The sequence below is a fragment of the Streptomyces sp. NPDC085931 genome (assembly GCF_044540565.1).
In the GTDB taxonomy this organism is placed as follows: domain Bacteria; phylum Actinomycetota; class Actinomycetes; order Streptomycetales; family Streptomycetaceae; genus Streptomyces.
The window spans coordinates 455,908-512,570 of sequence record NZ_JBITSK010000006.1; the positions used below are offsets into that span (position 1 = coordinate 455,908).

The 56,663-nt window shown below is 73.6% G+C and carries 50 protein-coding genes (1 of these 50 running past the window's edge); 23 read left to right on the forward strand and 27 right to left on the reverse strand.

Annotated features, from left to right (window positions below; translation table 11 throughout):
• Positions 1-126 precede the first annotated feature (126 nt).
• Positions 127-1,158: a 7-epi-alpha-eudesmol synthase gene (locus ACIGAN_RS15450; protein ID WP_399857791.1), complete on the reverse strand. Its 1,032-nt coding sequence runs from the start codon at positions 1,156-1,158 to the stop codon at positions 127-129.
• A 340-nt stretch (positions 1,159-1,498) separates the two neighbouring features.
• Here ACIGAN_RS15450 and ACIGAN_RS15455 point away from each other — a divergent pair, with 340 nt between their 5' ends.
• Complete coding sequence (locus ACIGAN_RS15455) at positions 1,499-1,891, forward strand: VOC family protein (protein WP_365099585.1); 393 nt, start codon at positions 1,499-1,501, stop codon at positions 1,889-1,891.
• A gap of 113 nt (positions 1,892-2,004) precedes the next feature.
• On the opposite strand, the gene ACIGAN_RS15460 is transcribed toward ACIGAN_RS15455, so the two are convergent.
• Both ACIGAN_RS15460 and ACIGAN_RS15465 read right to left on the reverse strand, forming a co-directional pair.
• Positions 2,005-2,301 (reverse strand): DUF4235 domain-containing protein, encoded by a 297-nt coding sequence (locus ACIGAN_RS15460; protein WP_031108703.1) that lies wholly within the window; start codon positions 2,299-2,301, stop codon positions 2,005-2,007.
• 62 nt (positions 2,302-2,363) lie between these two features.
• Entirely contained in the window at positions 2,364-3,389 is a 1,026-nt protein-coding gene (locus ACIGAN_RS15465; RefSeq protein ID WP_399857796.1) for a glutathione S-transferase family protein, read from the reverse strand.
• A 140-nt stretch (positions 3,390-3,529) separates the two neighbouring features.
• Between ACIGAN_RS15465 and ACIGAN_RS15470 the strand changes: the two genes are divergently transcribed.
• On the forward strand, positions 3,530-4,453 hold the full coding sequence (locus ACIGAN_RS15470; protein WP_399857798.1) for a cation diffusion facilitator family transporter: 924 nt from the start codon (positions 3,530-3,532) through the stop codon (positions 4,451-4,453).
• Between the two features lie 88 nt (positions 4,454-4,541).
• On the opposite strand, the gene ACIGAN_RS15475 is transcribed toward ACIGAN_RS15470, so the two are convergent.
• Both ACIGAN_RS15475 and ACIGAN_RS15480 read right to left on the reverse strand, forming a co-directional pair.
• Positions 4,542-4,991 carry a nitroreductase family deazaflavin-dependent oxidoreductase gene (locus tag ACIGAN_RS15475; protein WP_399857801.1) on the reverse strand — a complete coding sequence of 150 codons (450 nt, stop codon included), beginning with the start codon at positions 4,989-4,991 and terminating at the stop codon, positions 4,542-4,544.
• Between the two features lie 88 nt (positions 4,992-5,079).
• Positions 5,080-5,712 (reverse strand): LysE family transporter, encoded by a 633-nt coding sequence (locus ACIGAN_RS15480; protein ID WP_365743202.1) that lies wholly within the window; start codon positions 5,710-5,712, stop codon positions 5,080-5,082.
• A gap of 353 nt (positions 5,713-6,065) precedes the next feature.
• On the opposite strand from ACIGAN_RS15480, the gene ACIGAN_RS15485 reads away from it, so the two are divergent.
• Both ACIGAN_RS15485 and ACIGAN_RS15490 read left to right on the forward strand, forming a co-directional pair.
• Positions 6,066-7,262 carry a cytochrome P450 gene (locus tag ACIGAN_RS15485; protein WP_399857804.1) on the forward strand — a complete coding sequence of 399 codons (1,197 nt, stop codon included), beginning with the start codon at positions 6,066-6,068 and terminating at the stop codon, positions 7,260-7,262.
• A 12-nt stretch (positions 7,263-7,274) separates the two neighbouring features.
• Complete coding sequence (locus tag ACIGAN_RS15490) at positions 7,275-7,475, forward strand: ferredoxin (RefSeq protein ID WP_365099599.1); 201 nt, start codon at positions 7,275-7,277, stop codon at positions 7,473-7,475.
• 22 nt (positions 7,476-7,497) lie between these two features.
• Here the strand turns inward: ACIGAN_RS15490 and ACIGAN_RS15495 are convergent, their stop codons facing one another.
• A complete protein-coding gene (locus ACIGAN_RS15495; RefSeq protein ID WP_399857807.1) occupies positions 7,498-8,049 on the reverse strand; it encodes a TetR/AcrR family transcriptional regulator in 552 nt (183 codons plus the stop codon).
• Between the two features lie 93 nt (positions 8,050-8,142).
• Here ACIGAN_RS15495 and ACIGAN_RS15500 point away from each other — a divergent pair, with 93 nt between their 5' ends.
• Entirely contained in the window at positions 8,143-8,601 is a 459-nt protein-coding gene (locus ACIGAN_RS15500) for a nuclear transport factor 2 family protein (RefSeq protein ID WP_399857810.1), read from the forward strand.
• Positions 8,602-8,719: 118 nt separating this feature from the next.
• On the opposite strand, the gene ACIGAN_RS15505 is transcribed toward ACIGAN_RS15500, so the two are convergent.
• On the reverse strand, positions 8,720-9,730 hold the full coding sequence (locus ACIGAN_RS15505; RefSeq protein WP_399857813.1) for a hypothetical protein: 1,011 nt from the start codon (positions 9,728-9,730) through the stop codon (positions 8,720-8,722).
• A 205-nt stretch (positions 9,731-9,935) separates the two neighbouring features.
• Here ACIGAN_RS15505 and ACIGAN_RS15510 point away from each other — a divergent pair, with 205 nt between their 5' ends.
• Positions 9,936-10,904, forward strand: coding sequence for an aldo/keto reductase (locus ACIGAN_RS15510; protein ID WP_365743212.1), 969 nt, complete (start codon positions 9,936-9,938; stop codon positions 10,902-10,904).
• 10 nt (positions 10,905-10,914) lie between these two features.
• Here the strand turns inward: ACIGAN_RS15510 and ACIGAN_RS15515 are convergent, their stop codons facing one another.
• On the reverse strand, positions 10,915-11,754 hold the full coding sequence (locus ACIGAN_RS15515) for a phytanoyl-CoA dioxygenase family protein (protein ID WP_399857815.1): 840 nt from the start codon (positions 11,752-11,754) through the stop codon (positions 10,915-10,917).
• A gap of 63 nt (positions 11,755-11,817) precedes the next feature.
• Between ACIGAN_RS15515 and ACIGAN_RS15520 the strand changes: the two genes are divergently transcribed.
• Complete coding sequence (locus tag ACIGAN_RS15520; RefSeq protein WP_399857818.1) at positions 11,818-12,786, forward strand: helix-turn-helix domain-containing protein; 969 nt, start codon at positions 11,818-11,820, stop codon at positions 12,784-12,786.
• 238 nt (positions 12,787-13,024) lie between these two features.
• Positions 13,025-15,310 (forward strand): ricin-type beta-trefoil lectin domain protein, encoded by a 2,286-nt coding sequence (locus ACIGAN_RS15525; RefSeq protein ID WP_399857821.1) that lies wholly within the window; start codon positions 13,025-13,027, stop codon positions 15,308-15,310.
• Between the two features lie 30 nt (positions 15,311-15,340).
• On the opposite strand, the gene ACIGAN_RS15530 is transcribed toward ACIGAN_RS15525, so the two are convergent.
• Together ACIGAN_RS15530 and ACIGAN_RS15535 are read right to left on the reverse strand one after the other, a co-directional pair.
• Positions 15,341-16,570 carry an SLC13 family permease gene (locus ACIGAN_RS15530; RefSeq protein WP_399857823.1) on the reverse strand — a complete coding sequence of 410 codons (1,230 nt, stop codon included), beginning with the start codon at positions 16,568-16,570 and terminating at the stop codon, positions 15,341-15,343.
• 122 nt (positions 16,571-16,692) lie between these two features.
• Positions 16,693-19,080, reverse strand: coding sequence for a SpoIIE family protein phosphatase (locus tag ACIGAN_RS15535; protein WP_399857826.1), 2,388 nt, complete (start codon positions 19,078-19,080; stop codon positions 16,693-16,695).
• A gap of 650 nt (positions 19,081-19,730) precedes the next feature.
• On the opposite strand from ACIGAN_RS15535, the gene ACIGAN_RS15540 reads away from it, so the two are divergent.
• The gene (locus tag ACIGAN_RS15540; protein ID WP_399857829.1) at positions 19,731-21,974 is read left to right on the forward strand and encodes a glycoside hydrolase family 9 protein; all 2,244 of its coding nucleotides are present in this window, start codon (positions 19,731-19,733) and stop codon (positions 21,972-21,974) included.
• A 76-nt stretch (positions 21,975-22,050) separates the two neighbouring features.
• The gene (locus ACIGAN_RS15545; RefSeq protein WP_399857831.1) at positions 22,051-22,842 is read left to right on the forward strand and encodes an alpha/beta fold hydrolase; all 792 of its coding nucleotides are present in this window, start codon (positions 22,051-22,053) and stop codon (positions 22,840-22,842) included.
• Positions 22,843-22,915: 73 nt separating this feature from the next.
• Here ACIGAN_RS15545 and ACIGAN_RS15550 read toward each other — a convergent pair whose 3' ends face one another.
• A complete protein-coding gene (locus ACIGAN_RS15550; protein ID WP_399857834.1) occupies positions 22,916-23,848 on the reverse strand; it encodes a sigma-70 family RNA polymerase sigma factor in 933 nt (310 codons plus the stop codon).
• Positions 23,849-24,034: 186 nt separating this feature from the next.
• Between ACIGAN_RS15550 and ACIGAN_RS15555 the strand changes: the two genes are divergently transcribed.
• From ACIGAN_RS15555 to ACIGAN_RS15565, 3 genes are all read left to right on the forward strand, one after another.
• Positions 24,035-24,280, forward strand: coding sequence for a hypothetical protein (locus tag ACIGAN_RS15555; RefSeq protein WP_030845137.1), 246 nt, complete (start codon positions 24,035-24,037; stop codon positions 24,278-24,280).
• Between the two features lie 3 nt (positions 24,281-24,283).
• Positions 24,284-24,661, forward strand: coding sequence for a toxin Doc (locus tag ACIGAN_RS15560; protein WP_351351073.1), 378 nt, complete (start codon positions 24,284-24,286; stop codon positions 24,659-24,661).
• Positions 24,662-24,951: 290 nt separating this feature from the next.
• A complete protein-coding gene (locus tag ACIGAN_RS15565) occupies positions 24,952-26,583 on the forward strand; it encodes an RICIN domain-containing protein (RefSeq protein WP_399857837.1) in 1,632 nt (543 codons plus the stop codon).
• A 63-nt stretch (positions 26,584-26,646) separates the two neighbouring features.
• On the opposite strand, the gene ACIGAN_RS15570 is transcribed toward ACIGAN_RS15565, so the two are convergent.
• Complete coding sequence (locus ACIGAN_RS15570; protein WP_399857840.1) at positions 26,647-27,816, reverse strand: lactate 2-monooxygenase; 1,170 nt, start codon at positions 27,814-27,816, stop codon at positions 26,647-26,649.
• A 472-nt stretch (positions 27,817-28,288) separates the two neighbouring features.
• Between ACIGAN_RS15570 and ACIGAN_RS15575 the strand changes: the two genes are divergently transcribed.
• Positions 28,289-28,723: a protease inhibitor gene (locus ACIGAN_RS15575; protein WP_365743230.1), complete on the forward strand. Its 435-nt coding sequence runs from the start codon at positions 28,289-28,291 to the stop codon at positions 28,721-28,723.
• A 200-nt stretch (positions 28,724-28,923) separates the two neighbouring features.
• Here the strand turns inward: ACIGAN_RS15575 and ACIGAN_RS15580 are convergent, their stop codons facing one another.
• The 9 genes from ACIGAN_RS15580 to ACIGAN_RS15620 all read right to left on the reverse strand — a co-directional run bounded on the left by ACIGAN_RS15580 (position 28,924) and on the right by ACIGAN_RS15620 (position 38,553).
• A complete protein-coding gene (locus ACIGAN_RS15580; RefSeq protein ID WP_351351066.1) occupies positions 28,924-29,130 on the reverse strand; it encodes a CDGSH iron-sulfur domain-containing protein in 207 nt (68 codons plus the stop codon).
• Complete coding sequence (locus tag ACIGAN_RS15585; protein WP_365743232.1) at positions 29,111-29,764, reverse strand: HemK2/MTQ2 family protein methyltransferase; 654 nt, start codon at positions 29,762-29,764, stop codon at positions 29,111-29,113. Before ACIGAN_RS15585 ends, ACIGAN_RS15580 begins: the two co-directional genes overlap by 20 nt.
• A 21-nt stretch (positions 29,765-29,785) precedes the next feature.
• Positions 29,786-30,793 (reverse strand): iron-containing redox enzyme family protein, encoded by a 1,008-nt coding sequence (locus ACIGAN_RS15590; RefSeq protein WP_365092559.1) that lies wholly within the window; start codon positions 30,791-30,793, stop codon positions 29,786-29,788.
• 161 nt (positions 30,794-30,954) lie between these two features.
• Entirely contained in the window at positions 30,955-31,143 is a 189-nt protein-coding gene (locus ACIGAN_RS15595) for a hypothetical protein (protein WP_399857844.1), read from the reverse strand.
• An 88-nt stretch (positions 31,144-31,231) separates the two neighbouring features.
• A complete protein-coding gene (locus tag ACIGAN_RS15600; RefSeq protein ID WP_399857846.1) occupies positions 31,232-32,239 on the reverse strand; it encodes a Ppx/GppA phosphatase family protein in 1,008 nt (335 codons plus the stop codon).
• Between the two features lie 93 nt (positions 32,240-32,332).
• Positions 32,333-35,158, reverse strand: a complete 2,826-nt coding sequence (locus tag ACIGAN_RS15605; RefSeq protein ID WP_399857848.1) for an NHLP bacteriocin export ABC transporter permease/ATPase subunit — start codon at positions 35,156-35,158, stop codon at positions 32,333-32,335.
• Between the two features lies 1 nt (position 35,159).
• Positions 35,160-37,385, reverse strand: a complete 2,226-nt coding sequence (locus ACIGAN_RS15610) for an NHLP family bacteriocin export ABC transporter peptidase/permease/ATPase subunit (RefSeq protein ID WP_399857851.1) — start codon at positions 37,383-37,385, stop codon at positions 35,160-35,162.
• The gene (locus tag ACIGAN_RS15615) at positions 37,382-38,188 is read right to left on the reverse strand and encodes an HlyD family efflux transporter periplasmic adaptor subunit (protein ID WP_399857853.1); all 807 of its coding nucleotides are present in this window, start codon (positions 38,186-38,188) and stop codon (positions 37,382-37,384) included. Before ACIGAN_RS15615 ends, ACIGAN_RS15610 begins: the two co-directional genes overlap by 4 nt.
• Before the next feature lie 149 nt (positions 38,189-38,337).
• Positions 38,338-38,553 carry a type A2 lantipeptide gene (locus ACIGAN_RS15620; protein WP_351351050.1) on the reverse strand — a complete coding sequence of 72 codons (216 nt, stop codon included), beginning with the start codon at positions 38,551-38,553 and terminating at the stop codon, positions 38,338-38,340.
• A 658-nt stretch (positions 38,554-39,211) separates the two neighbouring features.
• Between ACIGAN_RS15620 and ACIGAN_RS15625 the strand changes: the two genes are divergently transcribed.
• Positions 39,212-40,597 carry a S1 family peptidase gene (locus ACIGAN_RS15625; RefSeq protein ID WP_399857856.1) on the forward strand — a complete coding sequence of 462 codons (1,386 nt, stop codon included), beginning with the start codon at positions 39,212-39,214 and terminating at the stop codon, positions 40,595-40,597.
• Positions 40,598-40,747: 150 nt separating this feature from the next.
• Here ACIGAN_RS15625 and ACIGAN_RS15630 read toward each other — a convergent pair whose 3' ends face one another.
• On the reverse strand, positions 40,748-42,895 hold the full coding sequence (locus tag ACIGAN_RS15630) for a PP2C family protein-serine/threonine phosphatase (RefSeq protein WP_365743247.1): 2,148 nt from the start codon (positions 42,893-42,895) through the stop codon (positions 40,748-40,750).
• A gap of 298 nt (positions 42,896-43,193) precedes the next feature.
• Between ACIGAN_RS15630 and ACIGAN_RS15635 the strand changes: the two genes are divergently transcribed.
• Positions 43,194-45,644, forward strand: coding sequence for a SpoIIE family protein phosphatase (locus ACIGAN_RS15635; protein WP_365743249.1), 2,451 nt, complete (start codon positions 43,194-43,196; stop codon positions 45,642-45,644).
• Positions 45,645-45,782: 138 nt separating this feature from the next.
• On the opposite strand, the gene ACIGAN_RS15640 is transcribed toward ACIGAN_RS15635, so the two are convergent.
• Positions 45,783-46,478, reverse strand: coding sequence for a type 1 glutamine amidotransferase domain-containing protein (locus ACIGAN_RS15640; protein ID WP_399857860.1), 696 nt, complete (start codon positions 46,476-46,478; stop codon positions 45,783-45,785).
• Positions 46,479-46,632: 154 nt separating this feature from the next.
• On the opposite strand from ACIGAN_RS15640, the gene ACIGAN_RS15645 reads away from it, so the two are divergent.
• The 6 genes from ACIGAN_RS15645 to ACIGAN_RS15670 all read left to right on the forward strand — a co-directional run bounded on the left by ACIGAN_RS15645 (position 46,633) and on the right by ACIGAN_RS15670 (position 51,760).
• A complete protein-coding gene (locus ACIGAN_RS15645) occupies positions 46,633-47,568 on the forward strand; it encodes a LysR family transcriptional regulator (protein WP_399857862.1) in 936 nt (311 codons plus the stop codon).
• A 163-nt stretch (positions 47,569-47,731) separates the two neighbouring features.
• Positions 47,732-47,914: a hypothetical protein gene (locus ACIGAN_RS15650; RefSeq protein ID WP_365743255.1), complete on the forward strand. Its 183-nt coding sequence runs from the start codon at positions 47,732-47,734 to the stop codon at positions 47,912-47,914.
• A 104-nt stretch (positions 47,915-48,018) separates the two neighbouring features.
• Positions 48,019-49,086 (forward strand): glucose-1-phosphate thymidylyltransferase, encoded by a 1,068-nt coding sequence (locus ACIGAN_RS15655; RefSeq protein WP_365743257.1) that lies wholly within the window; start codon positions 48,019-48,021, stop codon positions 49,084-49,086.
• A gap of 19 nt (positions 49,087-49,105) precedes the next feature.
• Positions 49,106-50,086, forward strand: coding sequence for a dTDP-glucose 4,6-dehydratase (gene rfbB, locus ACIGAN_RS15660; protein ID WP_399857866.1), 981 nt, complete (start codon positions 49,106-49,108; stop codon positions 50,084-50,086).
• Entirely contained in the window at positions 50,083-50,970 is an 888-nt protein-coding gene (gene rfbD, locus ACIGAN_RS15665; RefSeq protein ID WP_399857869.1) for a dTDP-4-dehydrorhamnose reductase, read from the forward strand. Before rfbB ends, rfbD begins: the two co-directional genes overlap by 4 nt.
• Positions 50,957-51,760, forward strand: a complete 804-nt coding sequence (locus ACIGAN_RS15670) for a class I SAM-dependent methyltransferase (RefSeq protein WP_309097329.1) — start codon at positions 50,957-50,959, stop codon at positions 51,758-51,760. The genes rfbD and ACIGAN_RS15670 overlap by 14 nt, the downstream gene beginning before the upstream one ends.
• A gap of 55 nt (positions 51,761-51,815) precedes the next feature.
• Here ACIGAN_RS15670 and rfbC read toward each other — a convergent pair whose 3' ends face one another.
• Positions 51,816-52,424: a dTDP-4-dehydrorhamnose 3,5-epimerase gene (gene rfbC, locus ACIGAN_RS15675; RefSeq protein ID WP_399857872.1), complete on the reverse strand. Its 609-nt coding sequence runs from the start codon at positions 52,422-52,424 to the stop codon at positions 51,816-51,818.
• Positions 52,425-52,428: 4 nt separating this feature from the next.
• Positions 52,429-54,372 carry a glycosyltransferase family 2 protein gene (locus tag ACIGAN_RS15680; protein ID WP_399857875.1) on the reverse strand — a complete coding sequence of 648 codons (1,944 nt, stop codon included), beginning with the start codon at positions 54,370-54,372 and terminating at the stop codon, positions 52,429-52,431.
• A gap of 197 nt (positions 54,373-54,569) precedes the next feature.
• Here ACIGAN_RS15680 and ACIGAN_RS15685 point away from each other — a divergent pair, with 197 nt between their 5' ends.
• Positions 54,570-55,079 carry a metallophosphoesterase family protein gene (locus ACIGAN_RS15685; protein WP_365743264.1) on the forward strand — a complete coding sequence of 170 codons (510 nt, stop codon included), beginning with the start codon at positions 54,570-54,572 and terminating at the stop codon, positions 55,077-55,079.
• 36 nt (positions 55,080-55,115) lie between these two features.
• Here ACIGAN_RS15685 and ACIGAN_RS15690 read toward each other — a convergent pair whose 3' ends face one another.
• Both ACIGAN_RS15690 and ACIGAN_RS15695 read right to left on the reverse strand, forming a co-directional pair.
• A complete protein-coding gene (locus ACIGAN_RS15690) occupies positions 55,116-56,168 on the reverse strand; it encodes an alcohol dehydrogenase catalytic domain-containing protein (protein ID WP_399857878.1) in 1,053 nt (350 codons plus the stop codon).
• 22 nt (positions 56,169-56,190) lie between these two features.
• Positions 56,191-56,663, reverse strand: partial view of an NADP-dependent oxidoreductase gene (locus ACIGAN_RS15695; RefSeq protein ID WP_365743280.1) — the 3' end only. 535 nt of this gene lie beyond the right edge of the window; 473 of the gene's 1,008 nt are visible here — the last part of the coding sequence; the start codon falls outside the window, past its right edge; it ends in the stop codon at positions 56,191-56,193.

Sequence of the window (56,663 nt, forward strand, 5' to 3'; positions counted from 1 at the left end):
TACTCAACCGTCGCCCAGCTCGCCCGCGTCCTGGGGGGGGGGGGGGTCGTACGGGGGGGGGGTCGTTGCCCGCTGCTGCCCGGGCGCGGCGGGGCCCGGGCGGGGCGGGCCCGGCCCACCGCCGGATCAGACGGTCAGCAGGTCGTCCACCGAGCCCCGGCCGGCCAGCTCGGCGGTGGCCACCGGGCCCTCCTTCGCCGCCGCGTAGCGGCCGGTGGTCAGCGCCCATTCGTAGTTGCCGCCGATCCAGTGCTGGATGGCCTCCACACCCAGCCGCACCCGGTCGCGCTCCGCCTCGTCGAGCCGGAGCTCGTCGCACATCCGCGGGACGCGCGCCTGCAGTTCGAGGTACTCCTCCAGGCGGCCGGTCGTCATCCGGTAGGCCTCGTCGGCCGCCTGCCGCCAGGAGCAGCTCCGTTCCCGGCGGAGCACGGCGATGAGGTTGTGGCCGTCGCCGCGGCGTTCCTCCCGCTCGAAGGAGTGGATGTCGTTCATGAAGCCGATGGTGTCCGCGGCCAGATCGCGCATCCGCTCCATCACCGGGTGCGCCATCGCCTGTGCGGGCACCTCGAACCCGCGGCTGCGCTCACCCGCGTCGATGCTGTGGTGGATCCCGACCGTACGGCGCCGGAACGCGGTGTACGCGTCGAGCCCCAGCGTGCCCTCCAGCCCCCGGGCGGCCAGGTCGACCTCCTCGCAGTGGGCGACCAGGAAGCGCCCCCAGGAGGCGGCGAACCGGGTCTGCCAGGTCAGGGACATGCCACGCGAGAGATGCGTCCACACCTCCGCCCAGGCGAGGGTGATCGCACACACCACCCGGGGCGGACCGCCGGCCGGCCGCAAGGGGGTGACGACGAGTTCCCGCGCGACCTCCGCTATGCGGTCGGCCCGGTCCGGCCGGCCGGTGTCGAACTGGTCGTCGAAGAGGAAGGCCAGCGAGAACCAGTTCATCAGGACGACCAGGTCGTCCGCCGACGCGTACGGATAGGTGCGGGCGGCCGCCTGGGGCAGGTCCCAGGACCGGTACTCCTCGAACCCCTCCCGGCTGCGCACCAGGCCCATCTCCCTCACCCAGCGCAGATGACGGACCCGGGCGTACTCCAGGTGCTCGCTCACGGGGGTGTCGAAGGGGAGGTCGAACCAGACGTCCTGAGGCATGCGCTTCCTTTCGGGGACGGACCGCAGAGCCCCCCGACCCCTGCGAGCGGACGGTGTCACGCGCCGTCCGCACACTCGAACTGGGCTTCGCGGTACGAAAGTTGAACCGAGAAGCGGTACCAGGCTGCCCCGGGCGGGAACCGGCCATTCCGCGGCCTCGCAGTGATCTCCGTTACGGCGCAGGGCGCTTGAGCTGCGTACACTCCTTCGTCCCTCGTCCGTGAACTCTCATGCGACGCACGGTGGTTGAACGCCGACTGAATCGGCCGGTCCGGGATATCCGCAAGGTACGGGGTCGCGAGGCACGACCGCCCCGCGGCCGGAATCCTGCGGAGGAGACATGGCACTGGTGAAAGCGGGGGTCCTCGTGCTCGACTGCGCCGAGCCCGAGAAACTCGCCGTGTTCTACAAGGAACTGCTGGACGGGGAGGAGTCGGACGCGACCGCCAACCGGGTGGAGATCACGACCTCCGACGGTTTCCGGATCGCACTGCGCCGGGACGTCAACGCCACCCCGCCCAGCTGGCCGCGCCCGGAGAACTCCCTCCAGGCCCACCTGGAATTCGTGGTGGACGACCTCGACGCCGTCGAGCGCCGCATCGTCAGTCTCGGTGGCCGCCCCCTGGAGGCCAAGGACGCCTCGGGCCCTCTGGAGGAGCGCGGCTACGCCGACCCGGCCGGCCACTCCTTCACCGTGCGCCGCACCGCCCCGACGGCACCCAAGCAGGGCTGACCCTGCGGCACCGTCCGGGGCGCGCACGCGAACCCGCCGGCACGAGACCGGCACGCGGAACGGCCCCGCCCGGCAGGTCCGGGCGGGGCCGTTCCGCGACGGCGACGGCCGCGTCAGTCGCGGCCGCCCTTCTCGCCGACCGGCCACGTACCGGTCGACCGCTCGATCGCCTTGGCGCCCGCGCGGTCCACGGCGCTGCGCACCACGGCGAAGATGGCGCCCTGGATCGCGGCGGCCAGCAGGACCTCGCCCCAGCCGCGGTCCTTGTCCAGCGCGTCGGGCGCGTCCTCCTCGTGCCGGATCGCCATCCACGTCTTGCGGAAGGCGAGTCCGGCCAGCCAGCCGCCCGACCAGCCGAGCACGAACCCGAGCGGCTGGTAGGCGAGGGACATCTTCTTCTTCTTTGCCACGGGGATCTCCTTGATGACTTGGTTACGAGATGACGGAAGAGTCGGGTGTGGGCCGAACGTGGTCAGGGGGTGTGCGCCGCGGGGATCCGCTCCTCGGGGCGGACCGGCCCGGGCGGGGTGCCGTCGCCGAAGGGCCGGCCGCCCAGCTCCTCGCGGTGGTGCGGGGCCAGCCAGCCGGACAGGTCCGGCCCCAGCGGCACCACACGGGTCGGGTTGATGCCCGAGTGCACCTGGTAGTAGTGCCGCTTGATGTGGTCGAAGTCGACGGTGTCGCCGAACCCGGGCGTCTGGTAGAGGTCGCGCGCATATCCCCACAGCACCCGGTTCTCCGTCAGCTTCCAGCGGTTGCACTTGAAGTGACCGTGATAGACCGCGTCGAAACGGACCAGCGTGGTGAACAGCCGGATGTCCGCCTCGGTGATCGTGTCGCAGACGAGGTACCGCTGCCGCTCCAGCCGGGCCGCGAGCAGCTCCAGCCGCCGGAACACACCCGCGCAGGCGGCCTCGTACTCCTCCTGCCCGGTGGCGAACCCGGCCCGGTACACGCCGTTGTTGACGTCCTCGTAGACGTCCGCCATCACCTCGTCGATCTCGTCGCGCAGCCGCTGCGGGTACAGGTCGGGTGCCCCCGGCCGGTGCAGGGCCGTCCACTCGGTCGCGAGGTCGAGGGTGAGTTGCTGGTAGTCGTTGGTGACGAGCTTTCCGCTGGGGACGTCCACGAGCGCCGGCACGCTCACGCCGCCCGGATGGTCCGTCTCCCGGCGGTCGTAGGCCTCACTCAGACAGCGGATGCCGAGAACCGGGTCGCGTCCGTCCTCGTCCAGCGTGAAGCGCCAGCTGCGGTCGTCCTGGATCGGATCGGCGACGGCCAGCGACAGCGCGTCCTCCAGGCCGAGCAGCCGCCGGGAGACCAGCGAGCGGCTCGCCCACGGGCAGGCCCGGCTGACGACCAGGCGGTAGCGGCCGGCCTCCACCGGCCAGCCGTCCCGGCCGTCCGCCGTGACCCGGTCCGCGAAATGCGCCTTGGAGCGTTTGAACGTCCTCCTGCCGTAGGCGCTGTTGCCGTCGTCGCCGTCGTCGCGGCTCATGGGGGTGACCTCCTTCGCCGTACGTGTTCCCTGGTGAACGCGTTCCCCGTTTTCCGCGGACGGCACGGTGTGAGCACCGCCGACCGGGGCAATCGGCGGAGGTGACTGAAGAAGCATCTGATCGGAGGACACGCGTCACCGTGCTGGTGGCGCTCGCTGCCAACCTGGTGATCGCGGCCGCCAAGGCCGTCGGCGGCCTCGCCGCGGGATCACCCGCCCTGCTGTCGGAGGCGGCCCATTCGGTGGCCGACAGCCTGAACGAGGTGTTCCTGCTCGCGGCCCTGCGCCGCAGCCGCCGCCCCGCCGACCGGCGGCATCCCTTCGGCTACGGCAAGGAGCGGTTCTTCTGGTCGCTCCTCGCGGCCGTCGGGATCTTCGTGATGGGCGGCTGCTTCTCGTTCTTCCAGGGCATCGAGGCCCTGACGAGCGACGCGGAGCAGGATCTCGGGGGCTATGTCGCCGGCCTGATCGTGCTCGGCATCGCCCTCCTCGCGGAGGGCGGTTCACTGCTGCGCGCGCTGTACCAGGTGCGGCGGCAGGGCGGCGCGCGCGACGGGATGCGGGACCCGGCCCTGCGGACGGTCGTCGCGGAGGACGGCACCGCGGTGCTCGGCGTCACGCTGGCGATCGTGGGCATGGCGCTGCACATGGCCACCGGGCAGGTGGTGTGGGAGGCGGGCGCGTCGCTCGCGATCGGCGCGCTGCTGGTCTACGTCGCCTTCCGGCTGGGCCGGGAGGCCCGCGACCAGCTGATCGGCGAGGCCGCCGACCCGGAGGCGAGCGGGCGGATCCGGGAGCTGCTGCGGGCGCAGCCGGAGATAGACAGCGTGGAGGCGCTGTTCACGATGAAGACGGGCCTGGACTCGACCCTGGTGGCGGCCCGCGTCGACCTGGTGCCGGGGCTGGACAGCGAGCGCGTGGAGGAGGTCGCCGTCCGTATCAAGCGCTCCATCGCCAGCACGGTGCCCGAGGCCGACCAGATCTTCCTCGACGTCACGGACCGCCGTCTGGGGCGCGAGGCAGCGGAAAGCCCCGCCGCGACGGGGGAGCGCGGCGGGGCCTGACCCACGCGTGCCCGCCCGGCGGCGCTTCATGCGCCCCGGGCGGGAACTTTCCTCCCGGGCCGCACGAACAGGACGGCCGGCCCGGGTCTCAGTCCTCCCGCACCGGCTCCAGGACGAACACCGGGATCTCCCGGTCCGTCTTCCGCTGGTAGTCGGCGTACGCCGGATACGCCGCGACGGCGCGCTCCCACCACAGCGCCTTCTCCTTGCCCGTCACCTCACGGGCCGTCATGTCCTGCTTGACGGGGCCGTCCTGGAGTTCGGCACGGGGGTGGGCCTTGAGGTTGAAGTACCAGACGGGGTGCTTGGGGGCGCCGCCGAGGGACGCCACCGCGGCGTACCGCCCCTCGTGCTCCACCCGCATCACCGGTGTCTTGCGCAGCTTCCCGCTCCGGGCGCCCCGGGTCGTCAGCACGACCACCGGCAGCGTCGTGCCCTGCAGCGTCGTCCCCTGCGTACCGCCGGAGCTCTCGTACAGCTCCACCTGCCTGCGCACCCATCCGGTCGGGCTCGGTTCGTATTCGCCCTCGAGAGGCATGGCATCCGTCCCATCGTCGTGTCCAGAGCTGACTGCCGGTACGCACAACACGGGCGCACCCGGGAATCATCCGGCCCGGCCGGGTCCCTCACCCCGGCGCCACGGCCGTCCGCACGGCCAGGGCCGTCATCACCCCGCTCGCGACCAGCGCCGTCACCAGCCGGCCCCGTTGCCCCGTCAGCGCCCGGCCCAGCAGCGCACCGCTCCCGGCGAGCAGCACCTGCCAGCTCGCGGAGGCCGCGAAGGCGGCCTGCACGAACACGGCCTGCTCCCACGGTCCGGCCGGGCCGGAGGCCTGTGAGCCGAGGACGAGAGCGGCGAAGTAGATCACCGTCGTGGGGTTGAGCAGGGTGATGCCGAGCAGTTCCCAGAACGCCCGGGCCGGGCTCGGGGGAGCGGGAGCCGCGCGCGTGGCGAGCCGGTGGCCCCGGTACTCGCGCAGCGCGGTGACCGCGCCCCGGACCGCGAGCCCGAGCAGCACCAGCACGCAGACCCACCGCAGCGGCCCGAGCACCGGCCGCAGCGCGGCGGCCAGGGCCGTCCCGCCGAGCGTCGCTGCGAGGGCGTAGATCCCGTCGGCGGCGGCGACGCCGAGCGCGGCGCAGACACCGGTGCGCAGCGACGTGCGCGCGGTGAGGGAGACGAGGTAGGTGCCGACGGCGCCCACGGGGACGGCGATGCCGTAGCCGGCGAGCAGTCCGGCGACGAGCGCGGCGGTCATGACCGCGGTGCTGTCGGCCCTCCGGTGCGACCGGCCCGCTGCTGTCGGCGCGCGGCGGGAGCGGCGGCGGACAGCGGCAGGAAGGCGTCGAAGGAAGACATGGCCGGATCGTGCGCCCCGGGCCACCACGCCGGCAACCGGTTTTCCCTGCCGCGCCGGCGTGCCGGCCCGGACTCCCCGCCGCCCGCGCGCCCGAAGCGAACGACCGGCCCCCCCCGTTCGAACGGGAAGACGGCATTCCCCGGCCAACTTGCACGTCACCCGCGACATGGCCGAACTTGGCGTTCGCCTCATAGGTGCCCGAGGCATCTAATGAAGATCGGCACGACGCACACTTCGTCTGCGAGGTCTTCATGACGGACACGACCGCACCCGTCGTCTTCCCCCAGAGCCGGACCTGCCCCTACCACCCGCCCACCGCCTACGAGCCGCTGCGCACCGAGCGCCCCCTGACCCGCGTCACCCTCTACGACGGCCGCGAGGCCTGGCTGGTGAGCGGGCACGCCACCGCCCGCGCGCTGCTGGCCGACCCGCGCCTGTCCTCCGACCGCGACCGGCCCGGCTTCCCCGCGACCACCCAGCGCTTCACCGGGTTCCGCAACCGCCGGACCGCCCTGCTGGGCGTCGACGACCCCGAACACCGCGCCCAGCGGCGCATGGTCGTCGGGGACTTCACCCTCAAGCGGGCCGTCGAACTCAGGCCCCGCATCCAGCAGATCGTCGACGAGCGGCTCGACGCGATGATCGCCCAGGGCCCGCCCGCCGACCTGGTCGGCGCCTTCGCGCTGCCGGTCCCGTCCATGGTCATCTGCGCCCTGCTCGGCGTCTCGTACGACGACCACGACTTCTTCGAGGCCCAGTCGCGGCGGCTGCTGCGCGGTCCGGACGCCGCCGACGTGCTGGACGCCCGGGACCGGCTGGAGACCTACTTCGGGGAGCTGATCGACCGCAAGCGCGTGGACCCCGGCACGGGCCTGCTGGACGACCTGGTCCACCGGCAGCTGCGCGACGGCGGGCTCGACCGCGAGGGCCTGATCGCCCTGGCCCTGATCCTGCTGGTCGCGGGGCACGAGACCACCGCCAACATGATCTCCCTCGGCACGTTCACCCTGCTCCGCCACCCCCAGCGGCTCGCCGAGCTGCGCGCCGACCCGGACCTGGTGCCGGCCGCGGTCGAGGAGCTGATGCGGCTGCTGTCGATCGCGGACGGCCTGCTGCGCACGGCGGTCGAGGACATCGAGGTGGCCGGGACGACGATCCGCGCGGGAGACGGAGTGATCTTCGCGACCTCGGTCATCAACCGCGACGAGACGGTCTACCCGGAGCCGGACACGCTCGACTGGAACCGCCCGGCCCGGCACCACGTCGCCTTCGGCTTCGGCATCCACCAGTGCCTCGGCCAGAACCTCGCCCGCGCCGAGCTGGAGATCGCCCTGCGCACCCTCTTCGAGCGGCTGCCCACGCTGCGCCTGGCCGCCCCGGCCGAGGAGATCCCCTTCAAACCGGGCGACACGATCCAGGGGATGCTGGAACTCCCCGTGACCTGGTAGAGGCTTCCGGACATGCGCATCGACATCGACAAGGACGTCTGCATCGGCGCGGGCCAGTGCGCCCTGACCGCCCCGGACGTGTTCACCCAGGACGACGACGGCTACAGCACCCTGCTGCCGGGCCGGGAGGACGGCGGCGACCACCCCCTGCTGCGGGAAGCGGCCCGGGCCTGCCCGGTGAGCGCCATCACCGTCTCCGAGACGGTGGGCTGACGCCGGGGCCCCGCGCCCCCGCTCACCCGGCTCGCAGCAGCAGCCGGGCCGCCTCGCGCGCCTCGCTCGCGGGCTTCGCGCTGCCGGTGATGCCGGCCGTGACCATCGCACCCTCGGCCAGCAGGAACAGCTGCCCGCCCACCGCGGCGGGCAGCCCCGCCTCGGCGGCGAGGGAGTCCAGGTACTCCCGGAACGCCCGCTTGTGCGCCCGCACCTGCTGCGCCACCGGCGCGGACGTGGCCCCCAGTTCGCCGTACGCGTTGATCCACGCGCAGCCCCGGAAGCCGGGCTCGCCGAACCAGCGGCCCAGCCAGTCGAACACGGCCAGGATCCGTTCCCGCGGTCCCTCGTGTCCCTCGACGTACGCGGCCAGCCGCCCGCGCCAGCGGGTGTCACGCCGCTCCAGATACGCCTCCACCAGTCGCTCCTTCGCGGGGAAGAGCTGGTAGAGCCGCTTGAGCGAGACCCCCGAGGCGCTGCGTACGTCGTCCATGCCGACGGCCTGCACGCCCCGCCCGTAGAAGAGTTCCTCGGCGGCGTCCAGCGCCCGTTCCCGGGCCTCGGAACTGTCCATGCGCGACCACTCCTTGACGCGAGAACCAACGTTCTCCTACCGTAGCAGCCGCATGGAGAACGTACGTTCTCCACTGTCGTCCCGGGAGGATCCATGACCGACCGTCCGCCCCTGCCGCCCTTCACCCGCGAGACGGCGGCACAGAAGGTGCAGGCCGCCGAGGACGCCTGGAACACCCGCGACCCCCACCGGGTCGCCCTCGCCTACACGGAGGACTCCGTCTGGCGCAACCGCGACACTTTCCTCACCGGCCGTGCCGAGATCGTCGCCTTCCTCACCGCCAAGTGGGCGCGCGAACGGGAGTACGCCCTGCGCAAGGACCTGTGGGCCTTCGACGGCAACCGCATCGCCGTCCGCTTCCAGTACGAGTCCCGCGACGCCGACGGGCAGTGGTGGCGCTCCTACGGCAACGAGCTCTGGGAGTTCGACGAGCACGGCCTGATGACCCGCCGCGAGGCGAGCATCGATGACGTGCCGATCGAGGAGACGGACCGCCGCATCCGCGGCCCGCGGCCGGACGGCGAGCGGGGGCACACCCTCCCGCTGCGCTGACGCCTGACCCTGCGCAGCCCCCCGGCGGAGAGCGGTACCCGGGAGAGCCCGGAACGGAGGGCGGGCGGCCGGAGTTCGCCCGGTGGCGGGCGCTGGACCTGCTCCCCGGCGACCGAGGTCAGGAGCAGCCGACCGTCGGGCCCTCCACCATGCCGCCGGTGTACAGCGCCTGCCCGCGCGGCATCCAGTAGCCCAGCTTCGAGACCACCGTCGAGCAGGCCGACGACAGCCGCACCTTCACCCGCACGGTGGCCGCACGCCCCGGCTGCAGGTCGGTGAGCGCGCAGTCCACCGCGTACCCCAGCCGGTCCCGGGACGGGGCCCGGCCGACGAGCGGATTGACGCACCGGGCGTCCGCCGTGCTGATCCGCACCCCGGACGCCTCCTCGCCGATCAGCCCGAACCGCGCGCTGCCGTCGCCCTGTTCGCTGTCGCGGTACACCCGGTAGGTCAGCGTGGTCGTGGTGCCGGGGCGCAGGGTGAGCCGGTCGACCTCGACCCGGTGCGTGGGCCGCTGCTTCGGCGCGGTCAGGGTGAGCGAGGCCCGGACGGTGCCGCGCAGGTCCACCCCGGAGGGCGTGGACCGCACGTGCACGGAGGCGGTGATGTCGTAGGTGCCCGGGCCGGGATACGGCTGGGAACCGGGCAGGGTCCCGGAGGCCACGGTCGCGCCGTCGCGCCGCGCCGTCCAGCTGCCGGAGGTCAGGCACGCGTACCCGACCGACGTCCCGGGGCGGCGGCAGGAGGCCGGGGCCGAGACGGCCATGACCGGGGTGCCGCTGCCCGCGCACACACTGACCACGGCCCGCTCGCCGCCCGCGCCCCGCAGCACCCCGGCGGGCGCGCACAGCGTCGCCGGCCCGTCGGCCGCCGGCGCCCCGGCCACCCATGTCCCGGCTGGCGATGTCCCGACCGCCGGTTCTTCGGACGTCGCAGTCCCGGCCGTCGCCGTCGCCGTCGCCGTCGCCGTCGCCGCCGCCGTCCCCGCCGTCGCCGCCTCGGCCCGGACGTCGGCCGGCGGGGGCACCGGGCGGCTCCAGGCGGTGGGGACGAGCGCGGTGGAGACGAGCGCGGAACAGACCGCGGCCGCCCCGGTCAGGATCCTGAGTGTCCTCCGTCGTGCCGCCACGTGTCCTCCCGTACCTGACCGACCGGCCGGACGCCGGTCGTCTGCGCCGAGGATGCGCCGCCGGGCGGGCCGCCCCGCCGCTCCCACGCCGAGCGGTCACCTGAGGGCAGCAACCACCGCCCGGCCGCCAAACGGCCCGTCCTTCGAGCGCACACCAGCGCATACCGTGGCCCTGGAAACCCTCCCGAAGGCAGGAGCAGCAACGATGCAGTACGTGAAGCTCGGTTCGACGGGCCTGGACGTCTCGCGGATCTGTCTGGGGTGCATGACCTACGGCCTGCCCGACCGCGGCACGCACGAGTGGACCCTCGACGAGGAGGCCTCCCGGCCGCTGATCCGGCAGGCGATCGAGGCGGGCGTCAACTTCTTCGACACCGCCAACGTCTACTCCGACGGCACCAGCGAGGAGATCGTCGGCCGGGCCCTGCGCGACTTCGCCCGCCGCGACGAGATCGTGCTGGCCACGAAGGTGTATCACCGGATGCGCCCCGGGCCGAACGGCGGCGGGCTGTCCCGCAAGGCGATCCTGACCGAGCTCGACCACAGCCTCGCCCGCCTGGGCACCGACTACGTCGACCTCTACCAGATCCACCGCTTCGACCCGCACACCCCGGTCGAGGAGACGATGGAGGCGCTCCACGACGTCGTCAAGGCGGGCAAGGTCCGCTACATCGGGGCGAGTTCGATGTACGCCTGGCAGTTCTCCAAGATGCAGTACACCGCGCGCCTGAACGGCTGGACCCGTTTCGTCTCCATGCAGAACCACTACAACCTGATGTACCGCGAGGAGGAGCGCGAGATGCTGCCCCTCTGCGCCGACCAGGGCGTGGGCGTGCTGCCGTGGAGCCCGCTCGCCCGCGGCCGTCTCACCCGCGACTGGGACACCACGACCGGCCGCAGCGCCACCGACACCTTCGGCAGCACCCTCTACCACGACGGCGACCGCGCCGTCGTCGAGGCCGTCACCCGCATCGCCGAGGCCCGCGGCGTCCCGCGCGCCCGTGTCGCCCTGGCCTGGCTCCTCCACCAGGCCACGGTGACGGCCCCGATCGTCGGCGCCGCCAAGCCGCAGCACCTCACGGACGCGGTGGCCGCCGTGGAGCTGGAGCTGGACGGCAAGGAACTGGAGGAGCTGGAACGGCCCTACGCCCCGCACCCCGTCGCCGGTCACTGAGGCCGGGCGACTAGTGGGGTCCTTGCGGTGCGAACTCCGTGCCGCAGGGACCCGCGCCCTCGCTCTCCGGCAGCACCACCCGCGCCCCGTTCATCGACAGGGTCCGGTAGAACGCCCCGATCCGCTCGGCCGACCGCCCCACGTAATGCCCGATGAACGACCGCCGGAACCGGTCGGCCGAGCGGTTCGGCCGTGAGCCGTGCACCAGGCTGCCGTTGAAGAACAGCACGTCGCCCGGCCGCATGTCCACGGCCACGGGCGCCGGCCCCGGCGGCGGCGGGACGTACTCCCGCGCGAACGACACGTCCGGGTCGGCGAGTTCCGGACAGAACAGGTCCATGCGGTGCGTGCCCGGCACGACCTCGAGACCGCCGTTCGCCCGGTCGATGACATCGCAGGCCACCCATGCCGCCACACACGTGCCCGGCTCGACCCGCAGGTAGTAGTTGTCCTGGTGCAGCGCCTGCCCCCGCGCCCCCGGCGGCTTGAAGTAGAACATGCTCTGCGCGGCCAGCACCTCCTCCCCGAGCAGCGCCTCCAGGACAGTCCGCAGCCGGGCGTCGAGCAGCACCGCACGCGCGCGGTCGTTGATCTCGTGCGGATGCATCACGCGCGGCCAGACCCGCAGCGGATCGGCGTCCGGCGCGTCGGCGTGCGGCTCGAAGTGCCCCGGCACCGGGCCCGCCGCGCGCAGCGCCGCGAACTCCCCGCACAGCCGGTCGATCTCGGCGGACCCGAACAGGCCGCGGACCACCGCGAAGCCGTCCTCCTCGAAGCCCTCCCGGTACCGCCGGAGCCGGGCGTCGTCCAGGATGGGAGCGCCGGCGGCGCCGTTGCCCGTGACTGTCATGAACGCACTCCTCGGTCGATGCCGTCCCGGTCCTCACGCTAGGCCGCCGCGACGCCGAGGGGGATGCCCGTGCGTGCTGACGGATTGCCCGGCACTGCTGCGCGGGGCGACGGCGGGGACCCGGCCCCGCCGCCCGGCCCGGTCGTGCTCGGCCACTTCGACCAGCCCTCCGGTTACGCGGTCAACCGGCCGCAGGGCTCACCGAGTTGGCTCCTCGCCTGGACCACCGGGGGACGGGGACTGCTGCGGCAGGGCGGTACGCGGACCTCGGCCGGCCCGGGCGACCTCGTCGTGCTCGCACCGGGGGTCCCGCACGGCTACACGGTCGAACCCGGCGCCCGGCACTGGCGGTTCTGGTGGGCGCACTGCCAGGCCCGCCCGGCCTGGACCGCCTGGCTGCGGCCGTACGGCACCGGCGACGGGGTGTACATGGTCCCGTCGGTCCCGGCCGCGCTGCACGGCCGGGTCGAGGCAGCCTTCCGGCGGATGCACGCCGACGCCCGCTGGACCGGGACCGGCGCACCGCCCGCCCCCGACGCCTCCGGCGGCCAGGCCGCCCCCGGCGGCCAGGCCGCCCCCGGCGGCCAGGTCGTCCCCGGCGGGCAGGTCGCCGTCGCGCACGGCGGCGCCGCCCGCGAACTCGCCCTGTGCGCCCTGGAGGAGATCGTCGTCCTCGCCACCGCCGCCGGCCGTCCGCCGGAGAGCCGGCCGGGTCCGGACGCCCGCGTCCGCCGGGCCGAGGAACGGATCGCCGCCGACCCGGGCGCCCCGCACACCGTCCGCTCGCTCGCCGAGGACGTCGCCCTGTCACCGTCCCGCTTCGCCCACCTGTTCAGCAGGCAGCTCGGCCAGTCCCCCATGCGGGCCCTGCGCGAGGCCCGGCTGCGGCACGCGGCCCAGCTGCTGGAGAACACCGACCTGCCCGTGGGACGCGTCGCCGCGGCCTCGGGCTTCGCCAGCCCTTTCCACTTCAACCGGGTCTTCCGCGAGCGCTACGGGATACCGCCCGGTGCGTACCGGGCCCGCCGCTGAATGAGCGAACTGAGCGCGAATCCCGCGTCCTTCACTGTTCGACATTCTGTCAAAAGGCGCCGGCCGCGCACGCAATGCACGAAACCGGAGGATCTCTTGTTCCCTGTCGCTGACCTGTGCAAAGGTGTGCCGTGTCGGCGTGCGGACAACACGCCATTCCTTGTATGCGCGAGGCCGACGTGCCGGCATACCCCTTGGTCTGGACTTTATTCCGCATGTCCTTGAGAGGAATGCAGTCGTGAATGACGCAGGCCCGTCGAATTCCCCGGCCCCGTCCCGCGGGTCCGGTGCGACGGACGAGCAGTTGAGTGCCGAACTGCGGAAGTGGACGGGGGCGACCCCCGCACTGCACCCCGTCGGCGAACTGCTGGACCGGCACTGGGAGGCGGGCTTCGCCTACGCCCGGCTGTGCACCGACGGCCCGCGCACCGCCGGCATCCTCACCACCGCCGCGTTCACCCGGCTCTTCGGGGAGACCCTGCGCCAGAGCGGCCCGACCTCCGCCTGGCGTCCGCACCTGCTGGTGACCGTACGGCGCATCGCGGCCGAATGGGCCGGTGACCACCGACGCGACATGCTCCACCCCGACCTGCGCACCGAGGGCGCGGTGCGGCCGGCCGCCCGGCTGCTGCCTGCGCCGCACCGGCGTCTGCTGTCCGGGGCCTTCCCGCGGCTGCCCCAGTCCGCCCGCTGTCTGCTGTGGCACGTCGAGGTCGAGGCGGAACCGCCGGCCACCCCCGCCGGGTTGCTCGGCCTGGACGAGGAGGGCGCTCGCGTCGAACTGGAGCGGGCCCGCGACCGGCTGCGCGAGGAGTGCCTCCAGCTCCACCGCGAACTCGCCCCGGACGAGGAGTGCCGCCGCTACCTCCGCCTGCTGGACGTGACCTACCGGCGCGGCGGTCGCGACATCGACCCCGACCTCCGCGCACACATCGGCGACTGCGGGCACTGCGGCGCCGCCGCCGACCAGCTCGACCACTTCAACCACGGCCTCGGCGCCGCCCTGGCGGAGGCGGTGCTCGGCTGGGGCGGGCGGCAGTACGCCGAGGGCCGGCTGAACGGGACCACGCAGCTGTGGACCGAGAGCGGCACGCCCACCGGCGCAGCGGCCGCAGGGACGCCCGCCGCGCCGGCCCCCGGGCTGTTCACGACCCCGTACGAGCCCACGCCCGAGGTCGCCCCCGGTCCGGCCGGTCCCGTCGGTCCCGCCGGGGAGGCCTTCCCCGACCCGGTCGCCCTCGCCGGCGCGATCGGCGAGTCCTTCACGGACCCGGCCGCGCCCCGAGGCGGCACGGTGGGATCGTCCACCGCCCCCGTCGCGCCCCGGAGCGGCAGCGCCTCGGCGCGCGCAGCCGCCACCGGCGCCGAGGCCGTTCGGGGCGCTGCCGGCCCGGACCCCGCCCACGCACCCGCTGCCACGGCACCCGGCGGCGGCCCGCCCCCCGGCACCGCTGCCGCGGCACCCGCCGGTACGGTCCCCGGCCCTGCTGCCGCGGCGCCCGTCGGCACGGCCCCCGGCCCGCGCGTCGCCGGATCTCGTGCCGCCGCGCGCAGATCCGCCCACAAGGCCGCCCGCCGCGCGGCCCGCCGGCGCCACCTCACCGCGGGCGTCCTGACCGTCAGCGGCCTGGTCGTCCTGCCGCTGGTCCTGTGGTCCCTCGCGAACCCCGGGGACGACGGCCCTCCCGGTGCGGGGCGCGGCGCCGGGGAGACGCCCGGGCCCGGTCCGGGCGAGCGCACCCGCGACCCGTCGTGGGCCGGGGCGGGCGACGCCGAGAAGGGCGCGCTGCGGGGCCGGCTGCACAACGTCGGCTCCGGCCTGTGCGTCGGTGTCGACGGCGGGAAGGCCGTCCAGGGCGCGGAGGCCGAACTCGCCCCCTGCTCCGCTGCCTCCGCCCAGCAGTGGACGTACGAGACCGACGGTCTGCTGCGCAGCGGCGCAGCTCCAAAGCTGTGCCTGGACTCGCGCCTCGGCTACTCCGTGCGGCTGGCCCCCTGCGCGGGCGCCGCCCAGCCGGACACCCGGAACGTCCGCTACGACTTCACCCTCCAGGGCGCCCTGGTGCCCCGCTCGGATCAGGACCTGGCCCTGGCCCCGGCGGCGACGGACGGTTCCGGATCCCTGGTCCTCAAGACCCGGGCGGAGCAGGACGTCCAGCGCTGGGTGATCGACACGGCCAAGGCGGACCTGCGGATGGAGGCCGTCACCTGGGACGCCGCGCTGCCGTCCGCCCGCCCCACGCCCACCCCGGCAGCGCGCCCGGCCCCGTCCCGGACGGCCACGCCGGCACCGGCCCCACCGGCGACCCCGGCCACGTCCGGGCCGGCCCCGGACAGTCCCACGGCCTCCGGCGCACCGCCCTGCCACCGCTACGGCCACTCCTGCGACGAGGACAGCCGGTACGGCTCCCCGGGCCACGGCTACCCCGGCTACGGCTACGGCGAATACGGATACGGCGAATACGGACACGGCGGCTACGGCTACGGCTACGGCTACGGCGGCCACGGGGACGGCCGCCGCTAACCCCCGGGCGGCCGCCGCCGGCCGGGTCGCTCACACCCCGAGGACGAGCAGCGACAGCCACAGCGCCACCACGGCCGGTACCAGCGCGGCCGGCACCGCGAGCAGGCCGAGCCGGGTGAACTCCCCGAGCCCGACCCGGTGCCCGTGCTGCTGCACGATCCGCCGCCACAGCAGGGTCGCCAGCGACCCGGCGTAGGTCAGGTTCGGGCCGATGTTCACACCGAGCAGCACCGCCAGCACGGCACCGGGGCCGGCCGCAGCGGTCAGCGGCAGCAGCACGAGCACGGCGGGCAGGTTGTTGATGAGGTTCGCCAGCACGGCGGCCAGGACGGCCACGCCCAGCAGGGTCAGCAGACCGGTACCGCCGGGCAGCACCCGCCGCAGCGCGTCGGCCAGCCCGTGGTCGACGACCGCGCGCACGACCACGCCGAGCGCCAGCACGAACGCCAGGAAGGCCGGCGCCGCGGACCGCACCACCGTCAGCGGGGTGGCCCGTCTCCGCAGCAGCGCCCGCCCGGCCAGCACCAGCGCCCCGGCCAGCGCGGCCCACGCCGGTGCGATGCCGACGGCGGAGGCCACCACGAACCCGGCCAGCGTGCAGCCGACGGTGACGAGCGCGAACAGCGGCAGCGGCTCGGGCGGCCCGGCGGCGTCGGGGGAGGGGAGCGGGGCGCTCAGCTCGTCGTCGAAGAAGCGCCGGAACACCAGGTACTCGGCGGCGATCGCGACCAGCCAGGGCAGCGCCATCAGGGCCGCGAACCGGGTGAAGCTGAGCCCGCTCGCCGTGAAGGCCAGCAGATTGGTCAGGTTCGATACCGGCAGCAGCAGCGAGGCGGTGTTCGACAGGTGCGCGCAGGCGTACAGATGCGGTCGGGCCCGCACGCCCATGCGGGTCGCGGTGGCGAGCACCACCGGGGTGAGCAGGACGACCGTGGCGTCCAGGCTCAGCACGGCCGTGATGACGGAGGCGAGGGCGAACACCGCCGTGAGCAGCCGGGTGGGGCGCCCGGCGGCCCACCGGGCCATCCACGCGCCGCACGCCGTGAAGAGCCCCTCGACGTCGCAGAAGTGGGCGAGCACCAGCACCGCCGCGAGGAAGCCGACCACGGGGCCCAGCCGCTGGATCTCCTCCCAGGCGTGGCCGGGCGTGATGATGCCGACGGCGACGGCGAGCGCGGCGGCCGGCACCGCCAGCACGGCCTCGGGCAGCCCTTTGGGCCGGGCGACGGCCCACAGCAGTACGGCGGCCAGCAGCGTCACGGACAGGACTTCGGCGAGCGGGGTGTGCAGGGGGGTCCTCCGGGACGCGAGCAGATCGTGCCCGCCCAGGGAACCAGGTGGAGGTAAGAATCCGCAAAGAGCGGCCGGTGGGCCAGGCCGGGTCAGGCCTTGTCGAGCAACGCCAGCTCCGCCCAGATCGTCTTGCCCTCGGTGGTGTGCCTGCTGCCCCAGCGCTGGGTCAGCTGCGCGACCAGGAGCAGGCCGCGCCCGCCCTCGTCCCAGGTCTTGGCCCGCCGCAGGTGCGGTGCCGTGTGGTTGGTGTCGGAGACCTCGCAGATCAGCGTGGTCGCGTCGTGGATCAGCCGGAGCCGGATGGGCGGGGCGCCGTAGCGGATGGCGTTGGTGACCAGCTCGCTGACCACCAGCTCGGCCGTGAACGTGGCCTCCAGCAGGCCCCAGCGTTCGAGCTGGTCGACGACCTGCTTGCGGATGGGGGCGACCAGCGCCGGATCGGCGGGGATGTCCCAGGTCGCCACCTGGGAGGAGGGCAGACCGCGGGTGCGGGCGAGGAGCAGGGCCACGTCGTCGGCGGAGCCGCCCGGCGGGAGCAGGGCGTGCAGCACGCGGTCGCAGGTCTCGTCGAGGGAGTCGGCGGGGGCCGACAGGGCCTCGCGGAGCATCCGCCGGCCCGCGTCGGCGTCCTCCTCGCGGCCGGCGAGCAGTCCGTCCGTGTGGAACGCCAGCACGCTGCCCTCCCGCAGGTCCACCTCGGCGCACTCGAACGGCAGCCCTCCGACCCCCAGCGGCGGCCCCGAGGGCAGGTCGAGCTGCCGGGCCGGACCGTCCGGCGGGGCCAGCAGGGGCTGCGGGTGCCCGGCCCGGGCGAGGGTGCAGCGCCGGGACACCGGGTCGTAGACCGCGTACAGGCAGGTCGCGCCCACCTCGCCGGCGCCCGCGTCACCGCCGCCGGACTCCTGGGAGAGCCGGACGACCAGGTCGTCGAGGTGGGTGAGCAGCTCGTCGGGGGCCAGGTCGATGTCGGCGAGCGTGCGGACGGCCGTGCGCAGCCGGCCCATGGTGGCCGAGGCCTGGATGCCGTGGCCGACGACGTCCCCGACGACCATGGCGACGCGCATCCCGGACAGCGGGATCACGTCGAACCAGTCGCCGCCCACACCGGAGCGGGTGGCGGGCAGGTAGCGGGAGGCCGCCTCCACCGCCGCCGTGCGCGGCAGGGTGCGGGGCAGCAGGCTGCGCTGGAGGGTGAGGGTGGTCTCGCGCTCGCGGGAGTAGCGGCGGGCGTTGTCGATGCAGACGGCGGCGCGGGCCGTGACCTCCTCGGCCAGCAGCACGTCGTCGTCGGTGTAGGGCTCCGGGCGCCGGAACCGGGTGAAGACCGCGACGCCGAGGGTGGTGCCCCGGGCCTGCAGCGGGACGGACATCGTGGAGTGGACGCCGTATTCGCGGACCCGCCGGAAGCGGACCGGGTCCCAGGCGAGCCACCGCTCCAGGTCCGCGGAGGACCCGGAGGCCACCACCGTGTGGCCGGCCATCAGGGAGGCGGCCTGCGGGGAGCCCTCCGGATAGACGTCCACCTGGCCGGGCTTGGCGACGGCCTCCGGGCCGCCCGGGTTGACCGACTGGTGGGCGGCCCGGCGCAGGCTCACCGGCGGGGCCGGCGGCCCGGACGGCTCACCGCCCTGCGCGGGCGGATCGAGCAGGTCGACGCTGACGAAGTCCGCGAGGGCCGGGACGCACACGTCCGCCAGCTCCTGGGCCGTGCGGGTGACGTCGAGGGTGGTGCCGATGCGCACGCTCGCCTCGTTGACCAGCTGCAGCCGCTCGCGGGAGCGGTACTGGTCGGACAGGTCGTGGGCGGTGACGCACACGCCCCGCACCCGGCCCGCGTCGTCGGTGAGCGGGGCGATCCGGGCCAGCCAGGCGTGCGGGCCCCGGTCCTCGCCGGTGGCCTTCATGTAGGTCTGCATGTCCTGCCGCCGGCCGGTCAGCAGGACCCGGCGCAGGTGTTCCTCCAGCTCACGGTTCTGCGGCCGGCTGCCGATGTCGGTGGGCCGCAGGCCGCGCAGGCGGTCGGCCGGGAGCCCGACGAGGTCCGCCATGGCGTCGTTGACGCCGTGCAGCCGCAGCCGCTCGTCGAAGATCATCGTGGCGCAGGGCGACTGCGTCAGGGCCGCCCGCAGCAGCGGGTCGTCCGGGGCGTCGTGGTCCGGCATCTCGGGCGGGGCCACGGCGAGCCAGTCGGTGACGCCCGGGCCGTCGGGGGGCCGGCGGTGGGCGAGGACCCACACGGAGACCGTGCGGCCGTCGCGGTGGCGCAGGCGCAGGGTGCCGCTCCAGCGGGCGTCGACGGGTGTGGGCGGCGCGCCCGCCCCCTCGGCCAGCAGCCCCGCGGCCGGGCGGCCCACGACCTCGTCGGCCGTGTGCCCGAGCAGGCGGCGGGCGCCCTCGTTCCACTCGGTGAGCGTGCCGTCGGCGGCGATGACGGCACGGGCGGCCACGCCATCGTCGAACGGCTCGTCCGGCCTCATCGTCGCCACTCCATACGGACACTCACAGTGAACAGGGGAGTCACTTGAGTTCCAGACTAGTCCGTGGACGCCCGGCGTGGACGGGTAACCCCCGGGCGGCCCGGCCTCGCGCGGCCGGGGCCTCCTCCCGCACGCTGGCCGGCTCCCCGTGACACCCCGGCAGATCCCGCTCGCCCGCGCCCGGTTGAGGGCATCGCCGGGAGGCGGGACCCGGACACCGTGATCAGGTGCCCGGGCCGATGTGCCCTCAGCAGATGCCGAGGCTGTCGGAGTCGTACGTCTCGTGGTCCGGGAAGCTGTGGATCCTGCCGTCGGCCGGGGGCGTAGTACGAGTAGGCGGGACCCCGGAAACGGACCTGCGCGCCGCCGGTCTTCTTCTCACGCTCCTGTGATCCCCTCCGTGTCCGGCCTGACCAGGTGCCGTGGCGGGTGACTTCTCCCCGTGCCGGCGCCTCGGACCGTGGGCCGCGCCGGGGGCGCCGCGGCACTGACAGGTGTCAGGGTGCGGTCAGGCCGCTCGAAGCCCTCGCGAAGCCAGTCCCGTCCGGACCGTTGACGGCGCGTCACCTCTGCCACAACGATGGCCTGCGTCCGCATCTGGGAGCGCTCCCACGCCGAGCGCGACCCGCACCTCCCGGAGGAGCCCAGACGTGAAACGACGCAGAACCGCCCTGCTGTCCCTGACGGCCCTGCTGGCGACCGCGCTCACCGCGCTGCCCTCCGCACCGGCCGGTGCCGAGGAGGCCGAGCAGGTCAGGAACGGCACCTTCGACACCACCACCGAGCCGTGGTGGACGACCAGCAACGTCACCGCAAGCCTGTCCGACGGCCGGCTCTGCGCCGACGTCCCCGGCGGCACGACCAACCGCTGGGACGCCGCCGTCGGCCAGAACGACATCACCCTCGTCAAGGGGGAGACCTACCGCTTCTCCTTCAGCGCGAACGGCAGCCCCGCCGGGCACGTGGTCCGCGCGATCGTCGGCCTGTCGGTGGCGCCGTACGACACGTACCACGAGGTGACGCCGCAGCTCAGCGTCTCCGGCGACACCTACGCGTACACCTTCACCTCGCCCGTCGACACCGCCCAGGGCCAGGTCGGCTTCCAGCTCGGCGGCAGCGCGGACCCATGGCGCTTCTGCATGGACGACGTGTCACTGCTGGGCGGAGTGACCCCCGAGCCGTACGAGCCCGACACCGGGCCCCGGGTCCGCGTCAACCAGGTCGCCTACCTGCCCGCCGGGCCGAAGAACGCCACCCTCGTCACCGACGCCACGGCGAAGCTCCCCTGGGAGCTGAAGAACTCCGCCGGGACGGTCGTCGCCCGGGGCACGAGCGTGCCGCGCGGTGTCGACGCCTCCTCCGGGCAGAACGTGCACTCCATCGACTTCGGCGCCTACCGCAAGAAGGGCCAGGGCTTCACGCTCGTCGCCGACGGGGAGACCAGCCGCCCCTTCGACATCGACGCGAGCGCCTACGAGCGGCTCCGGCTGGACTCGGCGAAGTACTACTACACCCAGCGCAGCGGCACCGCGATACGCGAGGACCTGCGGCCCGGCTACGGCCGCCCGGCCGGTCACGTCGGCGTGGCACCCAACCGGGGCGACACGGCCGTGCCCTGCCAGCCCGGCGTCTGCGACTACACGCTCGACGTCAGCGGCGGCTGGTACGACGCCGGCGACCACGGCAAGTACGTCGTCAACGGCGGCATCTCCACCTGGGAGCTGCTCAGCACCTACGAACGCGCCCTGCACGCCCGCACCGGCGACGCGAGCAGGCTCGGCGACGGCAGCCTCGCCCTCCCCGAGAGCGGCAACAAGGTGCCCGACCTCCTCGACGAGGCCCGCTGGGAACTGGAGTTCCTGCTGAAGATGCAGGTGCCCGACGGGCAGCCGCTGGCCGGCATGGCCCACCACAAGATCCACGACGAACAGTGGACCGGCCTGCCGCTGATGCCGCACGACGACCCGCAGAAGCGCGAACTGCACCCGCCGTCCACGGCCGCGACCCTGAACCTGGCCGCCACGGCCGCGCAGGCGGCCCGCCTGTACCGGCCCCACGACAAGGCGTTCGCCGGCCGCGCGCTGGCCGCCGCGCGCAAGGCTTGGGCGGCGGCGCTCGCCCACCCCGACCGCTACGCCTCCGAGAGCGACGGCATCGGCGGCGGCGCCTACGCCGACAGCGACGTGACCGACGACTTCTACTGGGCGGCGGCCGAGCTGTACCTCTCGACGGGGGAGCGGAGCTTCGAGGAGTACCTGCTGAAGTCCCCGGTCCACACGGCCGACCTGTTCAAGCCCATCGGCTTCGACTGGGCCCGCACCGGCGCGGCCGGCCGGCTCGACCTCGCCACGGTGCCCAGCCGGCTGCCCGGCCGCGACAAGGTGCGCCAGTCCGTGATCAAGGGCGCCGACGGCTACCTGGCCACCCTGAAGGCACACCCCTACGGCATGCCGTACGCGCCGGAGGGCGACAAGTACGACTGGGGTTCCAGCCACCAGATCCTCAACAACGCCGTCGTCCTCGCCACCGCGTACGACATCACCGGCGCCTCGAAGTACCGTGACGGCGCGCTGCAGAGCATGGACTACATCCTGGGCCGCAACGCGCTCAACATCTCCTACGTCACCGGCTACGGCGAGGTCAGCGCGCAGAACCAGCACAGCCGCTGGTACGCCCGCCAGCTCGACCCGAACCAGCCCAACCCGCCGAAGGGCACCCTCGCGGGCGGGCCGAACTCGAGCATCCAGGACCCCTTCGCGCAGAGCAAGCTGCAGGGCTGCGTCGGCCAGTTCTGCTACATCGACGACATCCAGTCCTGGTCGACCAACGAGCACACGATCAACTGGAACGCGGCCCTGACCCGCATGGCCTCCTTCGTGGCGGACCAGGGCTAGAACCGCGGCACGGGCACGGCTGCCGGGGGCGTCCGCACCACAGGACGCCCCCGGCAGCCGCGCGTAGCCTGGTGCCATGCACGCGGTGCGGGTCGACGGCATCGAGGTCGCGTACGACCGGGTGGGCCAGGGCCCGCCTCTCGTGCTCGCCCACGGCGCGACGACCGACGCCCGTCTGTTCCGCCCGCAACTGGAGGACCTGGCCGACGAGTTCACCGTCGTCGCCTGGGACGAACCGGGCGCCGGGCGCTCCTCCGACGTACCGCCCTCCTTCGCCCTGGCCGACTACGCCCGCTGCCTGGCGGCCGTCGTCGAGGACGTGGATCTCGGCCCCGCCCACGTCCTCGGCCTGTCCTGGGGCGGGACCGTCGTGCTGGAGCTGTACCGGCGGCACCCCGGGCTCGTCCGGACGCTGCTCCTCGTCGACACCTACGCAGGCTGGAAGGGCTCGCTGCCGGCGGCGGAGGTGCGGGCCAGGGTCGAGGGGGCCGAGCGGATGCTCGCCGTCCCGCCGGGGGAGTTCGCACCCACCGTGCCCGCTCTGTTCGCCGCGGCCCCGCCCGCCGACGCCGTACGCCTGCTCTCGGTGATGTCGGCCGCCACCCGGCCCGGCAGCCTGCGCACCGAGCTCGCCGTCATGGCCGAGGCCGATCTCAGCGACCTGCTGCCGGGGATCACGGTGCCCACGCTGCTGCTGTGGGGCGAGCTGGACCGCCGCTCCCCGGTGGATCCCGTCGCCCGCGCGTTCCTCGCGGCGATCCCCGAGGCCACGCTGGTGGTGCTGCCCGGCGCCGGGCACCTCAGCAACATCGAGGCCCCCGAGGCGTTCAACCGGACCGTCCGGGAGTTCTGTCGCGCCCGCTCCTGACGACCGGCTCCCCGGGCCGCGCGGCCGCGCACGGTCGAGCGGGCTCTTCCAGCCGGGCAACGGGGACATCGCCTCACGCCGCCTCCCGGGACAGGTGGGCCAGCTTGTCCGGGTTGGCCACGACGTAGACGCCGTGCACCCGGTCGCCCTCCGGGGTGAGGTCCAGAACCAGCACGGCGAAGGGCGCGTCGCCGTCGAACAGCACGGCCGCGTCGTCGCCGTTGACGCGCCGGTAGCGCCACACGGGGTGGTCGGGGCCGCCCCGGCCCGACGTGAGCAGCCGGGTCACCTTGTCCCGGCCGTGCACCGGGCGCAGGCCCGCCCGCCGGCGCTTGCCGCCGGCGTCCGTCCAGACGGTCACGTCCGGCGCGAGGACCTCCATCAGCTCGGCGATGTCCCCGCCCAGCGCCGCCCGCACGAACCGCTCGGTCGCCTCCCGCCGCACCCGCGGATGCGCCCGGTAGCGCGGCCGCCGCGCCTGCACGTGCTCCCGGGCCCGGTGCGCGAGCTGCCGCACGGCGGCGGGGGAGCGGCCGATGATCCCGGCGATCTCCGCGTGCGGATAGCCGAACACCTCGCCCAGCACGAACACCGCACGCTCCAGCGGCGTCAGCGACTCCAGGACCACCAGCATCGCCAGCGACACCGCCTCGCCGCGCAGGGCCGGGCCGTCGGCGGTCCCGGCGTCCTCGTCGGCGACCAGCGGCTCGGGCAGCCACGGGCCGACGTACGTCTCTCGCCGGCGGCTGATCGCCGCGCGGCGGCGCAGCGCGTGGTTGACCGCCACCCGGACCAGATAGGCGCGCGGATGGCCGACGCCGGCCAGCGGATCGCCGCCGCCGCGCGCGGTCCAGGACAGCCAGGTCTCCTGCAGGACGTCCTCGGTGTCGGCGACGGCGCCGAGCATGGTGTAGACGACGCCGAACAGCAGCTCGCGGTGGTCGACGAAGACCCGGGTCGCCTCGTCGAGCGGGGCGTCGGTGCCGGGTGCGGAGATCTCGGTCATGCGTGGTCCTCCCGTGTACGCGCTCACCTCTGCGAGCCGGACACGGCCCCGGAATGTGACATCCCCCGCCGGATGTGACCCACCTCTCAGCTCCCGGGCGATCCGGACGCCTCGGCGGTACCGTCGCGTACTCGGTGTGACCTGGGGCTATTTACGGGCCAGTACCCCTGGCGCTACCGTGAGGACATGCCAGCTCTCAACGTCGAGTTCAGCGACCGCGAACTTGAGGACCTGCGGCAGATCGCCAAGGAGCGCGGTACGTCCATGAAGGCCCTGGTGCGGGAGGCGGCCGCCGCCGACATAGCCCGCCACCGCGCGCTGCAGGAGGGCGCGGAGGCCTTCCGGCGGTTCTTCGCCACCCACGCCGACGAGTTCGCCGCCGCCTTCCCCGACGACGAACCGCCCGCCAAGGGCGAGGGGCGGGCCGCCTGACCGATGGCACCCGTCCTCCACATCGACGTGCCCTGGCTGCTCCAGCGCCATGAAGAGGTCCTGCCGGACCAGCCCACGATCAACGACTTCTCCGCGCTGGTCGCCGCCGTCGCCCGGCACCGTGTCGACCCGCCGCGCCTCGGGGTGAACTCCGACCCGGCGTGGCGGGCGGCCGCGCTGCTGCACACCCTCGCCGTCCTGCGGCCGCTGCCCTCGGCCAACGCCCGTTTCGCCTGTGCGACGGCCGTGGCCTACATGTTCGTCAGCGGCGTCGGCATCGACCCGCCCTACGGCGCCCTCGTCGATCTGGCCCGCGACCTGATGTCCGGCACGACCGACGTCTACGGCGCGGCCGACCGGCTGCGCGCCTGGCAGATCTGACCGGGGTCGAAAACCGGTGCGACCTGCGAAGAGGCGTTCCCGTTCTGACTTTCTGTCAATGGCAGGGATGTGCTCCGTGCGCCTTGTTGGCCGTGTGGGGATTGTGCAAGAGTGCACGCACGTGCGGGGGGAATGACCAAGAGTCGCACGGCATTTGTTGACCGGGTCCGATTCGCCGTCGGTGAATTCGCACCCCCCGCGCCGCGCCAGAAAGGTACGCGCCAACCGGGCTCCCTTTTTCGGCGGCAGGACTTCTGTGTGCCACCTGCGCGTGGGAAGGAACCATCTCAGTGCCCACCCCCCACCCCCCTCGACCTCCGTATCCCCCGCCCGGCGGGGATCGCGGGGAATCCGACGAGAGCCTCGCCGCCCCGTTGAGAGGCAGCCCGGAGGGCGAGGTCGCCGCTCATTCCGTCGCGCTGCTCATGGCGCGGCACTATCAGCCGGTGCACGACTACGCGGTCATCTGCCTGGCCTCCTCGGCGCAGGTCGCCGCGATGGTCACCGGGACCGCCTTCCACCGGACCCTCAACCGTCTCGCCTTCGGGGAGTCGGCCGTCGCGCTGCGCCCGGCCCTTCTGGTGACCGTGCGCGACACGATCAGGGAGTGGTCCGGCGACGATCGCATATCGGCCGTTCTGCCCGCGCTGCAGAAACCGGCCGGAGGACGCGGGCTGCGCGCGGCCCCGTCCATGACCCCCGAGAACCGTGTCCTCGCGGAGCGGGCGTTCCAGGCGCTTCCCGCGGCCGCGCGGTGTGTGCTCTGGCACGTCGAGGTCGAGGCCGACGCCATGACCGTCCCGGCCGGACTGCTGGGCATGGACACCGACCTCGCGTCGGCCGCCCTCGAACAGGCGCGTGACGCATTCCGCGAAGGCGTCGTACGGGCCCATCGCGAACTCGCGCCGACCCAGGACTGCCGGTTCTACAACCGCCTGCTCGACGTCCCCATCCGCCGGGGCGGCGCCTTCCTGCCGGACGTCCAGGACCACGTGGACCAGTGCCGCTACTGCCGGGACGCGGCCGAGCAGCTGAGCCACTTCGAGGGGCCGCTGGGCCCGCTGCTCGCCGAAGCGGTGCTCGGCTGGGGCGCCCGCCGCTACCTCGACTCCCGTCCGGGCCGGGCCTCGCACGGCACCCGGGGCGGCCGCGCGGGCCGGCGCGGCGGGCGGCGCGGCACGCGCGGCCACCGGCTGCTCGCCCGGATCCCGCTCCCGGCGCGCGGCACGGGAGGGACCCGCATCCCGCAGGCGCTGCGGTCCTCCCGGGGACTGCTCTCGGGCGTCGGCGCGGTGTCGGCCGGTGTGCTGACGGCCGTGCTCATCCTCGGCACGGCGTCCTACGACGGCGGGGAGGCCGACCCGGCCGGTTCCCACAGCGCCGGCGGAGGCGACAACGCCACCTCGACACCGCCCGGCACGGCCGGGCTGCCCACCGCGCCGGGCGTGACACGGCTGCGCAACACCGGCGCGGACCTGTGTCTCGACATCCGGGACCTGCCGAAGGAGGGCGCGGGGACGAAGCTGGCACCGTGCTCGTCGGTGTGGACCCAGCAGTGGACGTACGAGAAGGACGGGTCGCTGCGCAGCGTCGCGGATCCCGGGCTGTGCCTGGATTCGCACAAGGACGCCGGCGTCGTGGTCCTCGGCACCTGCGCCGACGAGGATGCCGAGCGGGGCGACGACGTGCGCTACGACCTCACCGTCCGCGGTGAACTGCTGCCCCGCTGGGACGAGCAGTTCGCCCTCGCCCCGGCCGACGACGAACCGGACGCCGACATCGTCGTCAAGGTCCGCGACCGCTCCGACGCCCAGCGCTGGCAGGCCGAGCCCGCGCCGACGGCGTCCGGTTCGCTGTCGATCGAGGAGCGGGAGAGCCCGGCGGCCCGCCAGGTGACCGTCCCGGACGGCCGCTCCGGCTGAACCGGGCCCTTCGGGCCGGACGGGGCCGCGCGGAACTCGGGCCGCGCGGCCCCGTCGTCGTGGTCAGGCCGGGTCCTCGACGAGGTCGCCGGGCCCGATCGTGCCCGGCGTGGCGTGGCCGGACAGAGCGAGGGTCAGGTCGAGTTCGGCCAGCAGGCAGCGGATGACGTGCTCGACGCCCGCCTGTCCGTCCAGGCCGAGGCCGTAGACGTACGGGCGGCCGAGCAGGACGGCGCGGGCGCCCAGGGCGAGGGCCTTGAAGACGTCGTCGCCGGTGCGCACACCGCTGTCGAAGAGGACGGTGAGCCGGTCGCCGACGGCCTCCACGACCCGGGGCAGCGCGTCCGCCGCCGCGACGGAGCCGGCCACCTGCCGTCCGCCGTGGTTGGAGACGACCACGCCGTCCATGCCCGCGTCGGCGGCCAGCCGGGCGTCGTCCGGGTGCAGTACGCCCTTGAGGACGATCGGCCCGTCCCAGTTCTCCCGCAGGAACGCCAGGTCCGGCCAGGTCTTGGCCGGATCGGAGAACAGGCCGACGAACCGCATCACGGCCGCGTCCGGATCCTCGTGCACCGGCTTGGCCAGCCCCGCCCGGAAGGCCGGGTCGGAGAAGTAGTTCGCCGTGCCCACGCCGCGCAGGAAGGGCAGGTAGGCCTGGTCGAGGTCGCGGGGCCGCCAGGACAGCAGCGGCGTGTCCAGGGTGACGACGAGCACGCCGAACCCCGCCGCCTTCGCCCGGCCGAGGAAGCTGCGCGCCACCTCCGGGTCCTTCGGCCAGTACAGCTGGAACCACCGCTCGGCGTCGCCCATCGCCTCGGCGACCTGCTCCATCGGGGTGCTGGACGCCGAGGACAGGATGTACGGCACGCCCTGCGCGGCCGCCGCCCGGGCCGCGGCGGACTCGGCGTCCGGGTGCATGATCGACAGCACGCCGACCGGTGCGAGCGCCAGGGGGGCCGGCAGGGCACGGCCCAGCACCTCCACCGACAGGTCCCGTTCGTGCACGTCCCGCAGCATGCGCGGCACGATCCGGCGCCGCTCCAGGGCGGCCCGGTTGGCCCGGGCGGTGCTGCCGTCGCCCGCGCTGCCCGCCACATAGCCGACGGGGCCGGGTCCGAGCCGCTGCTCGGTCAGTTCCTCCAGCCGGGTCAGATCGGTGGGCAGCCGCGGTACGGCACCCGTCATCCCGTTCAGATAGATCTCGTACTGGAAGTCCGCCCAGTGCTTGGCCACCGTACGTACCCGCCTCTCGTCGTCTCCTCGTCGAGACCGTGCCGTACGGGCGACGATACCGAGCGGTATGGAGGCCCCGGATCAGGGGGCGTGCGGGACCTGGGGCGCCGAGGATCAGGGGAGGGCCGGCGGGTGGACGCCGTGCCCGCGTCATGACGCTCACCCGTCGGGAGCATGAACGCAAGCGGTTGCAAAGTGGTCAGGTGAGAGCGGAATCGGAATGTTTCAGGCCTATTAAGGAACGCATGGGAATCGGCCATCTGGCCGCTTCGTGTTCCCCGAGCCCGTGCGGTTACGGGCTTCTCCCGCTCCGATTCCGTAACTTCGCGCCACTGATTCAATACGCAAGGTTACTGAAATCCGTGGGGTCGATGTGTGTTTCCGCGGCGGACTCGGCAGAGTGGCGCTCGCCGCCCCGGCACCGACCGAGCACGGGCCGGCACACCCGTAATCGAGCGGAAGGATGCACACAATGCGGACCACCGCGCGCTGGGCCACGACTGTCGGACTGACGGCCACCGCCGTCTGCGGACCCCTCACCGGGGCCGCGCTCGCCGACCCGGGTCAGGCCCCCACCGCGCTCTACGCCCCGTCGGCCCTCGTCCTGACGGTGGGCCACGGCGAGAGCGCGCTCTCCGCGACTCCGGAACGCGCGGTCACCCTCACCTGCGCCCCGCGACCCGCGGGCACCCACCCGGCCGCCGCCGAGGCCTGCGCCGAGCTGCGCGGCGTCAGCGGCGACCTCGACGCCCTGTCCGCCACGGAGGGCGTGATGTGCACCAAGCAGTACGACCCGGTGGTCGTCACCGTGGACGGCGTCTGGCAGGGCCGGCGCGTCTCCTACGAGCGCACCTTCTCCAACGAGTGCATGAAGAACGCCTACGGCACGGGCGTCTTCTCCTTCTAGCCGGCGGCACTCCCATGAACCGGGATCGCGCCGTTCCCGTGAACCGCAGCGGGCCGTGGCTGGGGAGCCGGGCCGCTGTCATGGGGAACGCGATCTCGTACAAGGGGGCCGGCGGGCGGAGTGGGGCCGCCCGCCGGCCCCCGGGTCTCATCCCCTCCCGCTGCCCGGGCCGGGCCGGGGCCCGGGAGGCGTCCCGGGGCTCAGGCCCGGTCGCGGTGGCTCGTGTCGCACCACGGGTAGCGGCGGCTGCGACGGCAGGTGCACAGGGCCACGCGGAAGCGGTCGGAGGAGACGACGGAGCCGTCCTCCAGCTCCACCTCCACCGGGCCCTCCATCAGCAGGGGGCCCTTGCGCTGCACGGAGACGCGGCGCGGCGCCTCGGACCGGTCAGACGGGGAGTTCGGCACGGATCACCACCAGCTCTTCCTTGTCCTCCTCGGCGGCCAGCAGCCCTCGCTCGCGCAGCCAGCGCTCCCGGCCGCGCAGCACGGGACCGAACGGGATGTGCTGCCGGCGGGTCACGGCGGCCTTCAGGCCGGCCGCCCGCAACTGCTGGACGGTGAGGTCCGGGCCGCTGAGCGCCGACTGCACCAGCAGCAGCACCCCGCCCGGCCGCAGCAGCGCGGGTGCCTCCCGGCAGATGCGGTCGACGACCAGCCGCCCGTCGCCGCCCGCGTCCCAGGCCCGGGCCGCGCCGCGCGGCTCACGGTGGCCGTGCGGGGCCGGCACGTACGGCGGATTGGCCAGAATCAGGTCGAACGTCTGTCCGCGCACCGGCCCGAACAGGTTGCCGTGCCGGATGCGGACCCGCAGCCCGGCCAGCCGGGCGTTCAGCCGGGCCGCCAGCACGGCGCCCCAGGACACGTCGACGGCGGTGACCCGCAGACCGCGGCGGGCGGCCTCCAGCGCCAGGGCGCCGGACCCGGTGCCCACGTCGAGTACCTCCGCGCCCGGCGGGAGCGGTTCGTCGGAGAGGGCACCGGCCAGCAGCTCGGTGTCTTCCTGTGGGGCGTACACGCCCGGGAGTACCAGTGGATTCACGGGCGCCGAGTACCCCGCCGCTCAGGAGATATGGGTCGCTTCGTGGGCCAGCGGTTCCCGCAGTGACGAACGTGACGCACGCCAGTCGGCGAGCAGCCGGGCGCCGAAGCGCTCCTCGACGAATTCGGTGGCGTCGATGCCGAAGGCGACGTCCGCGGCCAGATGGGGCTCCTGCTCCAGCAGACCGCCGATGACCTCGTGCCGCACCACCTGCTCGTGGACGGCGTCCGCCTCGACGTGCTCGTCGTAGAAGTGCTCGGCCGCGGGTCCGGCGCCGTTGCGGCGCATCGCCTCGGCGAGCCGCCGCGACCCCGGTGACGAGGTGATCTCCACCGTCGCGAAGTGCCCGACCAGGGCGCCCCTGAGGGAGCGGTGCAGACCGAACAGGGACATCATGTTCACGGTGACCAGGGCCTCCGCGGACGCCGCGTCGAGGTAGCGGCCGTAGGAGGTGTCCAGGCCCAGGTCCGTCATCAGGTCGGCGAACAGGCGGGCGTGCACACGGTCGGCCCGGCCTCCGCCCCACTCGTCGAACTCCACGGCCGCCATCCCGGCCTTCGCCCGCCCCCACAGCCGCGGCAGCACCCAGGCGTGCGGGTCCGCCTCCTTGAGGTGGTACAGCGAGCGCTGCGCCGCGTACTCGCGCAAGTGCCACAGCTCGCCCTCGTCGCGCAGGAAGTACGACACGCCCGTGCCCTCCACGGGTTCGACGAGCAGGGCCGCCAGGGCCTCGTCGACGCTGTCGTGGACGGGGGCGTCGGTGCGCAGCGCGGACAGGAAGCGGTGCTCCATGGCCGCCCGCACGCGCAGCAGGTCGGGGTCCCACTCGCGCTCCGGCGGCACCCCGGCGAAACCGCGGTAGTGCAGCTCGTAGCAGAGGTAGAGGGCGAGCTGGAGGTCCTCGCCGTACACGGCGGCCCGGGCGACGTCCTCCATGCGGGGCAGTCGGCCCGCGCCCCGCAGATACGCCTCGACGCCCCGGCTCAGCGGGCCGCGCGGCGTCGGCAGTCCTGGTTCTTCGTGCTCCATGCGCGCCGGGTACCCGCAGGCGGCCCCGGGTCACCGCCGCGGGGGGAGACCTTGGTCATGGCCCCGCGGGCGGACGCGCGCACGGCGCGGGCCCGGGCCGTGCGCGCGGGTCGTCGTGCGGCCCGCGGACGGCCCGGGCCCGCGCCCGGAGCACCTTCGGATCAGTCCCCTTCGACCTGCTCCTGGGCGTCAGTGTTCGGGGTGGTGGCGTCAGCGGCCTCGCCCCGGTGGCGCCGCTGCCCGGCGGAGTCCTGCGTACGGGTCTCGGCGTCCTCGATCTCGTGCAGGACCTCCTCCAGAGCCGTCTCGGGCTGCGTGCCGGAGGGGTCGCGGTGCTGGTCGTGGGACACGGGGTCTCCTTTCCTCGGTGCGGAACGCGAATCGACGGGGTGTCGCCGGTGGGCCGGGTCTCGCCGGTGCCCCGGCCGGGGCACGGGCTCAGGTCGAGGCGGTCGCGATGCGCAGCGGTACGGGTTCGGCCGGGACGGTCTCCGCGTTGCGGCGGGTCACCTCCGCCCACCAGGACGGGCCGTCCTCGATGTACCGCAGCATCACGCCCTCACGGATCGCCCAGGGGCAGACGGTGAGGGAGCGCAGGCCGGTCAGTTTCATCGCCGTGTGCCCGACGACGGCCCCGGCCAGGCTCTGCGCGGCCCGCGGCGCGGAGATGCCGGGCAGGCGGGCGCGTTCCGCCGCGGGCAGGGCGGCCAGCTGCTTGATCGCCTCCCGCAGGTCGTCCCGGCGCATCTCGCGGTCCACGAACGGGCCGTGCCGTCCGGGCGCGGCGCCGCACAGCCGGCCCAGCTGCTGGAAGGTGCGCGAGGTGGCCACCGCCGTGCGCGGCCCCTCCCAGCGGATCCGGGCGGCGACGTCCCGCAGCTGGTGGCGGACCTTGCGGCGCAGCGCGCGCAGCTGCTCCGCGGACGGCGGGTCCTCGTCCTGGAAGTACTCGTGGGTGAGCCGCCGCGCCCCCAGCGGCAGCGACGCCACGAAGTCCGGCAGCCGGCCGCGCCCGAAGGCGACCTCCAGGGTGCCGCCGCCGATGTCCAGCAGGGCGAGCGGGCCGGAGCGCCAGCCCATCCAGCGGCGGGCCCCGAGGAACGTCAGCTCGGCCTCGACCTCACCGGGCAGCGTGCACAGGTCCACCCCCGTGCGGGTGCGGACGGTGTCCAGCACCTCCTGCCGGTTCGGCGCGTTGCGCACCACGGCGGTCGCGAAGGCCAACGGTCCGGCCGCGCCCCACCGGGTGGCCGTCCTGCTCGCCTCCGCGACCGCGTGCACCAGCTGTTCCACGGCCTGCTCCGGGATGGGTCCTCCCGGTGCGACCTGCTCGGACAGCCTCAGGCGCCACTTGGCGGTGTGCACGGGCAGCGGTACCCCGTCCTCCGCGTCCGCGACCACCAGTCTGACCGTGTTCGATCCCACGTCCACCACGCTGATTCGCATGCGCGGTGGGTACCCATTCTCGGCCCGGACCAACGGCTCGGGCCGAGGGATGGCCGAGGATGCGCCCCCGGAGTGCCCGGCGGGCGCGCTCCGTCACGCCAGCTGGCGCCGCACCAGCTCGTGCAGCCGGCCGCTCGTGTCGGCGAGCAGCCGGGCGGGCGGGCCCTGCTGGATGACCTTGCCGTCCTCCATGACCACGACCCGGTCGGCGTCCAGCACGGTCGACAGGCGGTGCGCGATGACGATGCGGGTGGCGTTGAGGGCCTTGGTGCTCTCGATGACCGTGCGCTGCGTCTCGTTGTCGAGGGCACTGGTCGCCTCGTCGAGGAAGAGGATCCGCGGCCGGCGGATCAGCGCCTGGGCGATCATCAGCCGCTGGCGCTGGCCGCCGGAGACGGCTCCGCTGCCCGAGACGATGGTGTGCAGGCCCATCGGCATCCGCTTGATGTCCTCGGCCAGCCCGGCCATCTCGGCCGCCGCCATCGCCTCCTCCGGCGTGTACGGCTCGGTGCCGCAGATGACGTCCAGGATCGAGCCGGTGAACGGCTGCGCGTGCTGCAGCACCACACCGCACTGGCGGCGCACCGCGGACTGGTCCAGGGCCGCCAGGTCCTGGCCGTCGTACAGCACGCTGCCCGAGACGGGACGGTCGAAGCCGATCAGCAGGCGCAGCAGCGTGGACTTGCCGCAGCCGCTCGGGCCGACGATCGCCACGAACTCGCCCGGCCGCGCCTCGAACGACACGTCGTCCAGGACCAGCGGACCGTCGTCGGTGTAGCGGAAGGACACCCGCCGCGCCTCGATCGCCCCGGTCAGCGGCCCCGGCCGGGTGCTGGCCGCGCGCACCTCGGGTGTGGCGTCCAGCACCGGCCTGATCTCCTCGAACAGCGGCAGCGCCGCCACCGCCGAGACGAAGGCGCCGGTGAGCTGGGTGACGGAGGTCAGCAGCATGGTGACCGACGTGTTGAACGTGAGGAACGCCGCCGCCGACATCGAGCCCCGGGCCGGACCGGCCAGCAGCATGAACATCAGCAGCGTGCACAGCGGCAGGTACACCGCGCCCAGGACCGAGGTGATGTTCTTGATGCGGCCGACCCGCTGCTGCAGCTCCCGGCTGCGCGCGAACTCCGACGCCCAGGCGGCGTAGGCGTAGTTCTCGGCGGCGGCCACCCGCAGCTTGGGCAGGCCGCGCAGGGTCTGGAACGCCTGGTTGTTGAGCTTGTTGGAGAGCACCACCAGCCGCCGCTGCCAGCGCACCTGCCACAGCCCCAGGCCCAGGAACACCGCCGCGATCACGACGAGCATGCCGATCGCGGCCATCGCCATCGGCACGCTGAACCAGAACAGCAGGCCCAGGTTCATCGCCCCGACCGTCACCGACTGGGCGACCGTCGGTCCGACGCCCGCCAGCAGCCGGCGGATCGCGCTGATGCCCATGGCCGCGCTGGCCAGTTCACCCGTGGAGCGCTCGGTGAAGAACGTCGTCGGCAGCCTGAGCAGCCGGTCCCACACGGCCGGCTGGAGCGTGGCCTCGATCCGGCCCTCCAGCCGCAGGATGGTCAGGTTCTGCAGCAGCATGAAGGCCGCGGCGACCACGCTGCTCAGCATCACCGCCAGACACACCTGCACGATCAGGTCCGTCTGCGCCTTCGGCACGAACTCGCCGAGCACCTTGCCGGTGGCGATGGGCACCAGCGCCCCGATCGCCACCGTGACCAGACCGCTGAGCAGCAGCGCCGTCAGGTCGCCGCGCATGCCCCGCACACAGAACCGCAGCAGCCCGAGCGGACCGAGCCCGCGTTCCGGCAGCGGGCGGTAGAACATCACCGCGCGCGGCTCGAACTCGTCGGCGTTGGCCTTCTCGACCGGGGTCTCCCGCCCGGTGGAGGGGTGGACCGCCACATAGCCGCCGCGCCGCCACAGCAGCGCCACCGGCGCACCCGACAGGGCCCGCCGGCCCACCAGCGGCCCCACGTCGTCCCGCCACCAGCGGCCGTCCAGCCGCACGGCCCGGGTGCGTACCCGGGAGGCCAGGGCGATCTGCTCGACCGGGTCGAGGCGGTCCCCGCCGGTGCCCTTCTGCGTGGGCTCCGCGAGACGGATCCCGGCCGCCCGCGCGACCAGCCTGCACGCCGCGTACGTGGCGTCGGCGTCGGCCGCCGTGGTGCGCTGCGACCCGCCCTTGCCGATGGAGGCGAGCAGCGTCCGGTCGGCCTGCGCACGCACCGCCTCACCGGCCTTGATGCCCTCGGCCGTGCGGTCCTCGTGGGTGCGCTCCAGCTGCTCGATCCAGCGGTCCAGCGTGGTCAGCAGCCGGTACTGCTGGTCGACCATCGACTGCCACAGCGCCGGGTCCATCAGCAGATCGGCCGCCGCCTCCGCGCCGTAGAGCGAGCCGTACTGCACGCTGCCGGGCGGCACCTGCATCCAGAAGACGTCGTCGTCGGTGGGTGCCGCCGCCCGTTCGGTGGCCATCGGCGCCTGGAACAGGATGGACAGGCTGCGGCCGACGCCGAGGGCGAGCGCGTACTCCAGGGGGCTCGTCGTCGGCGGCACGTACTGCGGGGTGCCGTACTCGTCGTACGACCAGGTCGCGGTGGTGGCGGGCTGGTACAGCTCGCGCAGGCCGATGCGGTGCACCACGCAGTCCCGCAGCGGGCGGGCCACCAGGGTGTGCTGGGGTCCGGCCACCGGGCCGAGCACCAGCGAGCCCGCCTCCAGCCGGCCCAGGTGGTGCCAGTGGCCCTGCCCGCCGGCGTCGACCGCGAACAGGTCGACCGCGCCGGCCGCGACCAGCCACAGCACCTGGGGGCCTTCGAGGTCGAGGCGGGTGAAGCCGGCGCAGTCCAGGCGCGAGCCCAGCTGTGCGAAGGCGCCCAGGACGAGGTCGCCGTCGTGTCCTTCGTGGACGGTCGTCATGTCACCGTTCCCTGACCAGTGCCGCGTAGGCGCCGCCGCGCGCCACCAGGTCCTCGTGCCGTCCCCGCTCCACGACCGTGCCGTGCTGCAGGACGACGATCTCGTCGCTGTCGCGCACGGTGCTCAGCCGGTGCGCGATCACCACGCAGGCGCAGCCGCGCCGGCGCAGGTTGTCCATCACGACCAGTTCGGTCTCCGCGTCGAGCGCGCTGGTCACCTCGTCGAGCACCAGGATGCTCGGGCGGCGCACCAGGGCCCGGGCGATCTCCAGGCGCTGGCGCTGCCCGCCGGAGAAGTTGCGGCCGTCCTGCTCGACCCTGCTGTGGATGCCGCCGGGGCGCCGCGTGATCACGTCGTACAGGGCGGCGTCGCGCAGCGCGTCCTCCACCGCGTCGTCCGGGATCGACGGGTCCCACAGCGCCACGTTGTCGCGGACCGTGCCCTCGAAGAGGAACACGTCCTGGTCGACGAAGGAGACGGAGGCGGCCAGCGCCCCGCGCGGGATGTCCTCGATGCGCTGCCCGTCGATGCGGATCACGCCCTCCCACGGCGCGTACAGGCCGGAGATCAGCCGTGACACCGTGGACTTGCCGGAGCCCGAGCCGCCGACCAGCGCCACCTGCTGCCCGGGCCCGACGGTCAGGTCGAAACCGGTGAGCAGCGGCTTGTCGAGCGGGCTGTAGCCGAAGGTGATGTTCTCCAGCTCCACATGGCCCTGCAGGCGCCGCGTCGACTCGCCGGCACCGGGACGGCCGTAGAGCGGGTCCGCCTCGAAGTTCTCCACGTCCTTCAGCCGGGCCACGTCGGCGGCGAAGTCCTGGATGCGGCCCGCGACGCCGTTCAGCCGGGTCAGCGGGGCGGTGAACCGGGTGACCAGGGCCTGGAAGGCCACCAGCAGGCCGACCGAGATGTGCCCCTCGACCGCCCGCATGCCGCCGATCCACAGGATCAGCGCGCTGTTGAGGGTGGCGAGCGTGGGCGCGACCACGCCCAGCCAGGCGCTCGGCACCCCGAGCCGCTGCTGCTCCTCCAGGGTGGTGGCGTGCTGCCCGGCCCACTTGCGGAAGTAGCCGTCCTCGCCGCCGGTCGCCTTCATCGTCTCGATGAGCTGCAGACCGGTGTAGGCGGTGTTGGTGAGCCGGGCCGTGTCGGCGCGCAGCTTCGCCGTGCGGGTGGCGCGCAGCCGTACGACGACGCGCATGGCCACGATGTTCAGCAGGGCCACACCGATGCCGACGAACGTCAGTTGCGGGTCGTAGGTGTACAGCAGCACCGCGTAGAGCACGACCACGATCGCGTCGACGCCCGCCGCCGCGAGGTCGCGCGAGAGGGTCTCGGCGACCGCGTCGTTGGACTGGAGCCGCTGGACGAGGTCGGCCGGGCTGCGCTGGGAGAAGAACGTCACCGGCAGCCGCAGCAGGTGGCGCAGGAACCGGGCGCTGGACAGGGTCGAGGAGATGATCCGGCCGTGCAGCAGATTGGCCTGCTGCAGCCAGGTCAGCACGATCGTGAGCAGCACGCACGCCGCCATCGACGTGAACAGCACGCCCAGCAGCGAGGTCCGGCCGCCGATCAGGAACTCGTCGATGTAGGTGCGGCTGAGCGCGGGCACCGCCGCCCCGACGGCCACCAGCAGCAGGCTCGCCAGGACGGCGGCCGGCAGGGTGCCCGCGGTGCCGCGCAGCCGGGCGGGCATCGCGCCCAGGACGCCGGGCTTGCGGCCGCCCCGGGTGAAGTCCTCGCCGGGCTCCATGACCAGCACGACACCGGTGAAGCTGCCGTCGAAGTCCTCCATGGGCACGAAACGGCGGCCCTTGCCGGGGTCGTTGATGTAGACGCCCCGGCGGCCGAAGCGGCGGCCCATGCCGTCGTAGACGACGTAGTGGTTGAACTCCCAGAACAGGATGGCCGGCGACTTCACCTCGGCGAGGGCCGCCAGGTCCATCTGCATGCCCTTGGCGGTCAGGCCGTAACTGCGGGCCGCCTTCAGCAGGTTGCTGGCGCGCGAGCCGTCGCGGGAGACGCCGCAGGCGATGCGCAGCTCCTCCAGCGGGACGTGCCGGCCGTAGTGGCCGAGCACCATCGCCAGGGAGGCGGCGCCGCACTCCACGGCCTCCATCTGCAGGACGGTGGGGGTGCGGACGGTCTTCGCCGCGGCCTTGGGCACCTTGCGCTTCGGCGGGGCGGCGCGGCGTCTGCCCCGGGTTGCCTGGCCGGTCGCGCTCATGGCAGCAGCCAGTCGACGGGACGCTGGTCGGCCAGCTCGATGGAGCCGGAGGCCTGCGTCATGGAGGTCAGCTCGAACGGCGGTCCGTCGGCGGAGGACCAGGCGTAACCGCTCCTGGTGTCGGGGGACTTGTCCAGCCGGACCGTCACGGCCACCGGCCTGCCGTTCCTCGTGAACTGCTCCCCGAGCTGGCTGTCCCCGAGGAACGCGGCGATCTGCTGCGGCGACTGGGCCGAGCGGCCGACGGACTTCACATGGCCGCGCAGTACGCCGTACTCCTGCGTCGGCACCGACTGCACGGTCAGGTCGACGGGCGCGCCGTCGGGGATGGAGGCGGCGTTCTGGGCGGGCACGTAGACCGTGGCGTACAGCGGGTCGCCGGCGCGGGCGACCTTCTCGACGGCGGCGACGTCGGCGCCGGTGCGGATGATCTGCCCGACGGTCGCGGCGAGCGCGGAGACCCGGCCGGCGTCGAGCGTGCGCACGACGCTGTCGCCCGTGGGCGTGCGGACCTTGAGCAGGGGGGAGTTCGCCGGGAGCTGCTCGCCCTGCCGGGCGAGGACGGCGGTGACCTGGCCCGCGACGGGGCTCTGCAGGACGTAACTGCCCCGGCCGTGCGTGAGGACGGCGGGCGCGCTGACGGTGGACGCCACCGAGCCGGTGACCGCCCACACCGAGGCGGCCGCCATGGCGACGACCGTCATGGAGAGCACGAGCCAGCCCTGCGGGCGCGCGAAACGCACCGGAAGGTCGAGCTCCTCCGGCGACTGGAGCTTGGCGAGGGCCTGTTGGCGGAACTGCAAGGAACTTCCCTCACCCGTAGAAGAGGTTCTTACGGACGTGGCGGAGACGGCCGGGGCGCGGCCTCGCGGTCCGCGCGGACCCGGTCACGGCACCCGAAGATCCCGGAACCGCGGGCTGCGGCTCCGGGAGTCGACGGCGTGGGGCCGGATCAGAGACCGGCGACCAGGTTGGTGACCGGGGCCGTGTTCAGGCCGGTGACACCCTCGACGGTGCCGACGGCGGTGTTCACCAGGCCGGAAACCGGAGCGATGCCGTCCACCGTCTCGGTGACGGTGCTCACGGCGTTCACGGACAGGCCGCCGGAGACGGCGTCGAGCTCGGCGTCGGCGATCTCAACGGTCTCGACCTGGGGGGTGGAGTTCATGATGGAACTTCCCTTCATTGGATATCTCACAAGGGGGGAGCGGCCCCCTCTGGGGACAGATGACGGCCGCGACCACGAGCGCCGGACATCCGTTTCCGAATGCCCTCAGCGGCCCCCGCGGTGCGATGGATCAAAGCACGCCGCGGGCGCGGGCTGCCAATCAACCACCCCTCCCACCAGGCAACTTGCGGCGCATAAGCGTTTGTCCGTGCAGAATCGCGCACGCCTTGGTGGCGACTTCTTCACATGCGTCACGGCATCGGCTCATTCCGGCTCTTGTATCGCCGGACATCGAATCCGGCACTCCGGCCACAAAGGCGTGACCGACGCGAAGGGCAGGGGAAAGCCCCGCCTTTCGGTGACCGGGTTGAGCATCCGCTGTGCAGATTCGCTGAAGGTGGGATTCAACTCGTCGAGCACGACGGACCGTTCCCGGACGGATACGGACCGTGTCGGATCGCCGGACCCGTGGCGCCTGCCCTCTGACGGGCCGTCACCCGGTCGTGGGACGGGAGCCGGCCGATTCCGCAGTGCGAAGGGGCGACGTGCAAACGGAATTGAACGCCCCGAGCGGCCCGTGCGTACCAACAGCCATCCAGGCGCCCCCCAAGACGCTGCCTGACGGCGGCACCGCTCCGTCCCCCAGGAGGAGAGAAGTTTGAGTCACAAGCGAATTCCGAAGCGCAAGGCCGCGATAGCGGCGGGCAGCGTGGTGGCGCTCGGCGCGGCCGCGATCCTGCTGCCCAACGCCAACGCGTCGCAGGACGGTTCGTCCGACGGGGCGGCCGCCGCGCCGAAGACCCTGAAGGCCGGCGACGCCTCGGATCTCGCCTCGCAGCTCGCCGGTCTCCTCGGTGACGCGTTCGGCGGCTCCTACTACGACGGTGACAGCCAGCAGCTCGTCGTCAACGTCGTACCGGGCGACAACAACAATGTGATCGTGCAGGCCAAGGCGGCCGGCGCCAAGGTCCGCGAGGTCGACAACAGCTGGTCGGAGCTTCAGCAGGGCGCGTCGACGCTGAAGTCCGAGGCGACCATCGCGGGCACCTCGTGGTCGATCGACCCGCGCACCAACAAGCTGCTGGTGACGGCCGACAGCACGGTGACCGGCGCCAAGTGGGACAAGCTGGAGTCCACCGTGCGCGGCCTCGGCTCCGGCATGGCGACCATCAAGAAGTCCGCGGGCACCTTCAAGCCGTTCGTCTCCGGCGGTGACGCCATCTTCGCGGGCGGCTCGCGCTGCTCCCTCGGTTTCAACGTCACCGCGGGGGACGGCACCCCGGCGTTCCTGACGGCCGGTCACTGCACCCTCGGCGGCAACGAGTGGTCCGACACGCAGGGCGGCCAGCCGATCGCCACGGTCGACCAGTCGACCTTCCCCGGCAACGGCGACTTCGCACTCGTGAAGTACGACGACCCGGCGACCGAGGCGCCCAGCGAGGTCGACCTCGGCAACCAGACCGTGCAGATCACCGAGGCCGCGGAGGCGACCGTCGGCCAGGAGGTCTTCCGGATGGGCAGCACCACCGGGCTCGCCGACGGCCAGGTGCTCGGCCTGGACGCCACGGTGAACTACCCGGAGGGCACGGTCACCGGGCTCATCCAGACCGATGTGTGCGCCGAGCCCGGCGACAGCGGCGGCTCGCTGTTCACCCAGGACGGCCTCGCGATCGGCCTCACCTCCGGCGGAAGCGGTGACTGCACGGTCGGCGGCGAGACGTTCTTCCAGCCGGTCACCACGGCACTGGAGGCGGTCGGCGCGACCCTCGGCGGCGGCGCCGCGGGCGGGGGAGCGGGCGCGGGCGAGGAAGCCGGTGCGGGTGAAGAGGCCGGTGCGGGTGAGCAGGCCGGTGCCGGTGCGGGTGAGCAGGCCGGTGCCGGTGCCGGTGAGCAGGCCGGTGCGGGTGAGCAGGCCGGTGCCGGTGCCGGTGAGGAAGCCGGAGCCGGTGAGCATGCCGGTGCCGGCCAGGACACCGGGGAGCAGACCGGGCAGCAGACCGGGCAGGGCGTCGGGAACGACTCGGGTCCGACCGAGTCGCGCTGACCCCATCACGCCGGACGGCCGGTCCGGTCCCGCCCCCTCCCGGCGGGACCGGACCGGCCGTCCGGCGTCCACGGTTCCGGGCGCCGTGCGGGCACGGTCCGGGCACGGTCCGGCCCGGGCCATGCCATGGGGCCCCGGGCGGTTGCCGCCCTAGTCGAGCGCTCTGATCAGCAACAGGGCGATGTCGTCGAGCCGTTCCTCGCCGTCGGGGTGGGGGCGGTCGTGACGGACGAGGCTGTCGGCCAGTTCGTCCAGCGGCTGGTCCCCGGCGTCGGCCAGGCGGTGGCCCAGGTCCGCCAGGGCCTCCTCGAAGTCCGTGCCGGGGGACTCCACCAGCCCGTCGGTGTAGAGGACCAGCAGGGAGCCGGGCGGGAGGGCGACCTCCGTCGTCGGGTACACCGCCCGGGCGTCGATGCCCAGCAGCGGGCCCCCGGCCAGGTCGAGGACGCGCACCCGCCCGTCCGGCCGCCTCAGCAGCGGCGGGGGATGGCCCGCCCTGGACATCACGGCCCGGCCGTGCGCCGGGTCCAGCCGCAGGTACAGGCAGCTGGCGAACAGTTCGGAGCCCAGCTCCAGCAGCAGCCGGTTGGTGCTGCGCATGACCTCCTCGGGCGCCTGACCGACGGCCGTGTACGCCCGGACCGCCGTCCGCACCTGCCCCATCAGCCCGGCCGCCGTGACGTTGTGGCCCTGGACGTCCCCGATCACCGCCGCGGCCATGCCCTGTGTGCGCACCAGGTCGTAGAAGTCGCCGCCGATGTCCATGCCCTGCGTGGCCGGCACATAGCGGCCCGTCGCCTCGATGCCGGGCAGCGACGGCAGCGAGTGCGGCAGCAGCGCCTCCTGCAGGCCGTGCGCGAGCCGGTGCTTGGCGTCGTAGAGGAGCGCCCGCTCCAGCGCCTGGGCGATCAGCCCGGCCAGGCTGGTCATGATCGCCCGTTCCTCGGTCGGGAAGGGATGCGGCTCGGCGTAGGAGAGCACGCACGTCCCCACCGGGCGTCCCTGGGCGATCAGCGGCAGATAGGCCCAGGCCGCGAAGCCGTCGGGCGTGGCGAGCCGCGCCGGGTAGAGGCGCTCCAGCTGCTCCTGCGACTCGAAGAACGCCGGCACGCCCGTCCGCAGCACCTGCGTGCCCGGTGTCGGCTCGGTCAGCGGCAGGCCGTCGAACCGCTCGACCACGTACGCGTCCGGATAGCCGCGGTGCCCGAGCACCCGCAGCCGGTTCGCCCGCGAACCCAGCACGACCAGGGCCTGGCTGCCCACGGCCGGTGCGATCTCGTCGGCGACCAGCTGCACCACGTCCTGCACCCCGACCGCCTCGGTGAGCGCCCCGGCCAGGTTCAGCACCTGCGAGATGGTGACCAGCCGGGACGGTGTCCCGTCGGGCGGCGGCACGGTCCGGTTCATCTCCGACACGGCCCGGGACCGGGTGATGCGCACGCTCAGGCCCGTCGTGCTCGGGTACAGCCGGAACGACAGCCACTCGCCGGGCGGGCGCAGCGCCACGAACGAGGTGATGTGCTGGCTGAGCAGCGCCGCCCGGTACCGGTCCTCGTAGACCGGGTCGTTCAGCCACGGCACCGACGCCCACAGCTGGGTGCCCAGCAGCCGGCTGACCGGGACGTTCAGCAGGTCCGCCGCCGCCGCGTTGACGAAGCCGATCCGCCCGTGCAGATCCAGCGACACCAGTCCGTACGGCAGCCGGCTCACCATCCGGGCCGCCTCGACCGTGCCGAGCGTCCCGGCCACGCCGCCCACCAGGGGCGCGGCGACCAGATCGGGTTCGGGGTGCGGCGGGACGCTGTGCTCGGCGGCCCGCTCCAGCCGGACCGCCAGCCGGGCGCAGGCCGCCGTGAGGTGCTCGCGCTCGTGGTCGGACAGCTCCGTGGGATGCGTGCCCGGCCAGGTCACGAAGACCGCGCCGTACACCGTGGAGTCGGTGGCGACCGGCACCGCGGCGAGGGCGAACGGATACGGCAGTACCACGGCGATGCGGGGGTACTGGCGGGCCATCTCCTCCTCGCCGCCGACCCACACCAGCCGCCGTTCGCGCGCCGCGTCGGCCACCGGGATCGGCGCGCTCAGCCCCACCCGCTCCCAGGGCGCGGCGAACGCCCGGGGCAGTCCGGCCATCACCGCCATCTCCAGCACGGGCTGGTCCGGCGCGAGCAGGTACACCGCGCCGGAGTGGGCGTGCACCTCGTCCATCATCGAGGCCAGCGCCAGGGACAGCAGCGGACGGCCGACCGGCGTCCTGGCGGCTGCCGGCGCCTGCGCGGACGACTGCCCGTCGGACACGCCGACCACCTCCTCGCACGGCCGCGCGACCGGGCCCAGGAACAAATCTCCCCCCTGGCGGCCCGTCGCGCACGACGAACGGACGGCGACGGCGCGGACGACCGTCGGCCGGAGCGGGACGACCGGTCCGGCAGCGGGCGCCGGGTGCGCCCCGGCCGTACCCCCTGGGGCGAGCGCGGCCGGGCGCAGGGGCGCCCGGTGTGCGCCGGCTCGTGGTCGAGGCCTTTCGAGCGCACGGGTGAGCGGGGGGCGCACGGAACGCTCACAGGGGCTGCGCGGGTGTCTCATAAGCGCTGTAATGGCCAACGTGGTCAGTCCGGGCGCCCGAGAACGCGGAACGCGAACGCCGCGTGCCGAAGGTGCCCTCGAAGCGATCGCGGCCGATCAGGAGTCACCCGACCGGGTGCGCCGCGTCCTCGAACAGGCACTCGTCTTCGCCGGTGCGGCGTTCGCCGCCGTCTACGCGCCCAGCGAGGACGGGGAACTGCTGTGCCTGGTCGAGTCGGCCGGGGTGCCCAGAACGCTCTACGGGCTGCGCGACAGCTACCCGCGCGCCGGCCGTTCCCCCGTCGCCGAGGCCCACCGCGACGGCCGGACCGTCCGGCTGGGACCGGCGGAACTCGCCGCGCACGCGCAGTCCCGGCGCACGCCCTCCCCGGACTTCCACCTGACGGTCCTGCCCGTGCACGGCGACGGCGGCGGCTGCCTGCTCGCCGTCAGCGAGCACCCCGACGGCTTCGGCCCCGACGACCGCGAGTGCCTGGAGCTCGTCGCCGAGGCCGTCGCCTACACCGCTCCCGCCGCGCCCGCCGAGGGCGCGGAACTGCCACCGGGCGCGTTCAGCCTCGCCATGGACACCGGCCGGGTCAGGGCCGGCGACGACCTGCTGGATCTGTTCGGCCTCGACCCCGCCGAGTTCGACGGCCGCGTCGAGACCCTGCTCGGCCTCGCCGTGCCGGAGGACCTGCCGTCCCTGATGTCGGTGGTGGAGGCCGACCACATGTCCATCGGCGACCGGGAGCTGGAGTTCCGCGTGCTCCAGCCCGCCGGGCCGCCGAAGTGGCTCCGGCTGCGCGGCCGCCTGGTGCCCGGCGGCGAGGGCCGCCCCGCCCGGCTCGTGGGCACCGTCGCCGACGCCTCCACCCTGCGCTCCGACGTCACCGACGTGGCCCGTGTGCAGCGCCTGGCCGCCGCGCTGGCCACCGCCGTCACCGTCCGCGACGTGGGCAAGGCCGTGGTCGCGGCGCTGCGCCGGCCGCTCAGGGCCGACCGGATCGCGCTCGCCGAGCTGGAGAGCGACCGGCTCGTCGTCACCGTCCTGGACCCGCCCGAACCCGAGGCGTGGCCCGAGCTGTGGCGGACCGAGTGGCGCGGCGAGTGGCCGGACGCGCCCGTGCGGGCCATGCCCACCCTCGCCGCCGCGCTGCGCGAGGGCCGGGCCCGCATCTGGCCCGCCGGCAGCCCGCTGGAGCGGGCTCTCGGGGAGGTGGGGCCCGGCGGCCTCGCCGTCCTGCCGCTGCCGGCGGGGAACCGCATGGCCGGAGCCTGCCTGATCGGCTGGGACGCCCCGCACGACTTCGCCGCCGACGAGCGGGCCCTGCTCACCGCGTGCGCCGGTCTCGCCGGACAGGCCCTCGTGCGGGCCCGGGCCTTCGACGCCGAACACGAACTCGTCGGCATGCTCCAGCGCCAGCTGCTGCCGCGCCGCCTGCCCCGGCTGCCGGGCGCGATGGCCGTCGCCCGCTATCTGCCCAGCACGGCGGGGCTGGAACTGGGCGGCGACTGGTACGACGTCATCCCGCTGCCCGACCACCACGTGGGGCTCGTCATCGGCGACGTCCAGGGCCACAGCGCCGGCGCCGCCACGCTCATGGGCCAGATGCGCACCGCCCTGCGCGCCTACGCCGTCGAGGGGCACCCGCCGGACGTGGTGGTCGCGCACGCCAATCGGCTGCTCATGGACATGGACAGCGAACTCTTCGCCACCTGCTGCTACGTCGACGTCGACCTGGAGGAAGGGTCCGCCTGGTGCGTGCGGGCCGGGCATCTGCCGCCGGTGCTGCGCTACCCGGACGGCCGGACCGAGGTCGCGGAGGCCGAGGGCGGCCCGCCTCTCGGGGTGATCGGCCGCGCCGACTTCCCCATGAGCCCGCTGCGGCTGCCGCCCGGCACGCTGATCGCCCTGGCCACGGACGGCCTCGTCGAGACGCCCGACGCCGACATCGACCAGGGCATGGACCGCCTCGCCGGGCGGCTGGCCGAGGCCGCCCCCGTCGACCTCGGACTCGTCGCCGACGCCCTGCTCGGCGAGGCCCGGCGCAGCGACGACGTCGCCCTGCTCCTGCTGCGCTACGACGGCATGGACCTGCGCCCGCTGCGGGAGAGCTGGACGGTGTGGCGGGTCCCGCAGGCGGTCGGGCAGGCCCGCCGCTTCGTCCGGCGCACGCTGCGCTCCTGGGGCGTCACCGAGGAGCACGACGCCGTCCTCGTCGTGGTCTCCGAGCTGGTCACCAACGCCCTGGTGCACACCGACGGCCGCGTCCGCATGGACCTGACCCTCATCAACGACCGGCTGCGGATCGCCGTCGCCGACGCATCGCCGCGCACCCCGGTCCGCCCCACCAGCATCGGCTGGGAGGCCACCGGCGGCCGCGGCATCCTCCTCGTCGAGGCCCTCTCGACGACCTGGGGCACGCTCCCGGTCAGCGGCGGCAAGCAGGTATGGGCGGAACTCCTCCTGACCCCCTGAGCACCCGACCCGCGGCTCTCCGGGTCGGCCGCCAGCCGTGTGCCGGGCTGGGAGGCTCCCCTGGTTCGGTCGCCGACCCGGCCGTCGCGCCCGGCGGTTTCCGGGTCGGGTCGCCGGGTCTTCCCCGTGCCCGGCGGGTCAGCTCAGCCGCTTCAGGAGTTCCTGTGCCAGCGGTGCCGACGAGGCCGGGTTCTGGCCCGTGACCAGGGTGCGGTCGGTGACCACGTGCGGGGCCCACGGCTCACCGGCCCGCACGATCACGCCCGCCTCGGTGAGGCGGTCCTGGAGCAGCCACTTCGCGCGGTCGGCGAGGCCGCCCTGCTTCTCCTCGGCGTTGGTGAACGCGGCGACCTCGTACCCGGCGAAGACGTTCCCGCCGTCGGCCCCCACCGCCGCCAGCAGCGCGGCCGGCCCGTGGCAGACCACGCCGAGCGGGAGGCCCGACTCCAGGGCCCGGGCCAGCAGCCGGCCCGAGTCGGCGTTCACCGCGAGGTCCTCCATCGGGCCGTGGCCGCCCGGGTAGAACACCGCCGCGTAGTCGTCCGGCCGGACGTCCTCCAGGCGGAGGGGACTGCGCAGCTCGGTGAAGGACTCCAGCGCCTTCGCGATCCGCTCGGCGTTCTCCCGGCCGCCGTTCACCTCGGGCGCCAGGGAGGCCTGGTCGACGGTGGGCACGACACCACCGGGCGTGGCCACGACGACCTCGTGCCCTGCGGCCCGGAACGCCTCGTAGGGGGCGACGGCCTCCTCGGCCCAGAAGCCGGTGGGGTGCTCGGTGCCGTCGGCCAGCGTCCAGCTGTCGGCGCCGGTGACGACGAACAGAATCTTCGACATGGTGGTGCATCTCCGTGAGGACGGCCGCGGTGGGACAGTGCGGCGAGGACTGGGACACCGACGACCGTAGGCGCCCGGACCGCCGGTTTTCCAATGGCGTAACCGATGGCTGCCATAGGAATCCGCATGGCTCGGGCCGGTAGGCTCGCTTCGTGTGAGACCCCCTGACCCCCTCGGCGCGGCCGGGACGCCCGCCCAGCCCGACCTCAACCTGCTGCGCACCTTCCTGGCCGTCTACCGGTCCGGCTCCTTCACGGCCGCCGCGCAGATCCTGGGGCTGTCCCAGCCGACGGTCACCACGCAGATCCGCTCGCTGGAGCGCCAGACCCGCAGGGAGCTGTTCGAACGGTTGCCGCGCGGCGTCGCCCCGACGGCCGTCGCCGACGAACTCGCGGCGCGCATCGCGGGCCCCCTCGACGCGCTCGCCGAGGCCACCGGTCACGGCCCCCGCGAGGAGACGCGCGCCGAGCCGGTCCACCTCGCCGGGCCCGCCGAGCTGCTGTCCACCCGCGCCCTGCCCGCCCTGGCCCCGCTCGTCACCGAGGGCGTACGGCTGCGCGTCACCATGGGGCTGACCGAGCCCCTGCTCGACGAACTGCGGGCCGGGCGCCACGACCTGGTGATCGCCACGACCCGGCCCCGCGGCCGCACCCTGTCCGCCGTGCCGCTCACGGACGAGGAGTTCGTGCTGGTCGCCGCCCCCGGCCGGGCCGCCGGGATCAGCGAGCGCCTGGCCGCCGAGGGACCCGCCGCCCTGCACGGCGTGCCGCTGATCACGTACGCCGAGGATTTGCCCATCGTGCGCCGCTACTGGCGGCACGTCTTCGGACGGCGTCTGAACTGCCGGGCGGCCGTCTCGGTGCCGGACCTCAGGGCCGTCCTGGCGCTGGTCACGGCCGGCGCCGGCTACAGCGTCCTGCCCCGCTACCTGTGCGCCGGCGAACTGGCCTGCGGAGCCCTCGTCCCCCTCTGCGCCCCCGAGGACCCGCCGATCAACACCGGCTACCTCGTCCAGCGGCCCGGCACCCCGGGCAACCCGCACGTCACCCTCGTCCGCGACCGCCTGCTGGAGGCCGGACGCACCTGGTGACCCCGCGCACCCGCCCGGCGCGTCGGCCCGTCGCACGTTCCGGTGAACCACCCGACCGGCACGGGCGGTTGGGGGCACGGCCCACCGTCGCCCGCGCCCGGGTTTGTCCGCTTCCCCCCGGGGGACTCGAACACCCGCGGATGCAGAAGGAAGATGATGAGTCGTGACGACCACGGACACCCCTGACAAGACCGCCGTCCGGCGGCCCGAGACCGGCTGGTCCACGGCGCGCCGCCTGCGCGGCACGGCCGCGCCGCGCACCTGCCTGCCGGCCGTGGAGGACCGGACCGCCCCGGCGGGCGCGCACTGCGGCCCGGAGTGGAACATCGTCCGGGGTGAGGACTGACCGCTCCGCCGGCAGCCGTTCGGTGACGTGCCGGAGAACCGCGCGCGTCGGCAACCGAAAGAAGTGATGTTCACATCCGCCGGATGGCGACTAAGGTGAGCTGAATGAAGGCTCTCGTGCTGTCCGGTGGTGCAGGAACACGGCTGAGGCCGATCACTCACACATCGGCCAAGCAACTGGTGCCCGTGGCCAACAAGGCCGTGCTGTTCTACGGGTTGGAGTCGATCGCCGACGCCGGCATCACCGACGTGGGCATGATCGTCGGGGACACGGCCGCGGAGATCGAGGAAGCGGTGGGGGACGGGTCGAAGTTCGGCCTGAACGTCACCTACATCCCCCAGGAACGGCCCCTCGGACTGGCCCACGCGGTACTGATCGCGCGGGACTTCCTCGGCGACGACGACTTCGTCATGTACCTCGGCGACAACTTCATCGTCGGCGGCATCACGGGCCTCGTCGAGGAGTTCCGCACGCACCGGCCCGACGCGCAGATCCTCCTCACGCGCGTGGCCGACCCGCGCGCCTTCGGCGTCGCCGAACTCGACCCCTCCGGCCAGGTGATCGGCCTGGAGGAGAAGCCCGAGAACCCCAAGAGCGACCTCGCCCTGGTCGGCGTCTACATGTTCACGCCCCTCATCCACGAGGCGGTCCGCGCCATCGAACCGTCCTGGCGCGGCGAACTGGAGATCACCCACGCCATCCAGCACCTCATCGACGCCCGCGCCGACGTGCGCTCCACGGTCATCAAGGGTTACTGGAAGGACACCGGCAACGTCGGCGACATGCTCGAGGTGAACCGCACGGTCCTCGAAGGCATGGAGCGCCGCATCGACGGCGAGGTCGACGAGGCCTCGGAGACCATCGGGCGGGTCGTCGTGGAGGAGGGCGCGCGGATCGTCGGCTCCCGCATCGTCGGCCCCGCCGTCATAGGCTCGGGCACGTTCGTCAGCAATTCCTACGTGGGGCCCTTCACCTCCGTCGCGGAGAACTGCCGGATCACCGACAGTGAACTGGAGTTCTCCATCGTGCTGCGGGACTCCTCGATCCACGGCGTCGGCCGGATCGAGGCCTCGCTGATCGGCCGGCACGTCGAGGTGACCCCGGCCCCCAGCGTCCCCAGCGCCCACCGATTCGTCCTCGGAGACCACAGCAAGGTGCAGATCACTTCATGAGCAAGGTGCGGATCACGTCATGAACCTCCTCGTCACCGGCGCCGCCGGCTTCATCGGCTCCCGCTACGTGCGCGCACTGCTCGCCTCGGACGCGCCCGACGCGCCGCGCATCACCGTGCTGGACAAACTCACCTACGCCGGCACCCTCGACAACCTCGAACTGACCCACCCGAGGCTGGAGTTCGTCCAGGGCGACATCTGCGACGCCGAACTCGTCGACAAGCTCGTGGCCGACGCCGACCAGGTCGTGCACTTCGCCGCCGAGTCGCACGTGGACCGCTCGATCACCGGTGCCGCCGACTTCGTGCGCACCAACGTGCTCGGCACCCAGACCCTGCTCGACGCCGCCCTGCGCCACGGCACCGGCCCGTTCGTGCACGTCTCCACCGACGAGGTCTACGGCTCCATCGAGACCGGCTCCTGGCCGGAGACCCACCCGCTGCAGCCGAACTCCCCGTACTCGGCCTCCAAGGCCTCCTCCGACCTGCTCGCCCTGGCCTACCACCGCACCCACGGCCTGGACGTGCGCGTCACCCGGTGCTCCAACAACTACGGCCCGCACCAGTTCCCGGAGAAGGTCATCCCGCTGTTCGTGACCAACCTCCTCGACGGGCTGACGGTGCCGCTGTACGGCGAGGGCCGCAACGTCCGCGACTGGCTGCACGTCGACGACCACTGCCAGGGCGTCGACCTGGTCCGCACCAAGGGCCGGCCCGGTGAGGTCTACAACATCGGCGGCGGCACCGAACTCACCAACAAGGAACTCACCGGTCTGCTCCTCGAGGCCTGCGGCGCGGGCTGGGACCGGGTCGAGTACGTCGAGGACCGCAAGGGCCACGACCTGCGCTACTCCGTCGACTGGTCCAAGGCCCGCGACGAACTCGGCTACCGCCCCCGCCACGACTTCACCACCGGCCTCGCCGAGACCGTCGCCTGGTACCGCGACAACCGCGCCTGGTGGGAGCCCCTGAAGCGGCGCGTCGCCCAGGAGCGGGCATGAAGTGGCTGGTCACCGGCGCGGGCGGCATGCTCGGGCGTGACGTCACCGAGGAGCTCACCCGGCGCGGTGAGACGGTCGTGGCCCTCGACCGCGCCGCCCTGGACATCACGAGCCCCGACGCCGTCGGCACGGCCGTCCGGGAGCACGCCCCCGACCTCGTCGTGAACTGCGCCGCCTACACGGCCGTCGACGACGCCGAGACCGACGAGGCCCGCGCCCTGCGGATCAACGGCGAGGGCCCGCGCCTGCTCGCCCGGGCCTGTGCCGCACACGACGCCCGGCTCGTGCATGTCTCCACGGACTACGTCTTCTCCGGCGAGTCCCGCACCACCCCCTACCCGGAGGACCACCCGGCGGGCCCGCGCACCGCCTACGGCCGCACCAAGCTGGCGGGGGAGCGGGCCGTGCTGGAGGAACTGCCCGGGGCGGGCGCGGTCGTGCGCACGGCGTGGCTGTACGGCGCGCACGGCGGCAACTTCGTACGCACCATGATCGATCTGGAGGCGCGCCGCGACACCCTCGACGTCGTCGACGACCAGCGCGGCCAGCCCACCTGGAGCGCGGACGTCGCCGAGCGGATCGCCGACCTCGGCCCCCGGATCGGCCCGGACGCGCACGGCGTCTTCCACGCCACGAACTCCGGCGAGGCCAGCTGGTTCGAGCTGGCCCGCGAGGTGTTCACCCTCATCGGCGCCGACCCCGACCGGGTGCGCCCCACCAGCAGCGCGGCCTTCCCGCGGCCCGCGCCCCGCCCGGCCTACAGCGCCCTCGCACACCGCCGGTGGCAGGAGATCGGCCTGCCCCTGCCGCGCGCGTGGCGCTCCGCCCTGCATGAAGCACTGCCCCGCATCCGCAAGGAAGGTCTTCCTCGTGAAACGCCATGAGTTCCTCCGGGAACTGCACAAGGTCAGCGCCAACCGCAACTACCTGGAGATCGGCGTCAACGACGGGCGCAGCCTGACACTGTCCCGCGTCCCCAGCATCGCGATCGACCCGGCCTTCAAGGTGGTCTCGGAGCTGAAGTGCGACGTCCACCTGGTGAAGGCCACCAGCGACGACTTCTTCGCCCGCGACAACCCGCTGCAGCACCTCAAGGGCGGCCGGCACCCGCTGCGCAACCTGCGCCGCGGCCGCAGCCCGATCGGCTACTGGCGCCGCACCACGCTGGACCTCTCCTTCATCGACGGCATGCACCTGTTCGAGTTCGCGCTGCGCGACTTCATGAACGTCGAGAAGTACTCGGACTGGGGCAGTGTGATCGTCCTCGACGACATGCTGCCGCGCAGCATCGACGAGGCGGCCCGCGACCGGCACACCAACGCCTGGACCGGTGACGTCTTCAAGATCACCGAGGTGCTGGCCCGCTACCGGCCCGACCTGGTCACCATCCAGGTGGACACCGCCCCCACCGGCCAGCTGGTCGTCTTCGGCGCCGACCCGAAGAACCGGGTCCTGCACGACAAGTACGACGAGATCATGGCCGAGTACAAGGTCGCGGACCCGCAGAAGGTGCCCGAGGCGATTCTGGAGCGGGCCGGCGCCGTACGCCCCGAGGCGCTCCTCGAAGCCGGTTTCTGGCGCCCGCTGGTGCAGGCCCGCAACCGCGGCCTGCCGCGTTCCGTGGGCTGGGAGCCGCTCCGCAAGGCCCTGGAGCAGGTCGGCGTCAGCCGCTGAGAGACCGAAGCCGGCCGCTCTCGGGGCGGCCGGCTTCGTCCGTGGCGGCGCGGGGTCAGCCGGATCGCCGTCCGCCGCGCAGCTCCTCGTAGTACGCGAGGCACGCCTCGTACGACGGCAGCAGCCCCTGCTGTTCCGCCTCGGCCAGCGTCGGAGCCTGCTCGTCCTTGGGGGACAGCACCGGCGTGATGCCCTCGGGCCACTCGATGCCGAGCGCCGGGTCGAGCGGGTGGATGCCGTGCTCCCGCTCCGGGGCGTACCCCGCCGAGCACAGGTACACCACCGTGGCGTCGTCGGTCAGCGCCATGAAGGCATGGCCCAGGCCCTCGGCGAGGAAGACCGCCGCCCGGGTGTCGTCGTCCAGCCGTACGGCCTCCCACTGCCGGTAGGTGGGGGAGCCCACGCGGATGTCGATCACCACGTCCAGGACGGCGCCGCGCACACACGTGACGTACTTGGCCTGGCTGGGCGGCACATCGGCGAAGTGCACGCCCCGCAGCACGCCCCGCCGGGAGACCGAGCAGTTGGCCTGGGCGAGGAACAGGTCACGGCCCGTCGCCTCGCGGAACTCCTCGCTCCGGAACCACTCGTGGAAGTTGCCCCGGTCGTCCGGGAAGACCTTGGGCTCCAGAACCCAGGCGCCTGCTATGCCCAGTGGTCGCATGCCGTCACTTTCCTCCGGTCCTGATACGGGACGACACCGTGCGCCGTGCCCTGCCGAGCACACGCCGTGCCCGCCGCGCCAGCCGCAGCGCCACTCCGGGCCGCGGCACCTCCACGACCCGCAGCCGCCCGTCGGAGGCGCGCAGCGCGAACGGCAGACCGGTGAAGCGCGCCTGCTCGCCGCCCGGGGTGGGGCAGAGCGCCACGCGCCACACCCCGTGGGAGAGGTCCTCGACGGACAGGTCCGCCTCCAGCACCGAGCCCGCGCCGTCCGGGGCGGGGGAGAGGACGCCGGCCGCGTCGAAGAACCGGCTGGCGGAGACGAGGCGCAGCCGCACCTCCGTCTGCGCCGGGACGTGCAGCGGAAGAGGCACCTGGAAGCGACGGCCGGAGACGGTGACGTCCGTGCGCCGCACCCGGCCCAGCCCCAGCCGCTTGCCGCGGGTGCCGAACTCCAGGGAGAGGTTGCCGTGCGGCTGCGTCCAGTAGGGCAGGGCCGTGCGGTCGCCGACGACACCGGCGCCCGGCGCGGGCCGGTCCTCGCGGGGCGCGGGGCCCAGCCGGCACTCCTTGGTCCAGCCGCCCAGCTTGACCCGGACCAGCGCGTCCCAGACGCCGCCGGCCGGCAGGGCGGCGGGGTCGACGGTGGCGGTCCCCCGCAGCACCAGCCGCACCTGCCCGCCGTCCCCGGCGGGCACGGTCTCGCGGGTGAACTCGACCGGCTGGAAGTACTGCGCGGCGCTGGACCGCTCCCGCAGCAGCAGATCGGCCGTGGCCTGCCCGAAGCGCGCGGCGGTCTCCGAGGTCACCCACCGCACCGCCTCGGTCACGTCCTTCGGGACGTCGGTCAGCGGCGCCGCCTCGGCGTCGGCGGGGAACACCATCGGCTCGCCCGCGGACACGTACTCGGCCGTGAAGCCGATCCGGAGGGAGCCGTCCCGCCACTCGATGTCCCCGGGCGCCGCCTTGGGTGCGACAGCCGCCTCCCACTCGGCGAACGCCACCACGTCGTCGTAGCGGTCGGCGGCCGTCAGCGCGGCGACGACCTGCTGCGTCGGCTGCAGACCGGCCGCCACTCCGGGCCCGAACCGCTCGACCACGACCTGGTGGATCTCGGCGAACAGCTCCCTGCGGTAGTCGTCCGGCAGCCTCAGGAACCGCCGGGCCCGCAGTCGCTCCACCATCTCCACGCGCAGCCAGCGGCGGAACAGCCGGTCGCGCACCGGACCCGGCTCGGTGTACCGCTCGACGACGTCGAGGGCCTCGCGCAGGTTCTTGAAGTAGCCGACGGGGTCGAAGCGCTCGAAGCCGGCGTTGGAACTGTCGTCGCGCCGCAGGTGGTAGTAGCAGACGTAGTCGCTGAGCACGGAGACGTTCTCCGCGCGCAGATACGCCTCCGCGATGAAGACGTGGTCCTCCAGGCGCCGCCGGCCCTCGGGGAAGCGCAGCCCGATGCGGTCGAGGAAGGCCCGCCGGATCATCTTGTGCGGGGTGAGGCTGTCGATGAGCGGGGCGTTCTCGACGGTGGCGCGCGGGTGGTTGCGGCGGAACAGCTCCACCGGCACCCCGCGGCCCTTGCCGGCCATCTTGCCCACGATCACGTCGGCGCCGTTGGCGACGCCGTAGTCGTACATCCGCTCCAGGGCCTCGTCGCCCAGGTAGTCGTCGTTGTCGACGAACATCACGAACTCGCCCCGGGAGGCCTCGATGCCGACGTTGCGGGGCTTGCCCGACCAGCCGGAGTTCTCCTGGTGGATGACCTTCATCCGGGGGTCCTCGGCGGCGAGCGCGTCGAGCCGGGCCGGAGTCCCGTCGGTCGAGCCGTCGTCGACGAAGATCACCTCGAACTCGTCGGGAGGCAGCGACTGCCGCTGCAGCGAGGAGATGCAGTCCTCGATGTAGATCCCCGGGTTGTAGACGGGGACGATGACGCTGACCTTGACCGGCATCGGGTTTCCGGGCCCCTTCGGGTCGCTTGCCGTAGACGTCCTGTTGTACTGGGTGTTGCCCGATGCTAACCCGCCCGGCGAGGCCCCCTCACCTTTCGAGACCTCGCCGTGATCATCCCGCCCTCGGGCAACTGAGCTGCGACGTCTGTCTGTTCGCGGTCAAGTCGGATGCCGGGCGGCACCTCTACAGTGAGGAGGTGCGACTGCTCCTGATGTCCGACACCCATCTGCCCAAGCGGGCCAAGAGCCTGCCCGCGCCCCTGCTGGACGAACTTCCGCAGGCCGACGTCGTCTTCCACGCCGGGGACTGGGTGGACACGGACACCCTCGATCTGCTGGAGGCCCGCTGCCGCCGGCTCGTCGCCGTGTACGGCAACAACGACGGGCCGGGGCTGCGGGCCCGGCTGCCGGAGGTGGCGTACGCGGAGCTGGGCGGGCTGCGCTTCGGGGTGATCCACGAGACGGGCCCCGCGCAGGGCCGGGAGAAGCGCTGCGCCGCCCGCTTCCCCGACCTCGACGTACTGGTCTTCGGCCACAGCCACATCCCCTGGGACACCACGGCCCCCACCGGTCTGCGCCTGCTCAACCCGGGTTCGCCGACGGACCGCCGCCGCCAGCCGCACTGCACCTACATGACCGCCTCGGTCGCCGGCGGGATCCTCACGGACGTGGAACTGCACCGGCTGCCGCCCCGCGCATCACGCTGAGCGGCCTGTCCGGGCGGGGCGGCGGCCGGGCGCGGATCAGCCCGCCGGGTCGAGGAGGATCTTGCGGACGCCGTCGGAGCGGCCGGCGAAGAGGTCGTACGCGGCCGGGCCCTCGGAGAGGGCGAGGCGGTGGGAGACCACGGCCTCGGGCCTGATCCGCCCGGCGCGGGTGAGGGCGAGCAGGGGAGGCAGCTCGTAGTGCACGGAGCACAGGCCGATGGCGAACTCCAGTTCCTTGACCTGGGCCAGGTACATGTGGAACGGGAAGGCCTTGTTCTGGCTGACCCCGATGGCGCTGACCCGGCCGGCCTGCCGGACGGCCTTGAGGGCGAGTTGGATGGTGGCGTCGGAACCCACCGCCTCCACCACGGCGTCCGGCCCACGGCCGGCGGTCATGTCCCGGATCGCCGCCCGCGCGTCGTCACCCTCGACCGGCTCGACGCCCAGGCCGGCGGCGAAGGCGCGGCGCTCCGCGACCAGGTCCACGCCCAGGACCCGGGCCGCGCCCATCGCGAACGCGCACTGGGCGGCCATCAGACCGACCGGGCCGAGACCGACGACCAGGACGGTCTCGCCGGGCCGGATGCGGGCACGGCGGCAGCCGTACCAGGCGGTGGGAGCGTTGTCCGTCAGGACGACGGCGGCGTCGTCGGAGATGTCCTCGGGCAAGGGCACCAGATTGACGTCGGCGCACGGCACGGCCAGGAGCTGGGCCTGGCTGCCCGGGAGTTTCGGGCTCACTCCGTAGCAGAGGTCCGTGCCCGACTCGGCGTGCTCGCAGCGGGCGGTGAACCCGGCCGCACACTGCGAGCACCGCGCACAGCCGACCGATGCGGGCACCAGTACCCGGTCGCCGGGCTTGACCCGGGTGACCTGGCCGCCGGTGTCGAGGACCACGCCGACGCACTCGTGCCCCGGGGTGTAGCCCAGCTCCGGGCTGAACCCGTGGCCGTCGTAGATGTGCAGGTCGCTGCCGCAGATGCCGGCCGCGGTCACCCGTACCACCGCGTCGCCGGGCCCGGTGACGACCGGGTCGGGGACCTCCCCGTAGCGGATGTCGTGACGGCCGTGGTAGGTCAGTGCCTTCATCGGATCCCTCCCTCGGTTTCCGTCAGTCCGCGATCTTCAGCACCAGCTTGCCGCGGTTCTCCCCGCGGAACAGGCGCATCAGGGTGCCGGGGAAGTCCGCGACCGTACCGGACACCACGTCCTCCAGGGACTTCAGCCGGCCCTCGGCCCGCCACGCGGCCATCCGCGCGATGCCCTCCGCGTACCGGTCGGCGTAGTCGAACACCACCATGCCGGTCATGGAGGCGCGGTTCACCAGCAAGGACAGGTAGTTGGCGGGACCCTGCGGCTCGGTGCTGTTGTACTGGGAGATCGCGCCGCAGACGACCACGCGGGCGCCGCGCGCCAGCCGCAGCAGCACAGCGTCCAGCACGGCGCCGCCGACGTTGTCGAAGTACACGTCGACGCCGTCGGGGGCGTGCTCGCGCAGCGCCTTGCGCACGTCCTCGTGCTGGTAGTCGATCGCGGCGTCGAACCCGAACTCCTCCACCACCATGCGGCACTTGGCCTCGCCGC

What these genes read in the sequence shown, in the direction of transcription:
- ACIGAN_RS15500 (WP_399857810.1), top strand. Translation starts at nt 8,143, where the DNA reads ATGACCGACCGTCCGCCCCTGCCGCCCTTCACCCGCGAGACGGCGGCA.
- ACIGAN_RS15465 (WP_399857796.1), bottom strand. Translation starts at nt 3,389, where the DNA reads ATGAGCCGCGACGACGGCGACGACGGCAACAGCGCCTACGGCAGGAGG.
- ACIGAN_RS15620 (WP_351351050.1), bottom strand. Translation starts at nt 38,553, where the DNA reads ATGAACTCCACCCCCCAGGTCGAGACCGTTGAGATCGCCGACGCCGAG.
- ACIGAN_RS15555 (WP_030845137.1), top strand. Translation starts at nt 24,035, where the DNA reads ATGCCAGCTCTCAACGTCGAGTTCAGCGACCGCGAACTTGAGGACCTG.
- ACIGAN_RS15455 (WP_365099585.1), top strand. Translation starts at nt 1,499, where the DNA reads ATGGCACTGGTGAAAGCGGGGGTCCTCGTGCTCGACTGCGCCGAGCCC.
- ACIGAN_RS15545 (WP_399857831.1), top strand. Translation starts at nt 22,051, where the DNA reads ATGCACGCGGTGCGGGTCGACGGCATCGAGGTCGCGTACGACCGGGTG.
- ACIGAN_RS15605 (WP_399857848.1), bottom strand. Translation starts at nt 35,158, where the DNA reads ATGACGACCGTCCACGAAGGACACGACGGCGACCTCGTCCTGGGCGCC.
- ACIGAN_RS15480 (WP_365743202.1), bottom strand. Translation starts at nt 5,712, where the DNA reads ATGACCGCCGCGCTCGTCGCCGGACTGCTCGCCGGCTACGGCATCGCC.
- ACIGAN_RS15535 (WP_399857826.1), bottom strand. Translation starts at nt 19,080, where the DNA reads ATGAGGCCGGACGAGCCGTTCGACGATGGCGTGGCCGCCCGTGCCGTC.
- ACIGAN_RS15600 (WP_399857846.1), bottom strand. Translation starts at nt 32,239, where the DNA reads ATGCGAATCAGCGTGGTGGACGTGGGATCGAACACGGTCAGACTGGTG.
- ACIGAN_RS15655 (WP_365743257.1), top strand. Translation starts at nt 48,019, where the DNA reads ATGAAGGCTCTCGTGCTGTCCGGTGGTGCAGGAACACGGCTGAGGCCG.
- rfbD (WP_399857869.1), top strand. Translation starts at nt 50,083, where the DNA reads ATGAAGTGGCTGGTCACCGGCGCGGGCGGCATGCTCGGGCGTGACGTC.
- ACIGAN_RS15590 (WP_365092559.1), bottom strand. Translation starts at nt 30,793, where the DNA reads ATGGAGCACGAAGAACCAGGACTGCCGACGCCGCGCGGCCCGCTGAGC.
- rfbC (WP_399857872.1), bottom strand. Translation starts at nt 52,424, where the DNA reads ATGCGACCACTGGGCATAGCAGGCGCCTGGGTTCTGGAGCCCAAGGTC.
- ACIGAN_RS15515 (WP_399857815.1), bottom strand. Translation starts at nt 11,754, where the DNA reads ATGACAGTCACGGGCAACGGCGCCGCCGGCGCTCCCATCCTGGACGAC.
- ACIGAN_RS15680 (WP_399857875.1), bottom strand. Translation starts at nt 54,372, where the DNA reads ATGCCGGTCAAGGTCAGCGTCATCGTCCCCGTCTACAACCCGGGGATC.
- ACIGAN_RS15495 (WP_399857807.1), bottom strand. Translation starts at nt 8,049, where the DNA reads ATGGACAGTTCCGAGGCCCGGGAACGGGCGCTGGACGCCGCCGAGGAA.
- ACIGAN_RS15640 (WP_399857860.1), bottom strand. Translation starts at nt 46,478, where the DNA reads ATGTCGAAGATTCTGTTCGTCGTCACCGGCGCCGACAGCTGGACGCTG.
- ACIGAN_RS15475 (WP_399857801.1), bottom strand. Translation starts at nt 4,991, where the DNA reads ATGCCTCTCGAGGGCGAATACGAACCGAGCCCGACCGGATGGGTGCGC.
- ACIGAN_RS15450 (WP_399857791.1), bottom strand. Translation starts at nt 1,158, where the DNA reads ATGCCTCAGGACGTCTGGTTCGACCTCCCCTTCGACACCCCCGTGAGC.
- ACIGAN_RS15520 (WP_399857818.1), top strand. Translation starts at nt 11,818, where the DNA reads ATGCCCGTGCGTGCTGACGGATTGCCCGGCACTGCTGCGCGGGGCGAC.
- ACIGAN_RS15550 (WP_399857834.1), bottom strand. Translation starts at nt 23,848, where the DNA reads ATGACCGAGATCTCCGCACCCGGCACCGACGCCCCGCTCGACGAGGCG.
- ACIGAN_RS15635 (WP_365743249.1), top strand. Translation starts at nt 43,194, where the DNA reads ATGGCCAACGTGGTCAGTCCGGGCGCCCGAGAACGCGGAACGCGAACG.
- ACIGAN_RS15560 (WP_351351073.1), top strand. Translation starts at nt 24,284, where the DNA reads ATGGCACCCGTCCTCCACATCGACGTGCCCTGGCTGCTCCAGCGCCAT.
- ACIGAN_RS15490 (WP_365099599.1), top strand. Translation starts at nt 7,275, where the DNA reads ATGCGCATCGACATCGACAAGGACGTCTGCATCGGCGCGGGCCAGTGC.
- ACIGAN_RS15510 (WP_365743212.1), top strand. Translation starts at nt 9,936, where the DNA reads ATGCAGTACGTGAAGCTCGGTTCGACGGGCCTGGACGTCTCGCGGATC.
- rfbB (WP_399857866.1), top strand. Translation starts at nt 49,106, where the DNA reads ATGAACCTCCTCGTCACCGGCGCCGCCGGCTTCATCGGCTCCCGCTAC.
- ACIGAN_RS15485 (WP_399857804.1), top strand. Translation starts at nt 6,066, where the DNA reads ATGACGGACACGACCGCACCCGTCGTCTTCCCCCAGAGCCGGACCTGC.
- ACIGAN_RS15610 (WP_399857851.1), bottom strand. Translation starts at nt 37,385, where the DNA reads ATGAGCGCGACCGGCCAGGCAACCCGGGGCAGACGCCGCGCCGCCCCG.
- ACIGAN_RS15575 (WP_365743230.1), top strand. Translation starts at nt 28,289, where the DNA reads ATGCGGACCACCGCGCGCTGGGCCACGACTGTCGGACTGACGGCCACC.
- ACIGAN_RS15690 (WP_399857878.1), bottom strand. Translation starts at nt 56,168, where the DNA reads ATGAAGGCACTGACCTACCACGGCCGTCACGACATCCGCTACGGGGAG.